The organism is Blastomonas sp. AAP25 (genome assembly GCF_001295965.1).
GTDB lineage: Bacteria > Pseudomonadota > Alphaproteobacteria > Sphingomonadales > Sphingomonadaceae > Blastomonas > Blastomonas fulva.
This window is the reverse complement of record NZ_LJHP01000010.1, coordinates 1-53,558: the sequence shown is the minus strand read 5'-3', so window position 1 is coordinate 53,558 and position 53,558 is coordinate 1. Positions and strand designations below refer to the sequence as shown.

The window sequence follows — 53,558 nt, the reverse complement described above, 5'->3', positions numbered from 1 at the left end:
CCCGCTTGCGGGAGGGGTGGCTGAGCCGCAGGCGAAGACGGGGTGGGCCTGATATCTACGCCGGACTGGCCCACCCCGGCCTGCGGCCACCCCTCCCGCAAGCGGGAGGGGAGAGATCGGTGCACTACTGCGCTATCACCCCACCACGCCCGACGATGCGAGCAGCGCCAGCGTCAGCAGGTCGCCAGCGGTCGATGACATTGCGGCGATCTGCACCGGCTTTTCCATGCCGATCAGCATCGGTCCGATCATTGCGTCACCGCCCAGCTCGCGCAGCAACTTGGCCGAGAGGTTGGCCGATTGCAGCCCGGGCATGATCAGCACGTTCGCCGGTGCCGACAGGCGGCAGAACGGATAGTTCGCCATCAGCTTGGGGTTGAGCGCGACATCGGGTGACATCTCGCCTTCATATTCGAACGTCACCCCGCGCTGATCGAGAATGCTCACCGCGTCGCGGATATTGTCCAGCCAGCGGCCCGAAGGATTGCCGAAGTTGGAATAGGACAGGAACGCGACGCGAGGCTCGTGCCCCAGCCTCTTGGCGACCTGTGCGGTGTTCTCCGCGATGCAGGCGAGTTCCTCGGCGTCGGGGCGCTCGTTCACCGTGGTGTCGGCCAGGAACACGGTGTGGCTCTTGCCGACCATGACATGGATGCCGAAAGGGGTTTCGCCGGGCTTCGGATCGAGCACCCGTCGGATCTCGCGCATCGACTGGCCGAAGGTACGGGTGATGCCGGTCAACATCGCGTCCGCCTCGCCCAGATGCAGCAGCGCCGATCCGAAGATGTTGCGGTCCTGGTTGACCATGCGCTTGACGTCGCGCTTGAGATAACCGCGCCGCTGCAGCCGTTCGTACAGCACATCGACCATGCGCGGCACCAGAGGCGAATTGACCGAATTGTGCACCTCGAAGGCCATCGGATCGTCGACCGCGAGTTCCTTCAGCTTGTCGCGCACCCGCTGTTCGCGGCCGACCAGCACCGGCGTACCATAGCCGCCATCGCGGAACTGGATCGCGGCGCGCAGCACGACTTCCTCTTCGGCCTCGGCAAACACCACACGCTTGGGATTGGCGCGGGCATCGCTGTACACCTGGGTCAGCACCGCCGTGGTCGGGTTGAGCCGGCTCTTGAGCGAATGGCGGTATTCGGCCATGTCCTCGATCGGCTTCTGCGCCACGCCGGTGTCCATCGCCGCCTGCGCCACAGCCGCCGACACCCGCTCCATCAGGCGCGGGTCGAACGGGGCGGGGATGATGTAGTCGACGCCGAACTTCTGCGTCGCACCGCCATAGGCCGCAGCAACTTCCTCGGGCACCTGTTCGCGCGCCAGCTCGGCGATCGCCTTGGCCGCGGCGATCTTCATCTCCTCGTTGATTGCGGTCGCGCGCACGTCGAGCGCCCCGCGGAAGATGAAGGGGAAGCCCAGCACGTTGTTGACCTGGTTGGGATAATCCGACCGGCCGGTGGCGATGATCGCATCGGGGCGCGCCGCCTTGGCATCGGGCGGGGTGATCTCGGGATCGGGATTGGCCATCGCGAAGATGATCGGCTGCGGCGCCATCTTCATCACCATCTCGGGCTTCAGCGCGCCTGCCGCCGAAAGCCCGAGGAAGATGTCGGCACCGTCGAGCGCTTCTTCGAGCGTGCGGCGATCGGTCTTGGCAGCGTGCGCGGACTTCCACTGGTCGAGATCGTCGCGGCCCTGATAGATCACGCCCGAACGGTCGCACATCAGCACGTTGTCGTGGCGCACGCCCATCGCCTTGATCAGCTCGGTGCAGGCGATCGCAGCGGCGCCCGCGCCGTTGACCACCATCTTCACATCGGCAAAATCGCGGCCCGTCAGATAGCAGGCGTTGAGCAGGCCGGCAGCCGAGATGATCGCGGTGCCATGCTGGTCATCGTGCATGACCGGGATGTTCATCCGCTCCTTCAGCGCCTGTTCGATGATGAAGCAGGCAGGTGCGCCGATGTCTTCCAGGTTGATGCCGCCGAAGCTGGGCTCGAGCAGCTCGACGCATTCGATGAAGCGCTGGACGTCCTCGGTGTTGACCTCGATATCGATCGAATCGACATCGGCGAAGCGCTTGAACAGCACCGCCTTGCCTTCCATCACCGGCTTGGATGCCAGCGCGCCGAGATTGCCGAGGCCCAGGATCGCGGTGCCGTTGGAGATCACTGCGACGAGGTTGCCCTTGGCGGTATAGTCATAGGCCTTGGACGGATCCTCGGCGATGGCGCGGACGGGAACGGCCACGCCGGGCGAATAGGCAAGGCTGAGATCCCGCTGGGTCGCCATCGGCTTGGAGGCGATGATCTCGATCTTGCCCGGGCGGCCCGAAGAGTGAAAGAACAGCGCCTCGCGCTCGGTGAACTGGACGTTGGTCTTTTCGGTCATCGACAGGCCCTTGGCTGGCGGACGCATTGCTGCGGCCGCTGGTGGTTTTCCGCTATCTTCGCGCCGGTTTCCGGCCTGATTGGTTGAAGACGCCCCTGCAGCCATGCATAGCCTTGCCGGACGGGCTTGGGCAAGCTTTTGCGCCCTTTTATGTTGCGCAGCATCCTCTTCCCGCCGCCAGCGCAGCCACCGGGGTGCCGCTACGGTGCCGGTCGCCCGCACCCCGCCCGCAGCGATGCGCGCGCGAAGCCCTTGCCGATGGCGAGCACGCCCGATAGCCTTGGCGGCCTGCCGCGCACAAGGAGCCTGTATGCCGCTGATTTTGACCGAGATCACACAGGGCGTGGCGGTGGTGACGCTCAACCGGCCCGAAGCGATGAACGCGCTGTCGGCCGCTCTGCGCGCAGAGCTCGCTGCAGCCATGCGCGCGGTGGCCGATGACGATGCAGTGCGCGCGGTGATCCTCACCGGCGCGGGCACCCGCGCCTTCACCGCCGGGCTCGACCTGAAGGAGCTGGGCGCGAGCACCGCCGGCCTCGGCGCGGCCAATGCCACCGATCCCGCCGAGAACCCGGTCAAGGCCGTCGAACAGTGCGCCAAGCCCGTGATCGGGGCAATCAACGGCGTCGCGATCACCGGCGGGTTCGAGCTGGCTCTGGCCTGCGATGTGCTGATCGCGTCGACCAACGCCCGCTTTGCCGATACCCATGCCCGGGTCGGCATCATGCCCGGTTGGGGGCTCTCGCAGAAATTGTCTCGGATGATCGGCATATCGCGCGCCAAGGAGCTGTCGCTGACCGGCAATTTTCTGGATGCCGCCACCGCCGAACGCTGGGGGCTGGTCAACCGGGTGGTCGAGCCCGATGCGCTGCTCCCCGCCGCGATCGCCCTGGCGCGGGACATGGCGGGAATCGACCGGGGCATGAGCGCTGCCTACAAGGCGCTGATCGACGATGGCTATGCCCTGCCGCTTGCCGAGGCGCTGGCGCTGGAAGCCGATCGGTCCACCGCCGCCAACGGTCAGGTGCGCCCCGAATCGGTCGAACAGGCGCGGTTGGCGGTGATGGCGCGCGGACGCGATCAGGCCTGAGCGGGTCGCGCCGTCGCCAGGTTAACCGAGCGATTAAATAGCGATTGACGTTTACGTTAACGCGGCGCTAGACCCGCTGACGTGCTGCGCGGCATGAATCGCGCGCCAACAGACAACCGGAGAGATGCCATGTCGCTCGATGCCCTAGCCCGAACCGCCTATAACGCCGATCACGAGGCGTTCCGCCAGACCGTCCGCCGCTTCATGCAGGAAGAAGTCGCGCCCAATGCGGTGAAATGGGACGAGGAAAAGATTGTCCCGCGTGAAATCTGGCCCAAGGCAGGCGAGCTCGGCATGCTGTGCCCCACCGTTCCGGAAGAATATGGCGGCCTGGGCCTCGACTTCGGCTACAACGCCATCGTCAACGAGGAAGCCGCATATTTCGGCGGATCGCCTTTGGGCTTCTCGCTGCAGTCGGACATCGTGGTCAACTATCTCGTCCAGTACGGCTCGGAAGAGCAGAAGCAGAAGTGGCTGCCGCGTCTGGTTTCGGGCGAGACGATCACCGCGATCGCGATGACCGAGCCGGGCACGGGTTCCGACCTTCAGGGCATCCGCACCACCGCGAAGAAGGATGGCAACCACTACGTCATCAACGGATCGAAGACCTATATCACCAACGGCCAGAACGCCGACCTGATCCTGGTCTGCGCCAAGACCGATACCGAAGTGCAGCCGGCCTGGAAGGGCGTGTCGATCATCCTCGTCGAGGCCGATCGCGAAGGTTTTGCCCGCGGCCGCAACCTGGACAAGATCGGCCAGGACGCCGCCGATACCTCGGAGCTGTTCTTCAACGACGTCCGCGTGCCGATGACCAACTGCCTCGGCGAGGAAGGCAAGGGCTTCATCTATCTGATGAGCGAGCTGCCGCAGGAACGCCTGTCGATTGCCGTTTCGGCCCAGGCTTCGGCGCAGAAGGCCTATGACGATACCGTCGCGTTCGTGAAGGACCGCAAGGCGTTCGGCAAGACCGTGTTCGATTTCCAGAACACCCGCTTCGTGCTCGCCGACCTCAAGACCAAGCTGCAGGTCGGCTGGGCGCATCTCGACTGGGCGCTGAACCGCCACGCGACCAAGGAGCTGACTGCGGTCGAAGGCGCTGCCGCCAAATTGTGGCACACCGAGCTGCAGTGGGAAATCATGGACAAGTGCCTGCAGCTGCACGGCGGTGCGGGTTACATGAACGAATATCCGATCGCCCGGGCCTGGCGCGGGGCGCGCGTGACGCGCATCTTCGGCGGCACCAGCGAGATCATGAAGGAGCTCATCGGTCGCTCGCTGTAAGGCACGACCGGAACTTCCCTTATGCCCAAATCAGAAGCCTGGCAGCGCGATCCGGAAAGCTATCCGTTCAGCACGGTAACCGAGACGCGCTTCCAGGATCTGGACCCGCTCGGCCATATCAACAATGTCGCGATGGCGGCGCTGTTCGAGAATGGCCGGGTGCGGTTCAACCGCAATCTGGGGCTCGAACGCCGCCAGCCCGGCGAACGCTGGCTGATCGCCTCGGTCGCGATCGACTATGTCGCAGAAGCGCATTTCCCCGATCCAGTGGAGGTGATGAGCGGCATCTTGCGGATCGGAACCTCAAGCTGGGACATCTGCTCGGCCGCGTTCCAGAACGGCGCGTGCGTCGCGACCTGCGTCACGACATTGGTGCTGACCGATGCCAACGGATCGAAGCCGATCCCGGCTGCGCTGCGCAGCTGCTATGAGGCGCTGCTGGTCAAGCGCGGCTAGCGTGCGCCGCCCGCCGCTCAGGCGAGGCTGACGGTATAGCCGAGATACACGCAATAGGCCGCAACCAGGGTCAGGCCCTCGATCCGCCCCAGCCTTCTGCCGGTCAGTGCCAGCACCATGACCAGCACCGAGGTTGCCAGCAGCACCCACAGGTCGAACCCCATGATGCTCGCCGGGACAGCGGTCGGTGCGACCACCCCGGTGATCCCCCCGATGAACAGGATGTTGTAGATGTTCGATCCCAGGACATTGCCCAGCGCGATATCCCCCTGCCGGCGATAGGCCGCGATCACCGATGTGACCAGTTCGGGAAACGACGTGCCTATCGCGACGATGGTCAAACCGATCACCGCATCGCTGATTCCCAATTGCTGCGCGATCTGGATCGCGGCATCGACCAGCACCACGCCTCCTGCCACGATCAGCGCCAGCCCGACGGCGAACAGCGCGAGCGCCGTGGCCAGACTCGCGGTCGGCTTGTCGTGCGGAACCAGCGCAGGATCGACCTCTTCCATCGCGATCGCACGGTCATAGGCAGCGCCATGCGGGGCGCCCGCGCGCTCCTGACGATAGGCAAAATAGATATAGCCCGCCATCGCGCACAGGAAGGCAAAGCCCGCAGCGCGCGACAGCCCGACGCTCGCGCCTGCTGCGAGCAAGGCCATGGCGGCGAGCGTGGCAACCCCGCCATCGCGCCACAGCGCCTTGCTCTGCACCGCGATCGGGGCAATCAGCGCCGCCGCGCCCAGAATCAGGAGCGCGTTGGCAATGTTCGATCCGACGATATTGCCCAGCGCGATGCCCGGCGATCCGGCCAGGCTGGCCTGCACGCTGGCGGCGAGCTCGGGCATCGAGGTTCCCATGCCGACGACCGTCAGGCCGATGAGCATCGGAGACAGCCGCAACCGCTCTGCAATCCGCACCGCGCCGCGAACCAGGATGTCACCCCCGCCGATCAGGAGGACAAGTCCGAGCAGCAAAAACAGCCCCTGCATCATCATCGCGTGGCATCCCCTCCCGTCGTCAGGCCGCGTTCTTCCTAAAAGGCCGGACGAACCCTGTCACGCGGGTTCGCGTTCTGGGCAGGCAGGCGCCGCACTGCCTGCGGCCAGGACCGCTCCTGCAGATATCGGGAAGTGTCGGAGCGGACTAGAAGACGAACTTCAGCGCCGCGAAGCCGCCGACGAACAGCACGCCCACCGCAGTGGTGGCGAGCGCGAAGTTGCGGTCGATCCAGTCCTGCATCGGCTGGCCGAACTTCCACAGCAGCGCGCCGACCAGGAAGAACCGCGCCGAACGCGCGATGATCGAGGCGGCGACCAGAACGTAAAGCTGCATCGCGGTCGCGCCGGCTGCGATGGTGATCACCTTGAACGGCAGCGGCGTGAAACCTGCGAGCAGCACGATCAGCCAGCCCTGTTCGTTGAAGCTGGTCTTGAACGCCTCGAACTGGCCGTCCAGCCCATAGAAATCGAGGATCGCCCGGCCGATGGTCTCGAACAGGAAGAAGCCGATGGCATAGCCGAGCAGCGCGCCCAGCACCGATGCGATGGTGCAGATCAGCGCGTACTGGAACGCCTTTTGCGGCCGCGCCAGGCACATCGGGGCGAGCATGACATCGGGCGGAATGGGGAAAAAGCTCGATTCGATGAAACTGATCGCGGCCAGCCAATAGGGTGCCTTGTCGTGCGCCGCCTTGGCGAGGGTCCAGTGGTAAAGCCGTTTGAGCATGAAGAGAGCCGTTCCCGCAAAACACGCGCCACACAGCGCCGCGCCGCTTAGGACCAGCACGGGTTCGAACGCAAGCTCTTTGCGGGACTCCGATCACCACGGACCAGACGAAGCCGGGCCGGAAAGCACGCGCTCCCCGACCCGGATTTCGTTCAGTGATGGTCGCTCAGGCGATCACCAGTAAGGCTTGACCGCCCAATAGTCGTAGACGCTCGACTGATAGTCGCGGTTCATCGCGCGGTCGCGGTCCGAATCCGAGAAGCTCGGCGCGTTCTTGAGCTGGTCCGAGGTTACGTTGACCAGATAGCCGCCGAGGTCGGTGTCATAGCTGAACTTCGACCAGGGAAGGCTGTGAAGCTCGCTGCCGATGCCGAGAAAACCGCCGACCGACACGATCACGTCGGTGACCTTGCCTTCGCGCTTGCTGATCAGCATGTTCGTCACCGAACCGATCTTTTCGCGATCGCTGCCATAGACGGCGGTGCCATCGACCTGATCGCTCGAGATGGTTTCGTTGCCGCTTGCGAGTGTGGAAGCCTGCATGTTCATGGGAATTGCTCCTTCTGCCTGTCTGCCTCATGCCCTGCCCGACATCCCTGGATTGACCGGGTCGGTATCGGGGCTGCTGACCGGGCCAAGAGGCGGTTTGGGGGCGGCCCGGCCAGCCCCCCACCAAGGGATGAACCGGCAAAGGGTTGCTCGGCTGGTCGCAAAGCGCAGCATGCCTGCCGACGGGCTTCTGTTTTGCCGGGGGCTGCGCTAGACCGGGATCAACGATCTTGAAAAAGCACGAGGTTTCCCGGTTGCAGACCGGGCGCAACTGACGGAGCGACAGGAATGGCAATGGGGCAGCCGGGAGAGCATGATGCGGACGGGAGCCTGCGCGACTGGATGCAATCGGGGCTGTTCGCCAATGTCGACCAGGCTGCGATCGATGCACTGAGCCAGAAGGCGCACCGGCTGGACGTTCCGGCGGGCGCAACGCTGGTGCGGCAGGGCGATGCCGCCGATACGCTCTACTTCCTGGAAACCGGGCGGCTGCGGGTGCTGATCGAAACCCCCATGGGCAGCAAGGCGGTCGCGCAGATCGAGGCGGGCGAGCCCGTGGGCGAGCTCGCCTTTTTCGGTGGCGGTACCCGCACCGCAACGCTGCAGGCCAGCCGTGACAGCGTGGTGATGGCGCTCGACCGCGAATGCTATGACATGGTGGTCGCCGCCTATCCGCAGCTTGTGCCGGCAATCCTGACCGCGGTGACCCAGCGGCTGGCCGCGGTCACCGCAAAGACCCCGCCGATGGAGGCGCGACTGCCGCGGGTGATCGCGGTGGTGCCCAGCGGGGGCAGCCGGACCGATCCTGCGCTGCTGCGGCGGCTTGCCGATGCCATCCGCCGCACCATTCCCGATGACCGCCAGGTGATGCTGGTGCGCGAGAGCGACGTGCCGCCGGGCCCGGCCAGCGCCTATCAGGCCTGGCTGCGCGAGCACGAGGCGCGGCGCGGATACCTGCTGATCGATGCCAGCGGCGATGCCGAATGGGGGGCGCTGGTGTGCCGCAACGCCGATGGCCTGCTGATGGTCGCCGATGCTGGCTGCAGCCCCGCGCTGGCGCCGCTCGAGATGGCAGGCTGCGCCGCGATCGAGGGGCCCAACCGCACATTGCTGTTGGTCCGCGAACGCGCCGATCAGCCGGTGAGCGGCACCGCCGCGTGGCTTGCCGGACGCGACCCGCATCTGCACCACCATGTCGCGCGCGACAGCGAGGCGGATTTCGAGCGTGTCGCGCGGTTCCTCACCGGACGCGCGGTCGGGCTGGTGCTGGCGGGTGGCGGCGCGCTGGGCTGCGCGCATCTTGGCATCGTGCGCGGGCTGCAGGAGGCGGGCGTGCCGATCGACCTGATCGGCGGCACCAGCGCGGGCGCGGCGATGGGGGCCGCGATCGCGCAAGGGCTCACCGTTCCGCGCACGCTCGACCAGATGGAGGCGATGTTCATCGATGCCAAGGCGATGCGGCGCTTCACCGTGCCGATCCATTCGCTGCTCGACCCGGCGGTGTTCGATGCCGAGCTGGAAGAGCGCTATGGCAATGCCGATATCGCCGACCAGCCGATCAACTTCTTCGCGATCTCGACCAACCTGTCCACCAACGACCTGCACGTCCACCGCCGCGGCCCGTTATGGCATGCAGTGCGCGCGTCCGGATCGCTGCCCACCATCCTGCCGCCTTTCATCGATACCGATGGCAACATCCTGGTCGATGGCGGGGTGCTGGACAATGTGCCGGTGGTGACGATGCGCGCGCTCAAATCGGGCCCCAACATCGTCGTCACGCTGGGCGAGGCGGGGCAGACCTGGCGGATCAAGGCCGCCTATCATTCGCTGCGCCGCCGCGGGCAGCTGATCCGCGACCTGTTGCTGCGCCGGAAGTCGGACAGCGATTTTCCGTCCATCGTCGAGATCATGCAGCGATCGATGGTGGTCGCCAGCCGTATCGCCTCGCGATCGATGCTGCGCGAGGACGACATTCTGCTCAGCCCGCCGATCGTGCAGGGCATGCAGATTCTCGACTGGCATCTGGGGCGCAAACAGGCCGAACAGGCCGCACGCTATGTCGCCGAGGAAGTAATGGCTAACCCTGCGCTCGCAGCGTTGCAGTCGTCCGGGCGCTGACCCGCCGGTCGGCGGGGACTCGCGCGGCCTTCGGGATTATCCGGCTGCTCGGGGGCCCTGCCGGGCGATCGCGGTGTCGAACAGCTTTTGCGCGATCAGAACCGCCGTGGGGGCATTGGGCGCGGTGGCGTCGGCCCCGACCTCCGCCGCCAGCGCGGGATTGGCGGTGAAGATCGGGCCGCCGACCATGATGCCGATATGCGGATTGCACGACTGCTGCCGGATCCGGGCGATCGTCGTCGTGAGGCTGTCGATCATCTGTTCCGAGCCCGCTGTCAGCCCGGCGACCGCGAACCAGCTGCCTTGAGTCGCGTCCGCGATTTCCGCAGCGCTCGCCGAGGTTTCGGTCCTGACCTTCCAGCCCGACGCCAGCAGAAACCGCTCGACCATGGTGACGCCGAAGAAATGCTGGTCCCCGGGGGTCATCGCCATCAGCACCGCGCGCCGGCTGTCGAGCTGGGGTGCGATATGCGAGTTGTTGAAGGCCGCGAGCAGCTTCTGCAGCCGCGCCACGCCCAGGGTCACGTCGATGAAATCGCACAGGTCATGATCCCACATCTCGCCCAGATGGCGCGCGGTGGGCTCGAGCAGTTCGACGAACAGCGCATCCATCGACAGGCCGCGCTCGCGCAGCAGCGTGACATAGCTCACCGCCGCCTCGAGATCGCTGCCCAGGATGATGTCGGCGAGCCCCGTGATGTCGTCGCGGTCGGGCGCCAACGCCTTGACCACCACCTCGACCGGAGGTGCATCGGGCACGACATCGCTGTGCAGCCGCAAAAGCTGGGGGATCACCCGGTCCGAGATCAGTTGGGCCAGTTGACCCTGACGCCGCGCCAGATCGTCGCGCCGGTAGATCTCCGGCGCGATAAAGTGTGTTTCCAACTGGCGCAGGCTGCCGCGATCGATCAGGGGGAGGGCTGCTGATGCGGCTCGTACCATAAGGTCTCCTGTTGATCCGACACGTCGCAGCCTGGGGGATAAAGACACCATAAAGCGCGCGGGCTGTCGAGACCTATCGTCTGCCTCGGCGCATTTGCACGATCGCGCGCACCGCGCCCCACGCGCCCGCTGGGCCGCGGGCGCGCAGCCGATAGATGGCGTCTATCAAGAACGCGCCATCATTTCGTATTTCATCGATCAGATTTTGTGGCATCAAGGCTTCCAGATTGAGCGGGCCGAAGCGGTTTCCCCGAACCCATTTGCCCATCCCTGCTCAATGCCTGCTGTGGCTTGAATGACACCCACCAAGCCCACAGACAGGGTGGCGCATCGACTTTCCAAGGGTCGCAGCTTTGGAAGGCTGGTGCGTCACCCGACCAGGGTCGGCAATGCTCCCGCGCCTGCATCATCGCGCATCATCCCGATAATCGGTTCAGCCCGCCATCGGCGCGGCCAGCCCTGCAAACGCGGTGAGGCCCAGGACCCCGCCGGCAAGCAGCAGCTCTGCCACCAGGCTCGCCCGAAGCTGCGCCAGCCCTGCCCTGCTCATCGCCGGTTCGCGACCTGACGCGCCTGCGGATTGCGCGGCAGCCCGGGCGTGGCGGGCCGCGCAGCCGAGCATGAACGCAACCAGCACCAGCTTTGCGACCAGCAGCCAGCCATAGGACGTCTGCAGCACGGCCAAGCTGTTTTCGATCCCGAAGATGAAATGCGCATTGATCGTTCCCGTCAGCGCCACCACCGCGACCAGCGCCAGCCCCAAGGGCGCAAAGCGGTGCAGGACATCCAATAGCGGCTCCGGTGGGATGGGCGCAGGATCGCGGTGCGCTGTCCACACCAGCCGCGAAAACCATCCGATCGCACCGATCCACAATGCTGCCGCCAGCAGGTGAGTCGCATCGTTCAGCCGGTGCGCCAGCCCCGGCCAGCCTTCGCTCGCGGCGGCATGACCGTTCCAGGTAAGCGTCAGCAGCGCCAGTGCGTACAGGCAGGCAGCGATGATCTGCGATCGCCGCGCTGGCCTCACCAGCGCCAATACGGCCGCAGCCGCCGCTGCAAGAGCCGTTCTTGCCAGAAACGCGGTGCCCATGTCGGTCGTCATCACCATGGCCGTGATGGTGGCCCCATCGAGATCACCGAGCGCCTGCCCCATCATCCGGGCAATGCCCACCAGCATCACCGCAACCGTGATGCAAGGCGCAGCCAGGGCAGCGAGCATGGTGACCCGCCCGGTCGCGGGCCGCAGGAAAGGCGTGAGCCCCTGCAGCCCGACCATGCGAAACGCCAGCGATCCGAACAGGCCGAGGAGCACCGCATACTGCGCGAACCGCAGCGCCGGGAACAGCCAGTCGGCGGTCATCGGATCAGCTGACGGTGAAGCTGACCGCGCCCTTCATCCGGTGCCCGTCCGCACCCGCCGCCTGCCAGCGCACGTCGTAGCTTCCGGCGCGCAGCGGCTGGCGCAGGCTAAGGGTCAGCGTCTTGTTGCTTTCGGACCAGCTGGAAGTGAAGTTGCGGATGACCATTTCGCCATGGTTTTTCACGCCCGGCATCGCGGTCATCACGATGCTGGTGGCGACCGTCGGCGGCAGCAGCGCTTCGCTGAAGGTCAGCCTGACCTGCCTGGGCTTGGCAACGGTTGCGCCTTGCGCGGGCGACGAGGCCACGACCTTGGTGTGTGCCATCGCCGGCATCGACGTGGCGAGGGGCGCGGCTAGGGCCACGACGCCAGCTGCGGCAAGCGCGAAAAGCGAATTCAGACGCATCATGTTGTCCTTCCTGTTCAGAACCAAAGCCGGATACCCGCGACAAAATTGGTGACGCTGGGGTCCTCGCCACGCGCGCGGGCAAAATCGGCGCTGCGGCCGGCGCGCCACGTCTGCTCCACGCCGATATAAGGCGCGATCTCGCGGATAATCTCGTAGCGCAGCCGCACGCCGACCTCGAAGCTGTCGATGCCTGCACCGATGCCGAGCTGCGGCACATCCTGCGCGGAAAGGTTGAGCTCGGCGCGCGGCTGGATAAGGATGCTCTGCGTGACTCGCTGGTCGAGCTCGGCCTCCAGCCGCGCGGTAAGGTCGCCGCGATGCGAGAGGAACAAGGCGGCATCGACCTCGAACATGTACGGCACCAGGCCCTGGATCCCGACCACCGCATGCGTCGTATCGGGTCCGGCGAGGTCCTGGCGGACGCCCGCCTGCAGATCGAAGAACGGCGCGACTGCGCGCGAATACAGCGCCTGGATCTCGAGATCCTCGATCGCCTCGCCAAAGCTGCCTTCGCCCTCGCTCTTGAACCAGAACTTGTGCGTGGTGCCGCCATAAAAGCCCTGCAGATCCCACAGATAGCCATCGGCCCCATCGCGCACCTGCATTTCGGCACGATCGGCCTGGAACCAGAACAGGTTGTAGTCGCCATGCGTCTGCTGGAGGTCGAGCCGCGAGGCGCGCATCGCCTCTGCGCCCCAGATGGCGTCGGCCGCGCGCGGCGGACCGCTTCCGGCTTGCGGCGGTGGCGGGGTTTCCATGTCGGGCCCGGGCGATGGCGGCGCTTCACCGCCAGAGGTGTGATCCATCGCGCTGTGGTCCATCGTGCCATGATCCACGGCTCCATGATCCACCGTGCCATGATCCATGGCTCCATGATCCATCGTGCCGTGGTCCATGCTTGCGGGGTCACCGGGCGCAGCTTCGGCCGCCGGCATAGCGTGCCCGGCATGCGGGTCCGGCTCTGCTGTATGCGCGGCGTGATCCTGCGCGCGGACAGGCGTCGTCAGCGCAAGCACCGCGAGGGATGCTATCGCAAAGCGGATCAAGACGCCGCCTCCGGGCCCATCACGGTGACGGTCTGCATCATCCCGCCGTGCATGTGATACAGAAGGTGGCAGTGGAATGCCCAGTCGCCCGGCTCGTTGGCGGTAAGGTCGAACTGCGCGCTCGCACCCGGCTGGACGATCATCGTGTTCTTGCGCGGCTGCAACGCGGCGGGCTGGCCGTTGACCATCTCAAAGAACATGCCATGCAGATGGATGGGGTGCGCCATCATGGTGTTGTTGACCAGCTTCACCCGCACCCGTTCGTTCCAGGCAAAGCGGATCGGAACGTCGCTGACCGCGGAATACATCCGCCCGTCGAACGACCACATATAGCGCTCCATGTTGCCGGTGAGGTGAAGCTCCAGCAGCCGGCTCGGCTCGGGCGCATCGGCGGCGGGCTCGGCGGCGGCGAGCATGCGGTAGGTGAGCACGCGGTGCGGAACATCGCGCAAACCAAGCCCCGGATCGCCCATCTTGTCGACCGGGGCCATCGAGACCATGTCGATGCCGGGTCCGATCGCGACATCGGGTGGCAGCAGCGCAGTATCGCGCATCTTCATGCCCTGCATGCTCATGCTGCCAGCATTGTGGTCCATCGCCCCGCCATCGGTAGCGCCATGATCCATGGTGCCATGATCGATTGCGCCGTCAGCCATCGCGCCGTGATCCATCGCGCCATCATTATGGTTCATGCCCATGTCGGCCATGGTCAGCAGAGGCGGATCGCGCAGCGCGGGGACCGCGGCGCGCAGCCCGGGCGCGCTTGCCAGCATCGCCAGCGCCATGCCCGAGCGGTCCATCGATTCGGCCACGATGCTGTAGGCAGGCGCCGCGCCCGGCTCGATGATCACGTCATAGGTTTCGGCGGTGCCGATCTGCAGTTCGTCGACCTCGACCGGGCGGACCCGTTGGCCATCGGTCGCGATCACGGTCATCGGCAGACCGGGGATGCGGATGTTGAAGAAGGTCATCGCCGCGCCATTGATGATGCGCAGGCGGATGCGCTCGCCGGGCTTGAACAGATATTCCATGCCCTCTTGCGGGCCACGCCCGTTGGCAAGGAAGGTATAGGTCTTGCCGCCGATGTCGGCGATGTCGGTGGGCATCATCCGCATCTGGCCCCACATCCGCCGCTCTTCGCCGGACATCGCGTAATCGTCGGTCATGGTGTTCTGCTGGCGGTTGAAATAGCCCTCGCCAGTCCGCAGCCGCTTCATGATGAAATGCGGGTCGTGGGTGGTGAAATCGCTGACCAGCAGGATATAGTCGCGGTCGACGGCGATCGTCTCGCCGCCTGCGGGCTCGATGATCAGCGGGCCGTAATGGCCCGACTGCTCCTGCAGACCCGAATGGCTGTGATACCAATAGGTGCCCGACTGGCGGATCGGGAAGGTGTAGGTGAAGGTCTCGCCCGGCCTGATCCCCGGAAAGCTGATCCCCGGCACGCCATCATACTGGAACGGCACCAGCAGGCCATGCCAGTGGACCGAGCTGTCCACGCCGAGCGTGTTGGTGACGTTGAGCCGGACCGTGTCGCCTTCCTTCAGGCGTATGAGTGGACCCGGCACGCTGCCGTTGACCGCGATCCCCGGCCCGCGCCGCCCCTGGACAATGCGATGCCCGCTGCCGATTGACAGGTTCACCTCCGGGCCGCGAACCTCGTCGAACCCCGCAGGAATGCGCGGACCGCCGCTGCCATGGCTGCCGCCATGCATGCTGTGACCCTGCGCCCAGGCGGGCACGGCGAGCACGCCGATGCCGCCGCCAATGCCGGTGAGGATGGAACGTCTGGAAAAATCTTTGCGCACTGCTCTTGCCTATCCTTTCGGTGGCAAATACTATACCCCCCTATGGTATTCAAGCCAAAATCGGAGTCTAGACGATGGCAAAGGACAGAACGGCAATCCTCAACCGCCTGAAACGGATCGAGGGCCAGGTGCGCGGGATTTCACAGATGGTGGCGGAGGACCGCTATTGCATCGACATCCTCAACCAGATGCAGGCGGTCAAGGCCGCGCTGTCGAAAGCGGAGAGCGAAATCCTCAAGGATCACGCCGCCTGCTGCGTCTCGGAGGCGATCGCTTCGGGCGATGCCGCCGAACAGCGGATCAAGTTCAACGAGTTGATCGACCTGTTCGAGAAGGTCAAGAAATGACCAGCACCAAGACCGCCGTGCTCTATCGCATGGTGATGGACAAGCACATCTGCCCCTATGGCATCAAGAGCCGGTATCTGCTCCAGAGCCAGGGCTTTGCGGTGGAGGACCACTGGCTCAGGACCCGCGAGGAGACCGACACATTCAAGGCGCTGCACGGCGTCAAGACTACGCCACAGACCTTCATCGACGGCGTGCGGATCGGCGGCAACGACGATCTGCGGCGGCATCTGGGCAAGCCGGTCAAGGACCCCGATGCCATATCCTATGTGCCCGTCATGGCGCTGTTCGCGATGGCCGCGCTGATGGCGGGTGCGATCAGCTGGCTGACGATGGGCACGATATTGTCGCCGATGATTCTCGAGACCTTCATCGCAGTGGCCATGTGCCTGCTTGCGGTGCCCAAGCTGCAGGACCTCGATTCCTTTGCCACCATGTTCCTGGGCTATGACCTGCTCGCGCGCAGATGGCTGCCTTATGCCTATCTCTATCCGTTTGCCGAGGCGCTGGCGGGTGTGCTGATGCTGGCGCGCGCGCTGGACTGGGTGTCGATCCCGACCGCCCTGTTCATCGGAACCGTGGGTGCGGTATCGGTTTTCTACGCGGTCTATGTGCAGAAGCGCGATATCAAGTGCGCCTGTGTGGGAGGCTCCTCGCGGGTGCCTTTGGGGTTCGTCTCGCTGACCGAGAATGTGATGATGGTGGCGATGGCGCTGTGGATGCTGCTGGGCGACCGGATGTGAGAGCGCATGCGGACTGCGCCACGAAAAGGCGATTGGCAGGACGCGGCAGAGCAGATAGTCTGCGTCACAGCCCAAGGCAAAACCCCAGCGGCGCGCATGTCACGCCCAAGGAGAGCGAACCGTGTTCAAGATTGCAAAGATTGCTGCCGTCAGCCTGATCGTGTCATCCAGCGCGGCATTCGCTGCGGCACCCGGCCCGGTCGGGCAGCTGCTGGCTGCCGGATGCTGCGCGATTGGCGCGTGCTGCGGCCTGGGCTTGGGTTGCTGCGCCTGATCGCGGGTGCCTCGCTTAAACCAAAAGAAGCGCATCAGCCCCGAACGACGGATCGTCTCCCCCCTCCTGCGGGCAAGTTCCTTCGCCTGATGGCATTGCAGCAAGCGGAGTCTTGTCGCTGCTGCTGAACCGCCCCTCCAGGATCGCGCATTGCCGGACCGGGGACACACGCCCGATCGTTCCCGCTTTGCCATGGAGAAAAAGTCGATGGGCCGCACACTGCGTCTGGTACATTACTGGCTCACCGCGTTCACGCTGGTCACCGTGGCGATGGTCGCGGTCACCGGCGTGCTGCTGTCACTCAAGAAGGATTTCGATGTCCTGCAGCCGCCGTCCGCCGAAGCGAGCGCGCCCGGCCTGCCCGCAACTCCGCTCGATCGGCTGCTTGCAGCGGTCGCCACCCAGCCCGGCAGGGGTAAGGTCGGCTGGCGGGATGTCGATCGCATCGATGTCCGCCCGCGCGATGGCCTCGCCAAGCTGATCCTCAACGACCGCACCGAATATCAGGTCGATCTGCACACGCTCGAGGTGCTCCAGACCGGCTATCGCACCTCAGACTTCCTCGAGACGCTGCACGATTTCAGCTTTCTGGGCGACTGGGGCAAGTATCTGCTGTCGCTGCCCACCGGCATCGCGCTGCTCGTTCTGTGGGCCACGGGGGCGTACATGTTCATCAAGCCGCTGCTGGTGAAGCGCCGCAAGCGCCGCGCCCGGGCGCTTGCGGCTTCGACCTGACCGGACACCAGCCGCGCGGGCAGAACGCCACCCGCGCGCCCTGTCTCACTCGGCTTGCGCAGCAGGCGGCGGGACCTCCTGCTGGCGGCGGACGATTTGCGCCAGCCCGGCGGCCCCGAGCGCGGCATTGAGCGTCGGCAGGGTACCCCCGATCAGCCGATCGAGCGCCGCCAGCTGCGCATCGAGCTGGCCTGACAGGGTCGCGAACACCGCCAGGCTCTGGTCGGTCGGCCGCGCCTCGGCGCTTTCTGCCACCCCGATCAGCCCGGCGAGCTTGTCGTTGAGCATGATCGGATAGTTGAGCGGATCCTGCCGCGAGCGGTTGCGCACCTGATAGAGCTGCGCCTCGATCGCCCCCAATTGGGTGTCGAAGTCTGAGAGCTGGCCGCGCAGTGCTGCATCAGCTGCGGGATCGGTCGCGGCTGCAGCGGTCTGCTCCTTGATGCCGCGGATCAGCAGCACCGCCGCATTGGCCTCGCTTACCCGCTGGCTCACCCTGCTGGAAAAGTCGAACCGGGCCTGGAGATCGGCCTGCGTCACCCCGACAAGCCGCGGGTCCGAGCGGATCTCGAACGGCTGGGTGAAGACCTCTCCATCCACCGTCAGCCGCGCCTGATACTGGCCGGGCACCGCCGTGATGCCGCGGTTGCGGCTGGTCCACAGGATCATGCCGGGGAAGTCGGTGAAGCCGGGATGGCGCATCTTCCACACGAAGCGGTTGAGGCCGGGCTTCATCGTCGTGGTCTGGGCCGGGCGGGGCTTGAACGGATCGTCATCCTCGTCTTCGTCCTTGTCGTCCTTCTTCTTGGGGTCGACAGGGTTGCCGGCAAAGCTCTGGATCAGTGCGCCATCGGCTCCCAGGATATCGAGCGCCAGCTGCTTGGGCCGCGCGGGCAGGAAATAGTCGATCGCGACGCCCTCGTCGACATCGCGCACGGCAGGCGCGGGCGCGAACAGGCGCTCGCTGCGCGGCGCACCGTTCTCGAGCTGGCGCAGCACGCCGATATTGTCGAGCACCCAGAACGAGCGGCCGTGGGTGGCGATCACCAGATCGTTGTCGGTCACTGCCAGATCCGAGACTTGCACCGCAGGCAGGTTGCGCTGCAGCTTGCTCCAGCGCTTGCCCGAATCGAACGACACCCACACGCCGCGTTCGGTGCCGAGATACAGCAGGCCGGGGCGCTTGGGGTCTTCGCGGATGCTGCGCGCCATCTCGTCGGCGGGAATGCCCGCCGTGATCGACGTCCAGCTGCGGCCGTAATCGGTGGTCTTCATCACATAGGGCGCGAAATCGCCGAGCAGGTGGCGGTGGCCGGTGAGGTATGCCGTGCCATCGGCGTGCGGCGAATCCTCGATCGTGGTGATCTTGAGGTTTGCGGGCAGCCGCCGGGGCGTGACGTTAACCCAGTCGGTGCCGCCGTCGCGGGTGAGGTGCACAAGACCATCGTCCGAGCCCGCCCAGATCAGCCCGCGCTCGCGCCGCGAAGGGGCCAGCGCGAACACCGTCGCATAGGTTTCGACCCCGGTCTGGTCGAGCGTGATCGGTCCGCCCGATGCGCCCAGTGTCTTGGGATCGGCGCGAGTCAGGTCGGGGCTGATTCGCTCCCAGCTCTGCCCTTCGTTGCGGGTGCGCCAGACATGCTGCGAGGTCACATACAGGCTCTGCGGATCGTGCGGATCGAAGACGATCGGGAACGTCCACTGGAAGCGCTCGGCGACATCGCTGGCCGAATAGCCCATCGGGTTGTCGGGAAGCACGTTGATCGCGCGGCTCTGTCCGGTCCTGCGGTCATAGCGATCGAGCGTGCCGCCATAGCTCCCCGCATAGAAGATCTCGGGGTTGGCGGGATCGTTGGTGACATAGCCGCTTTCGCCGCCGCCTGCGGCAAAGCCGTACTGCCCGCCGCCCAGCGCATTGACGTGCTTCCAGTCGCGCGAGGGCACGCAGATCGTCGAATTGTCTTGCTGGCCGCCGCAGACGAAATACGGGAAATGCTTGCTGATCGAGACGCGATACATCTGCGCGGTCGGATAGGCCTGTTTGGTCCAGCTCTCTCCGCCATTGACGCTGACATTGGCGCCGCCGTCATTGGCCTCGATCATCCGCTGGTTGTTGGCAGGATCGATCCAAAGGTCGTGATTGTCCGAATGCGGGGTCTTGATCTTGGTCAGCGTCTTGCCCGCATCGTCCGAGCGGAAGAACTCGACGTTGAGCGCATAGACCCGGTCCTTGACAACCGGATCGGCAACGAGGCGGGAGTAATAGAACGAGCGCTGGCGCAGATCGCCGCTGTCGTTGGCGCGCCGCCAGCTGGCACCGGCATCGTCCGAGACGTAAAGCCCGCCTTCGCTGGCATGCTCGATCATCGCATAGACGCGGCTCGCATCGACCGGCGAGACGCTGACCCCGATCTTGCCGATCAAACCGGTCTGCGGCATCCCGGGCATCCGCGTCAGCTCGGTCCAGCTTTCGCCGCCGTCGCTGCTGCGGAACAGCCCGCTGCCCTCCCCGCCCGAGCTCATCCCCCACGGCTTGCGCCAGGCTTCCCACAGCGCCGCATAGATCGTGCGCGGGTTTTTCGGATCGATCGAGATATCGACCGCGCCGGTCTTTGCATCGCGGAACAGCACCTTGCGCCACGCCTTGCCGCCATCAGTCGTCTTGAAGACGCCGCGTTCGGCATTGGGTTCGCCATAATGGCCGAAGCCTGCGACATAGGCGGTGTCGCAATCCTTGGGATCGATCCGCACCCGGGCAAAATTCTGCACGTCGGCCAGCCCGATCTTGGTCCAGGTCTTGGCGGCGTCGGTCGATTTCCACACACCGTTGCCGGGCAGGATGTTGCCGCGCAGCTGGGTCTCGCCGGTGGTGAGGTAGACGATATCGGGGTTGGCCTCGCACACCGCGACGCCGCCCACCGCTGCGGTGTCGAGCTTGCCGTCGGTCATCGGCTTCCAGCTGACGCCGCTGTCGGTGGTCTTCCAGAGCCCGCCGCCCACGGCGGTAAAATAATATTCGTTCGGACGCGCCGCACTGCCGGTGGCGGAGATCGAGCGGCCGCCACGATCGGGGCCGATGTTGCGCCAGGTGAGCGAGGTGAAATAGGCCTGCTCGTCGTCGGGCAGCGGGGTTTCCTCGGCCTCCTCGGCGACCTTCAGCTCGTTGGCGTCCTGCGCCAGCACGGCGCTGCCGGTAAACAGCCAGCAGGCAAGCCCGATAAACCCTGGCACACGCTTCATTTGCTTCCCCATTTTTTTCGACAAAGCGGTCTGCTGCGCGCGCAACGGACAGGCCCGGTGGTGTTTTCGTGGCGTGACCATCGCGGTCATTCCGGGAAAAATCAAGGCAAGTCACAGCCTTGGCACGCCGAATGCGCGATCAGTATTCGGGCAGCGCCTGCGCTGCAAATCCCCAGCCCTGAAGGTCGGACCTGCCCGCCCGCTCGAGCAGCAGGCTGCTGTCGTCGATCGTGTACCGGCTCGCGCTCTTCGCTTCTGCCAGCGCTTCCCAGCCGATCGGCACCGCCACCGGCGCATGCGGGCGGGCGCGGGCCGAATAGGGCATCACCGCTGTGCTGCCCCGCTGGTTGCGCAGCCAGTCGATAAAGATCCTGCCCTTGCGCTTGGCCTTGCTCATGGTTGCAACAAAGCGGTCGGGCTTGGCCATACTGAGCGCTTCGGCAAAGTGCCGCGCAAACGCCTTGTGCGCATCCCAGCTGTGCCCGGGATCGAGCGGCACCACCACATGCACGCCCTTGCCGCCGGTGAGCATCGCAAAGCTGACCAGACCCATGTCGGCGAGATGCCCGCGGATATCGAGCGCGGCCTTTCTGACATCGGCAAAATCGAGACCCTCGTCGGGATCGAGATCGAACACCATCCGGTCGGGATGCTCGACCGCCGCAATCTGGCTGCCCCAGCCGTGGAACTCGATCGTCCCCATCTGCACACAGGCCAGCAGCCCGGCGGCATCCTCGACATACAGATAGTCTTCGTGCCCGCCGTCCTTCTCGCGAATGCTGATATGGTGGACATGCTCGCCGAACGAGCCCGAATCATGCTTCTGGAAGAAGCACGCCTTGGCGCGCCCCTGCGGACAGCGCACCAGGCTGATCGGGCGGCGCGCAGCATGCATCACCATGACCGGAGCGACCGCGGCATAATAATCCGCAAGGTCGCCCTTGGTCTTCTTCGCTTCGGGAAAGATGACGCGATCGCGGCTGGTGATCGTGACCACATCATGGTCGGCTGGCGCGGGCCGTGCGACCTCCGGGGTCACATCGCGCGCTGCCTTGTCGCTGCGCAGGCCCAGAAAGCTCGCATGCCGGACCGCTCCGCCCGCGGTGAATTCCGCAAAAGCGATCTCGGCGACAAGCTCGGGTTTCAGCCAGTGCGCATGGCGGGCGGCGGCACCCTCGACGGGCAACGGCGCGGTCTTGCGGGCGAGTTTCGCGAAAGTCCGCGCAAGATCGTCCATGCCATCGGCGCTGAACCCCGTGCCGACATTGCCCTTGTAGACCAATGCATCGCCCTCGTGCTGGGCGAGCAGCAGCGAGGCGAACGGCCGCCCCTTCGCCCTGGAGGGGTTCCAGCCGACGATGACGAACTCCTGGCGGCGGGTGCACTTCACCTTGACCCAGTTGGTCGACCTTTTGCCGGCATAGCCCGATTCGGCGCGCTTGGAGATGATCCCCTCCTGCCCCGCGCTGCACATCGCGGCGTACAGCCTCTCCCCGGCACCGATGACATGATCGGCCACCGCGATCGGCGGGGCGGCATCATGCAGCAGCGCTTCGAGCCGTTCCTTGCGCTCGAGATTGCCCAGCGTGGTCAACGACTTGCCGTCCTGCTCGATCAGGTCGAAGGCGAAGAACTGCAATTCGGTCTTTGCGTCCTGCGCGCCCTTGCCGCGTTTGAGAACGGCCTGCAGCGCAGAGAAATCGGGGTTGCCGTTGGCGTCGAACGCGACGATCTCGCCATCGATCAGGCAGGGCGGAAGATCGAGCGCGGCGATGTGGGCGACCAGCGGCGCAAACTTGTCGGTCCAGTCCAGTCCGTTGCGCGTGTAGATGCGGACGTCGCTGCCCGCTGCGGCGACGGCGGCGCGATAGCCGTCATACTTGATCTCGTGGATCCAGTCGTGCCCGGCAGGGACGGCATCGACCAATGTCGCCAGCTGCAGGGCACGGAACTTGGGCGGCGTGCCCTTGGACCGGCGTTTGGATGCGGGTTTGGCCGTGCTGGCAGGCTTTGCGCCCAAGTCTGGTTTCAGGCCTTCTTCCCCCGCAGCGATCTGCGCCATCGTCCGGTCGCTGAGAACGCTGGTGAGCGCGCGGCCAACCAGATCATCCGTGCCGCCGGCCCATCTGTCGGCGATCTTGCGCAGCAGCCAGTTCTCGCGCTTCTCGCCGGGGCGCGGCTTCATCCGCACCAGCAGCCATTCGCCCTTCATCCGCTGGCCGTCGAGCTTGAAGTGGAGATGCCCCTCCTCGATGTCGTGCGCGCTTTTTCCGGCGATCGGTGCCCAGCTGCCGGTGTCCCACAGCATCACCGTGCCGCCGCCATAGGCACCCTGGGGGATCACGCCTTCGAAATCGGCGTACGACATCGGATGGTCCTCGGTGCGCACCGCCAGCCTTTTGTCTTCAGGATTGGCGCTGGGCCCCTTGGTGACCGCCCAGCTCTTGAGCACGCCGTCGATCTCGAGCCGCAGATCGAAGTGCAGCCGCGTGGCATCGTGCTTCTGCACGATGAAGCGGTTGCCTGCGGCCTTCGACACCTTGCCGGTGGGCTCAGGCGTCCGCTTGAAATCGCGCTTGGCGTTATAGTCGGCAAGCAGATCGGCAGCCTTAGCCATGTCAGGCCCGCTTGCGCGCCGGCGCCTTCTTCGCCGGGGTCTTGGTGGTGGCTACGTCCTTTTTGGGGGCAGGCTTCTTCTTGCCGTCGACCGAGGCCTTGAGCGCTGCCATCAGATCGATGACATTCGATCCCTTGGCGCCGACATCGGGCTCCTCGACATCCTCGAGCACCCGCTTGCCCTTGGCCTTGGCCTTTTTGGCGATCACCCGCTTGAGCGCATCGACATAGTGGTTTTCATAATCGCTGGCGTCGAACTCCCCGGACTTGTTGCCGATCAATGTTTCGGCCAGATCGAGCAGGTCGCTGTCGGGCTTGGCCGAACCGACCTCGCGGAAATAGTCCGCTGCCTTGTTCACTTCATCGGCATAGCGCAGCACTTCGAGGATCAGCCCGCGGCCGCAGGGGCGCAGCGCCACCAATTGTTCCTGCCCGCGCAACGACAGCTGACCCAGCCCAACCTTCTTGGTCCGCTTCAGCGCCTCGCGCAGCACGATATAGGCTTCTTCGGCAAGCTCGTCGGCGGGCACCACATAATAGGGCTTGGTGTAATACAGCACGTCGATGGCATTGCTGTCGACGAACTGGACAAGCTCGAGCGTCCGCTTGCTCTCGAGCTTCACCGCCGCGATCTCCTCGTCGTCGAGCAGCACGTAATTGCCCTTGGACAGCTCGAAACCCTTGACGATATCGTCGTGATCGATCGCCCCGATGCCGGGAACGACCTTCTCGTATTTGACCGGCTTGCCACTGGGCTCGTGGATCTGGCGGAAGCTGACAGCGGCCCCGGATTTGGTGGCCGAATAGATCTCGACGGGGATGGACACCAGCGCGAGGCGGATATGTCCTTTCCAATAGGCACGTGCAGCCATGGTGACCTCGCAATGACGTAAAACGCACATATGCGCGAGTGTGCTACAGGTTCCGTCCGGGCAGATGACAGGCCCGGGGCCGAAGCGATCAGACCGCCGCGCCCACCACTCTGCCGATGCCTGCAGTCAGTGCCATGGCGATCGCGCCCCAGATGGTCACCCGCGCACTCGCGCGCCACAGCGATGCGCCGCCAGCCCCGGCCCCGATCGCGCCGAGCGCCGCGAGAAACAGCAGCGAGGCGACCGCGACCGCCAGCGTCACGCTGGCTTGCGGCGCGATCATCGCGGCGGCCAGCGGCAGCGCAGCACCCACCGAGAAGGTCGCAGCCGATGTCAGCGCGGCCTGCACCGGGCGAGCGGTGGTGAAGGCGGAGATGCCCAGCTCGTCACGGGCATGCGCGCCGAGCGCATCGTGCGCCATCAGCTGGCGGGCGACGATCCCTGCGGTTTCGGCATCGAGCCCGCGGCCCATATAGATGCCCGCAAGCTCCTCGATCTCGGCATCGACGTCGCTTGCCAGCTCGCCGCGTTCGCGTTCGATATCGGCGGTCTCGGTATCCTGCTGCGAGCTGACCGACACGTATTCGCCCGCCGCCATCGACATCGCGCCCGCCACCAGCCCGGCAGCGCCCGCGATCAGCACATCGGAGGAGGCGGCAGACGCCGCCGCCACCCCGATGATCAGGCTGGCGGTCGAGACGATGCCGTCATTGGCGCCCATCACTGCGGCGCGCAGCCAGCCGATGCGCGAGACCAGATGGCGTTCGGAATGATCGTGCAGTCTGCTCATGGTCGGTGCCCTTCCGGCGCGGCGCTGGTCTCGGCGCCTGCCTGGCAGGCGCTATAGATCATCGCAGAGCGAGATGCTGCCGTTATTCCGGCGCCCCCCCGACCGCCTGGTACAGGCCGACCAGGCTCGAAAGCTCGTCGGCCCGTGTCTGGATCAGCGAAAGCTCCACGCTGAGCAGCGCCCGCTGCGCATCGACCTGCTCGATATAGGTCGTATAGCCTGCACGATAGCGGTTCGAAGCATGCCGCAGCGCGTCGGCCACCGCTGCGCGCTGCGCCTGCAATGCGGTTTCCTGGTCGCCCAGATTGGCAAGCACCGCCATGCGGTCCTCTACCTCGCGAAAGGCATTGAGCACGGTCGAAAGATACGCCCAGGCCGCCTGATCGCGCTGCGCGGTCGCGCCCTCGAGCTGCGCGGTCAGCCGGCCACCCTGGAAGATGGGAGCCAGGATGCTGCCGCCCAGCGACCAGATTCCGATCGGGTCTGCCAGCAGGTCCGACACCGCCAGCCCCGCGCTGGCACCGAGATTGATCGAGGGCATGAACTGCGCCCGGGCGGCGCGCATCTGGGCATCGCCTGCTGCAATGCGAAATTCGGCAGCAGCCACATCGGGTCGGCGGCGGAGCAGTTCGGATGGGAGCGTCGACGGGGGCGCGGGAATGCGCAGCTGGTAAAGCGTGCCGCCGCGCGAAATGGCACCGGGCAGCTCGCCGGTAAGCACCGAGAGCATGTTTTCCTGCCGCGCGATCTGGGCCTTCAGCTGCGGCACAAGCTGAACGGTCGCCTGATATTCTGCCTCGGCCTGGCGCAGTTCGAGCTGCGAGGTATAGCCGACTTCGGCGCGGTCGCGGGCGAACTTGAGCGCCTGCTGGCGAGCCTCGACGGTCTCGTCGAGCACCACCAGCCGGGCATCGAGCGCCAGCAGGGTGATATAGCCGTTGGCGGTCGCCGCTGCGACCGACAGCCGCGCCGCCTCTTCACTGGCCTCGCTCGCCGCGACATTGGCCTCGGCGGCATCGACACGCGCGGCGTTCTTGCCGAACAGGTCGATCTCGTAGCTCGCGCGAAACGCCGGTTGCGCGACGATCTGGTCCAGCCCCTGGCCGAAGGGCGAGACCTCCCGCCGCACCGCGCCATCCACCCCGACCCCGAGCGTGGGCAGCAGGAACGCGCGCGAGCCGCGTTCGGTGGCGCGCGCTTCCTCGACCCGCGCCGCAGCGATCCTGACATCGGGATTGGCGAGGCGTGCCTTTTCGACCAGCGCCGACAGCTGCGGATCGCCAAAACCCTGCCACCATTGCGCTTCGACTGGCGCGGTCACGCCAAGCTGCGTGCGCCACTGGGCAGGCGCGCTCACCGATGCCGCCATCGGAGCATCTTGCAGCGCAGGAGCACAGGCGCCAAGCAGCAACAGGCCGGAGAGGGCCGCGAGAAGCACTGGACGCATCGCCGTCACTCCCCGGTGTGCACGGTTGCGATGACCGACATGCCCGGGCCCAGCCGCCTGGCGGGCTTCTGGCCGGGATCGAGCACGATCCGCACCGCGATCCGCTGCGGCACCTTGACGAAATTTCCCGCCCCGGTGTCGGGCTTGACGATGCTGAACTCGCTGCTTGCGGCGGGCGAGACGCTCTGCACGCGCCCGGTCAGCCGGGTGCCGCCCAGCGCATCGACCTCGAGCGTCGCGCGCTGGCCGACCGCCATCTTCTCGGTCTGGGCTTCCTTGAAATTGGCGACCACCCAAAGTTCGTCGGGGACGATGTACATCAATTGCGTCCCGGCGCTGACCAGCTGGCCTTCGCGCGCGGTGATCTCGCTCAGCCTGCCCGAGCGGGGTGCGCGGATTTCGGTGCGCGACAGTTCGAACGCCGCCAGATCGCGCGATGCCTGCGCGCCTGCCACCTGTGCCTCGAGCGCGCCGCGCCCGACGCTGACCGAGCGGATGTTCTCTGCCGCGATCGCTCGCTGCGCTTCGGCCTGGCGGACGCCGGCCTGCGCCTGGCGCAACGCGGCGAGCGCCTGGTCGCGCTCGCGCAGCGAGACCGAGCCTTCATCGACGAGCTCGCCGATGCGCTTCATGTCCGCCTGCGCCTTCAGATAGCCCGCCTGCGCGCTGGCGACCGAGGCATCCTGCAGCCTGAGCTGCGCCTGGGCGGACCGGAGGCTCTGCTCGCTGTTGGCCAAAGTCGCCTGTTGCGCGGCAATGTTGGCCGCGCCCTGCTGGACCTTCTCGCGATAGGGTGTGGCATCGATGCGCGCCAGCAGCTGGCCCTTTTCGACCCTCTGGAAATCGGCGACCCCGACTTCGACCAGATAGCCTGCGACCTGCGGGCTGACGATGGTCGTGCGCCCGCGCACATAGGAGTTGTTGGTGGTCTCGTCCCCCCCGGCAAAGGGCGGCAGGCCCCAGGCAAAGAGCGCCGCCAGCACACCCAGGACGATCAGAACCAGCGCCACGCCCACGCGCTGACGCGACACCTGCGGCGACCAGCCCTTTTCGGGCTGCGCCAGGGGGGCTTCGGTTTCAGTTGCCTTGGGCGCCGTGTCCTGCGGCGGAAGAGTGGAGGCTGTCATGGGTTCGTCCTTGCGCGCATGGCCTCGATAAAGGCCAGTTCCTTGGCGAGCGGATTGCGCCCGCGAATCTTGTTGATCACCCAGGGCACGAGCAGCGCGACGAAGGTGATCGCCGAGAGCGTGCCGATGAGAAAGAAGACGTCGTTGAAGGCAAGCACCGCCGCCTCGCGCCCGATCTGCTGCGATATGCTGGCAGCTGTGGTCTGCTGCACCAGCGCCGGGTCCTGCTGCAGCGGCGCGGTGCGCTGCGCGACATTGGAGACCGCCTGCGAAAGCTGCGCGTTGCCCAGCGCCAGCGTCGTCCCGGCATCGATCAGATGCGTCTTCAGCCGGATCGTGTGAAACGCAGAGAGCAACGCGATACCGGCCAGACCGCCGACCGATTGCGACAGCGAGAAGATCGCGATGAAGCTGATGATGTAGTTCTGCCCTGCGGCAAGCGCCCTGAGCATGCCCTGCATCAGCACCGGCCCCATCGCGAACACCGCTGCAAAGGCGATCGCGGCCTGCGACAGATACAGGTCCTGCGGGCGGGTCATCACACCCGCACGGGTATCGGCAAAGGCGGCGACACAGATCACCAGCACGGCAAACAGCACCGGCCGTGCGAGGTCCTTGGGATCGAGCCGGATGACCGAGAGCACCACGCCGGCGACCGTCGCGCCGGTGAGCACCCAGAAATAGCCGGTCAGCTGCTCGTTGCCATAGCCCAGCGCCACGAACATCCCGCTGGCGCCGAAACCCTGTTCGGCGACCAGAATGCGCACCGTCGCACCGATCGCCGCAATTCCCAGGATCGCCCGGCTGGACAGCCAGCTCAGATCGAGCATGGGGCTCTTGCGGTTGGCCTCGATCAGCAGGCAGCCGCCCAGGCCGATGATCGCCAGCGCGGCGGCATAGCCCAGCCAGGGAGCGTCCCACCACTGGATCCGCCCCTGGATCAGGAACGCGCACAGCGATGCCACGCCCAGCACGAACAGCGCGATGCTGGGGATGTCGAGCTTCTCGAAGGTCAGCTTGCGCACCCCGGGCGGGAGGCGCAGCAGATAAACCAGCCCCAGCCCGAGCAGCGACAGCGCAAACTGGAACTGGAAGACGCGGTCGATATCGCCATCCACCAGCAGCGCGGGCGACAGCGCGCGGGTGAGCGGAAAGGCGATCTGGGTGAGGCCAAGCGACAGCACCAGCCCCACCGTGCGCAGCGCGGGCGGAAGGCCCTGCATCAGATAGTAGATGGTCAGCGCAGACAGGCCGCTGGCGGCGATCCCGGCGACGGCGCGTGCGCCAAGCTCGGCATGATAGCCCGGCCCGATCAGCTGCACCAGATTGGCGGTCACCAGCCCCGCCATCGCCCAGCGCACGAACAGCTGGATGCCGAATTCCTGCCGCACCCGGAACAGCAGCATGCTCATCGAGGCGTAGGTCGCGTAGAACGCCACCGTCATCCAGCCGGCTTCGACCGGGGTGAGCGCAAACTCGGCCTGCAGCGCGGACGTGTTGGCGAGCTGAAATCCGTTCTGCGCCCCGCCCACCAGGCCGATGAAGATACCGATGGCGAGATACGCCGCCCGCCGCCTCGCAGGGTGGTCGGGGTTGGCGGGCGACCCCGGCAGAATAGGCATCTCGTGCGGTTTGAACGCATAGCCATCCGCAGCGTCGACCAGAGGGCGCGGGGTCTCAGCCACAGCGCAGCGCCGCATCGATCAGCGTGGCCTCGAGCGCCCCGGCAAAGGCGTGCTCGTCGCCGACACCTGTCACCAGCGTTGCCAGCCGCTCCCGCCGGGCGACGGCGCTGGCAGCCGAATAGATGAAAGTGGCGACCCGGAACTGGAGATAGGCCTGCTCACCGGGACACTCGGCCACTGCCGCTTGCGCCAGATCGTAAAAGCGCTGGTGCAAGGGCCCCGAAAGCTCGCGCAGCAGCCACTCGGCACGGACCGTGTCGGTGGTGGTGTCGCGCAGGATAAGCCGCGGAACTTCGGGATGCGCCAGCAGATGCGCCACATAGGTCGCCATCGCGTTCTTCAGATCGGCGCGCGGATCGGCGGCGCCTGCCTTGTCCCTGGCCGCCGCTGCACCCAGAGCATCGTGCAGATCGGACGCGGCGCTTGCGACAATCGCCTTCCACAGCCCCAGCTTGCTGCCGAAATGATAGGAGACCAACGCGACATCGACCCCTGCATCGGCGGCGATCTCGCGCAGCGGTGTCGCCTCATAGCCCTGCCTGGCAAAGCGCAGCATGGCGGACGTCTCCAGCGCCTTGCGGCCCTGGCGAGCATCATCCCTGGGTCTGCCGGCGCCTTGTCTGCGTGCCATGAGCGAATCCTGCGTGCGGTGCGAGCGAGGTCGTCGCGCCTATTTCAACACCCGTTGAATACGTCGCCAGCCCTTCGAGGTTCCCGCACAGGCCCGAAAATTATAACATGGGTTAATCTTGAGGCGCGATTTGGTTGCGAGGCCGTGCAATCGGTCGAAAATCGAACGTTATCCGCATCGGCACGGGCAACGTTTTGTGCAGCGCAGCGTAACCATCCTGACATCTCAGGAGGCGCAGCATGTTTTTTGCCCATGGGTCCAAGGGCGAGGACCAGCATAGTTCGACAATCGTCTCGTTTCCCCGTCGCCAGGCCCAGCGCTGCGTCACGATCATCAGCACCTATCCGCCCCGCAAATGCGGGCTTGCAACCTTTGCGGCCGATGTCGTCGAGCAGGTCGGCGCGCATTTCGATAACGTGAAGTTCAACATCTGGGCGATGACCAATGGCGATGCCGCCATCCCCGAGGGCGTGAACGCAATCTGCAGCAGTGATGTCGAAAGCCATCGCACCGCGGCAGCCGCAATCAACGCCACCACCACCGATGCAGTTTGGGTGCAGCACGAGTTCGGGATCTATGGCGGTCCCGACGGCGAGATGATCATCGATCTGGTCGACCGGATCGCAGCCCCGCTCATCGTCACCTTCCACACCGTGCTCGAGGACCCTTCGGACAACCAGCGGCGGATCATCGACCATCTTGTCAGCAGGGCATCAAGGATCATGGTGATGAGCCCCCTGTCGCGCGACCGGCTGACCGAGCGGCATCATGCGCCGCACGAGATCATCGACGTGATCGAGCACGGCGCACCCGACCGTCCGTTCGGTCGGGAACAGCAGTTCAAGGCCGAACGCGGGCTGGGCGATCGCCCGGTGCTCACCACCTTCGGCCTGCTCGGCCGCGGCAAGGGGCTTGAAGCCGTGATCGAGGCGCTGCCTGCCATCCTGCGCAGCAACCCCGACATCTGCTATCGCATCGTCGGAGCGACGCATCCCAATCTGGTCGCCAGTGAGGGCGAGCGCTATCGCGAAGAGCTGATGCAGCGCGCCGAACAGCTGGGCGTGGCGCACGCCATCGAATGGGAAAACAGGTTTCTGAGCACCGATGAGCTGCTCGACCAGCTCGAGGCCTGCGACATCTACCTCACGCCCTATCCCAACCTCCAGCAATCGACGAGCGGTACGCTGAGCTACGCCGTTGCACTCGGCAAGGCGGTTGTGTCGACGCCGTACATCCACGCCCGCGAGCTGCTCGCCGATGGGGTGGGCGTGCTGATCGAGCCGCAATCGGTATCGGGAATCGCCGACGCTGTCTGCTCGCTGCTGGCCGACCCCGGCACGCTGGCGGCGCAGAAGCTGCGCGCCTATGATCGCGGCAGGCAGACCATCTGGCCGCGCTTTGCAGAAGCGGTCGAGCAGATGATCGAGCAGACCGTCGCGCGCCCGCTTTCCAAGACCGCGCTGGTGCAGCCAAGCTTTGACGGTGTCCGCCGGATGAGCGATTCAACCGGAATGTTCCAGCACGCGCTCGGGATGATCCCCGATCGCAGGCACGGCTATTGCCTTGATGACAACGTCCGGGCGCTGATGCTCCTCAATGTCACCACCGCAATCGGTACCAGCGAGCAGACCGATCGCTCGACGGTCTGTGCGTCGTTCATCCAGCATGCCTGGAACCCCGACAAGGGTCTCTTCCGCAATTTCATGGGATTTGATCGAAGCTGGCTCGAGGATTTCGGATCGGAAGATTCGAACGGCCGGACCGTCTGGTCGCTGGCGCACACCGCGGTGAACAACCCCAACAGGGAGATCCGCGAATGGGCAACCCGTCTGTATGACGAGGTTCTGGATCATTGCGCCAGCCTGGACAGCCCCCGGACGCTGGCGTTTATCACCCTGGGCGCTTCTGCCATGCTCCAGGTCCGGCCCGCGCATGGCCCGTCGTTGCGCGCAGCCGAACGCGGCGCCGGGATCCTCGCGCATCTTGCGGGGCAGTCCCGCCGTCCCGACTGGACCTGGTTCGAAGCGATGCTCGCTTATGACAACCCGCGCATGCCCCAGGCGCTGATCGCGGCAGGAATGGCGCTTGGCCGCAACGACTGGCTTGAGATCGGGCTCGATACGCTGCGCTGGATCTGCGAGCGGCAGATCGCCGCTGCCGGTCATTTCCGTCCCATCGGATCGGAAGGGTTCGGCCAGGATTATGGCCATATGCCGTTCGACCAGCAGCCGCTCGAGGCGCAGGCCGCGCTGGATGCGTGCGCTGCGGCATTTGCGGCAGACGGCGGGCCGCATTGGCGCCGCTACGGGCTGGCCGCGTGGAACTGGTTCTTCGGTGCCAACGACAGGGGCGAGGTTCTGGCAGATCCGGTCAGCGGACTGTGCAGGGATGGCCTGAACCCGCGGGGCGCCAATCTGAACTGCGGCGCTGAAAGCATATTGGCGTTTCAACTCGGTTATCATTCCATGCTAGCGCTCGTGCCAGATGAAGGCCAGCATTCGGGAGACGCGGTTGAAAAGCTCAAGAAACAGGTATCGCGGGCCCTTGCATATCCATGACCTGAGACTGAGCGCCGACCCGTCGCGGGTCGTGCTGCGCCCGTTCCATCTGACCTGGCAAGCCCAGCAGGCCGAAGACAACCGTGCATTGAAGCTGGTTGAGAACATCACCTCGCTCGGCGAAGACGAGGTCACTGCGGAATACGGAAAGGTGCTTGCCGATTTCAAGGATCGGCACTGGCAGACCGAAGCGATGTTCGCCGAGCGGTGGCAGGAGGTGCACGCAGCCCTGGGCCTTGGCCAGGCCGACTTCTCGCCTGCGCGGCAGAAGCTGATCGGGGCGTATTTCTGTCACGAATATGCCTATGCCGCAGCCGCGCTGATGAACCCTTCGATCGTCCCGCATCCCGATCAGAGCGGGTGCGAAAGCGGTGCGGTGCGGTTCATCATGTCGCTGCGTGCAGTGGGTGAAGGCCATATCAGTTCGATCGCCTTCCGCGAGGGCATCGCATCGGCGAGCGGCGGCATCGATCTGTGGCCGCAGAGCTCGTGGGCGACCTCGGTCGAGCTGGACAATGCCAGCCTGACCGACGGCGACAGCGCCGTGACCGTGCATCGCCATGCGGACAGCAGCCTTTCCAACACCGTGATCTTTCCCGTGACCGAGCAGCAACGCAACGGGCTGGAAGACCTGAGGCTCGTGCGCTTTCGGCACGACGACGGCAGCTATGAGTGGATCGGAACCTATACCGCCTATTCGGGCGCGACCATCCGGTCGGAGCTGCTTCGCACCACCGACTTCAAGCAGTTCGTGCTCGAGCCCATCGAAGGCAAGGCCGGCAGAAACAAGGGCATGGCGCTGTTCCCCGAGAAGATCGGGGGGCAATATGCGATGATCGGACGGCAGGACGGCAAGAACCTGTTCCTGCTCCAGAGCCCGCGGGTGGATTGCTGGGAAGACGAAGGCCGCCTGATCATGGAGCCTGAATTCCCCTGGGAATTCATCCAGATCGGCAACTGCGGGAGCCCGATCCGCACGCCGCATGGCTGGCTGCTGTTGACCCATGGCGTGGGCGCGATGCGCAAATACGCGCTTGGCTGCGCGCTGCTCGATCTCGACGACCCCTCGAAGGTTATCGCGCGCACCACCCAGCCGCTGCTTACCGCCGAGAATGCGGACCGGTCGGGCTATGTGCCCAACGTGATCTATACCTGCGGCGCGATGCTGCTGGAGGACCAGCTGGTCATTCCCTATGGCATTTCGGACAGCTCGGTAGGGTTCGCCAACATATCGCTGGACGACCTGCTCAAGACCATGCGGTGATGCGCAGGGCGTGTCAGGAGCCTTGCGAGAACCAGCCACTGCCCTTCAGTCGCTGTTGCATCGCCCGGCTGACCGGCACCTGCAGCCCCGAGGACAGATCGAGCATCATGCGGCCTGCGCGCTGACCGCCTGAGGTCACCGCGGCGCGTGCGACCCACCAGCTGCGGTGGACCCGCGCCCCCGGCGCATCGTCCAGCAAGGCGCAGGCATCGGTCATCCGCATCAGCACCAGATTGCTTCCCGCATCGGTATGGACGCGCAGATAATGGTCTTCGGCCTCGATCGCCAGCAGCCTGGCGCTGCGCAGATTGACCGGCAGCTTTTCGGCCAGCAAGGGCGGGATCGCCGGAGCACCTTCGGGCTGGGGACTTTCGGGCTGGGCGCTCTGGCTCGGGACCGGCTGTGCGGCATCCGGGAGAGCCATGGCGGGTTGAAGGGCGGGCGCCCTGGGCTGGATATCGGCATTGGCGAGATAGTTGATCGCGGTCAGCACCAGCGTGATCAGCAGCACCGCCAGCCAGAACTGGAGCACCAGCATCGGCGTGATCATCTCCACGCCGAAGAACAGCGCGCTCACCACGATCACGATGAAGCTGTGCGGGAGCGACACCAGCAGCGCCACCAGCGCGATCTCCAGCCAGCGTCGCGATTCCAGGCCGCCCCAGCTGCGCACCAGCGCCGACACCCCAATCCCCAGGAACGATCCCGGCATGATGACCGCGGCCCAATAGGCAAGGCGAAGGCCCAGCGGGGCCTCGCCTGTGCCAAGCGCGCCGAGATAGGCCAGAACCGCCGCAGCCGCCGCCGCGATTCCAAGCCCGCGAAACGCTTGCGCCTGCAGGGAAAATGCATTTGGCGAAGCGCGAACTGCAGAGGCTTCGTTCTCACGCATCAAGGCTCGCAACTCACGTATCCAGGGAAGACGGACGGGTGATAGCCGGGGCAGGAGGAACCGGTCAATGGCGGCACCGCCGTCATCACCCTCAGGAGACCCGACCCATGAAGACCTTTTTCGCGATCGCAGCGCTTGCGGCAGCCGGCATGGCCAGCGCGCAGGCGCCGCAGCCACAGGCCCCGCAGATGGCCGCCGCCAACCCCAGCGCCAGCGCCAGCCTCACCATCCGGTTCGAACAGATCACCGCTCCGACCGGCCGGATCCTGATGAGTGTCTATGACAGCGAGACAGCGCACGACAAGGGCGGCAAGCCCGCACGGGTGGGCATGGTCGAGGTCGACGGTGCCACCGCCACGCTGACGCTCACCGGTCTTGCGCCGGGCCGCTATGCGATCAAGGTGTTCCACGATGTCGATGGCGATGGCCAGATGAAGATGAACCCCTTCGGCATGCCGCTCGAACCCTTTGCCTTTTCCAATGGAGCAAGGCCCGAAGGCGGGCCAGCGCTGTGGAGAGCGGCGAGCTTTGACGTGCCGGCAGGGGCCAGCGAAACCCGGATCAGCTTCCGGTGACCGCCGCCAGCCTCAACCGCCGCGATCTTCTGCTGCGCGGAGGCCTTGCCACCGCCGGCGCCATGCTGCCCGGCTGGGCCGGCACCGCGATGGCGGCGACGCAAGCCCCGGCGCTGCCCGACTGGACGCTGGGCGTGGGCGACATCCTGTCGGACATCGCGCCGCAGCCGCTGGTGCGCGTCTCGGGCCGCGCACCGGCGCTCAAGGGCACGCTCTACCGCAATGGCCCCGCGCGCTTCCGGCGCGGCGCGAGCGCGGTCGGACACTGGTTCGATGGCGACGGGCTGGTGCGCGCCTGGCGGGTGAACGGCGACAAGGCGAGCCTTGCAGCGCGGTTCGTCGACACCCCCAAGCGCCGCCTCGAAGAGCAGCTCGGCCGCATCGTCCAGCCCGGCTTCGGCACGCCAGCAGGGCCGGGCGCGAGTGTCGGCAGTCCGGACGATACCAACCCGGCCAACACCCATGTGATCGCCGCAGGTGGCCGCCTGCTGGCGCTGTGGGAGGCAGGGTCCGCCACCGCGATCGACCCGGAAACACTGGCGACGCAGGGCATGGTGACCTTTCGCGACGATCTCGCCCGGATGCCGTTCCTCGCGCATCCGCGGATCGAGCCTTCGGGGCAGATCTGGAACATCGGGTCGGGCGGCGACAGCGCCTATGTCTGGAGGCTCTCGGCCGATGGCAGTTTCGAGGCGGGTCAGGCCATCGCGCTGCCGATGGCAAGCTATATGCACGACTTCACCGCCACCGCCCGGCACCTCGTCATCCTGTGCCAGCCCTGGGTATCGGACCAGGCCCGCCTGCCGTTCTCGCAGAGCATGAGCTGGCGCCCCGAGCGCGGATCGCGGGTGCTGGTTCTGGACAAGGACGACCTCTCGCGCCGCCGCGAATACGAGCTGCCGCCATTGTTCTTCTTCCATCTGGGCGATGCCTGGGAGGAGGCCGACGGCACCATCCGCTTCGATGGCTGTTTCCACGCCGACCCGACCTTCGCGTTGCTGGGCGCGCCGGGGCTGGTCGAGGGGCGGCACGAATATTCAGAGAGGCCCGAGCTCACCCTTGTGACGCTGCACCCCGATGGTCGCGCCGACATGAAGGCTGCAGGGATTTCCGCCGAGTTCCTGCGCAGCGCGCCAGAGACTGCTGGCCTTCTGCGCCACCAGACCATCCATGTCGGAGGCTATCGCACCGACCGCCCCTTCGCGCGCAGCATCGGCATCTGGGACTGGCGGTCCGGCCGCGACGACAGCTTCGATTTCGGTGCCCGCCAGCTGGTGGAGGAGTTCGTCCCCGCAGGCCGCCACCTGATCGGCACCACGCTCAACCTCGACGCGCGCGCGACCGAGCTGCACGTGTTCGACGCCCGCAAGGTTGCCGACGGCCCGGTGGTCACCTGGCGCAGCACCGTCCCGCTGCCGCTGAGCTTCCACGGCAGCTGGGTTTCGGGCTGACGCAAGCGGGGAGCACCTCAGAGCGTCAGCACGGCAATCCCGGCGGGAGGAATCAGCTTTTCGCCCAGCACCAGCCGGCCGCCGATGCCATCGGGGATCGCGACCGGGGTTGGGGCATAATTGAACGCAAAGACATGGCTGGCCGTGCGGCGCAGGCGCAGACCCTCGGGCAGCGCCACGGTGTCGACGCCCGCCTCGCGCGCTGCAGACTGCAGAACGGGCGCGAGAATGTCCGGCTCAGGCCAGGCGGCAAGATAGCGTCGGTTGCCCGATCGCCAGCAGGCGACGGTTCCGTCATCGGCGACGAGCTCTGCTGCCGCATCGGTTTCCAGATGCTCGATCCAGCGGCGCACCGCCCAACCCTGGCCCGGATGCACCAGCCCCGGTCTCAGGCTCTCCACCCGCACGACTTTGGCCGGGAAGATCGCGCCGGGCGGCAGGCCATCGGGTATCGCGAAGTCGGCCGTGCGGCTTCCCGATCGCGGGCCGATCACGACAGGGCCTTCAAAGGCGGCGAGGTGCGCCAAAAGTTCGTCGGGCACCACCGGCAGGCAGGGCACCACGCACATCGCATAGCCTTCGAGCGGCGCATTGGCCGGGAGGATGTCGACATTCAGACCCAGCTGCCGCAGCGCGCAATAGGCATCGAACGCCGCCCACAACGCGGACAGCCCCGCACCCTGCGGCTGGATCGTTGTGATCCAGTCCGAATCATAGGAGAAGATCAGCGCGACGCTCTTGGCCGCAGCGGACATCGGGCCGATCGCGGCGATGTCGCGCGCGGCCTGGGCCGCTTCGGCATAGGCGGGCGCGGGGGCATCGTCAGGGCGCAAAAGACCAGCGTGCAGCTGTTCCTGGGCAAAGGGTGCCTGGCGCCAGCGGAAATAGCTGACCAGCTCGGCGCCATGGGCCAGCGCCTCGAGCGTCCACAGCCGCACCATGCCATCCAGCGGCGCCGGGTTGTGCCGCGCCCAGTTGACCGGTCCGGGCTGCTGCTCCAGCACCCACCAGCGGCCACCGCGCGCGCATCCCCGGTACAGATCGTGATGGAAGGCGGCGATATCGGGGTGGCCCTGGCGCGCATAACGCAGTCTGTCGTCCTCGCTGAACCGGAAGCTTTCGAGAAAGCCCAGCGGATAGCTGTCCCAGCCCACGGCATCGAGCGACTGCGCGACATCGTGATGATCGAACTCGGTGAAGAAGCCCATGAAGTTGTGGGTGATGTCGCGCCCGGGGGACAATTCGCGCAGGATGTCCACCTGGATCTGGTTGAAGCGCACCACCTCATCCGAGGCGAAGCGGCGAAGGGCGAGCCAATGTGCAGGGTTCGCTTCGGTGACGGTCAGGTTGGGCAGGTCGATTTCGTCGAAGCTGCGATATTCCTGGCTCCAGAACACATTGCCCCAGGCGCGGTTGAGCGCTGCGACATCGCCATAACGTTCGGCCAGCCAGACACGGAACGCCGCCAAGGCAGCGGGTGAAAAGCTCTGCACCGTGTCGTGGCAGCCATATTCATTGTCGGTCTGCCACGCGACCACCGCCGGATGGTGACCATAGCGTTCGGCCACGGCGCGGGTGATGCGCGCGGACTGATTGCGATATCCGGCATGGCTGAAGCAGTAATGACGCCGCGACCCGAAGCGCCGCGGACGACCGTCGCGGTCGATCGCGATCATGTCGGGCATGGAATCGACCAGCCATTTGGGAGGCGTGGCCGTGGGCGTTCCCAGGATAACGCCAAGCCCTGCGGCATGCAGCGTTTCGATCGCCCGATCGAGCCAGGCCCAATCGAACCGGCCGGGCTCGGGTTCGATCCGGCTCCAGGCAAACTCGCCGATGCGCACCCGGGTCAGCCCGATCTCGCGCATCCGCCGGGCATCGTTAGCCCATTGCGATTTGGGCCAGTGTTCCGGGTAATAACAGACGCCAAGCTGCATCAGCTGCGGCTTCGGGGATGGGCTATCGGAGATCATGGCTGCGCGGTTGCTCTCTTGTGGGGCCAGGGGATTGCGAAAGGACGATATGTCGATTTGGCGCGCGCGCCACGTCAAAAAGGCGTCATGGCTGGCCGGGTGCTCGGCGGTCAGCCGCGCAGCAGGCGGGCTCCCGCGGACGGAATGCCCCGGAAATGGGCCTGTGCCGGCAGGCCCGCGCGCTGCCAATGGTTGGCAATCGCGCGATCCACTGCAGGCAGCCGGTCTGCCGCGATCACCGCCACGACACAGCCGCCAAAGCCGCCTCCGGTCATTCTGGCGCCGCCGTCCTCGCCGATCGCGGCGTTCAGGCTGTCGACCAGCGCATCCACCGCCGGCACGCTGACCTCGAAATCGTCCCGCAACGATGCATGCGATTGCCGCATGGCTTGCCCAAGCTCCGCCAGATCGCCGCGCGCCATCGCCTCGGCTGCGCTGAGCGTGCGCGCATTTTCGGTGACGACATGCCGCGCGCGGCGATAGACGGTGGCATTGCAGCCGGCCTCGCCTGCCTCGAGCATCGCCAGGTCCAGGTCGCGCAACGACCCGACGCCGAAATACTCCGCCGCCTGCCGGCACTGGGCGCGACGCTCGTTATAGGCGCTGTCGACAAGCCCGCGCGCCACGCCCGAAGGAACGATGACGATTACGGCATCGGCGGGAAAGGCAACCGGCTTTGCGCTCAGGCTGCGGCAGTCGAGCAGCAGCGCGCTGTCCTGCTCGCCAAAGGCCGACGCAATCTGGTCGAGCAGGCCGCAAGCGCAGCCGACATAATGATGCTCGGACCATTGCGCGACCCGCGCCAGCACGTGCTTGTCGGGCGCCTCCGCACCCGCCACAGCCGTCAGCGCAAGGCCCAGCGCAACCCCCAGCGAGGCGGACGAGGACAGGCCGTTGCCCTGCGGCACATCGCCCGAAAAGGCGAGCTTTGCCCCGCGCACGGGCAGGCCGAATGCGGGCAATCCGGCAGCGATGCCGCGGACGTGATTTCGCCACTCGCCCTGGGCCGCAGTTTCGATCGGCGCATCGATACGGACGTCATCTTCCGCCATGTCCAGGTCCGCGGCTCGCGCGATAATGTGCGGCTCCTCCAGCGGGCTTGCGGCAACCACGGTGCCGAACTGCAGCGCGCAAGGCAGGGCAAAGCCGTCGTTGTAATCGGTATGATCGCCGATCAGATTGACCCGGCCGGGGGCGAAAGCGAGGATCGCGGGCTCATGGCCATAGGCGCGGCGAAACGCGGCGATCGTGCGTTCGACGAGCGGGAATATGTCGATCATGCCGGGCTCGCCTTGCGGTAATGGACCGGGCTGACGGCGCGCAGCCGCTCGGCAGCCTGTTCGGCGGTCAGATCGCGCTGCGCCTCGGCGAGCATTTCATAGCCGACCATGAACTTGCGAACGCTGGCAGACCGCAGCAGCGGCGGATAGAAATGCGCGTGCAGCTGCCAGTGCGCCTGATCGCCCGCGCCATAGGGCGCGCCGTGCCAGCCCATCGAATAGGGGAACGAGCAGCCGAACAGGTTGTCGTAGCGCGCGGTCAGTTCGCTGAGCAGCGCGCCCAGGCTGTCGCGGTCGGATGCCTCTAGCTGCTCCATCCGCTGGACGGCAAAGCGCGGCAGCACCAGCGCTTCGAACGGCCAGACCGCCCAGAACGGGACGATCGCCATCCAGCGCGCGTTTTCGACCACCACGCGCGGGCCGCCGGCCTCGCGCGCGGCGATATCGCCGAGCAGCGTCCGCCCGGTCCTCTCGAAATAGGCCCGCTGGCGCGCATCCTCTCTCGCCGGTTCATCAGGCAGATGCGCGCTCGCCCAGATCTGTCCGTGCGGGTGCGGGTTGGAGCAGCCCATGGCCGCGCCCTTGTTCTCGAAGATCTGGACCCAGGCATAACGCTGCCCAAGCTCGGCGGATTGATCCGCCCAGATATCGATCACCGCGCGCAATTCCGCAGCGGACAGCTCGGGCAGCGTCAGCGCGTGGTTGGGGGAGAAGCACATCACGCGGCACTCTCCCGAGACCGGCTCGGCCACCAGCAACGCGTCCGGGTCGGGATCTGCTGCGGCCAAGGCCTTGGCGGCGGGCATCAGCGCGGCGAAATCATTCTCGAACACCCAGGGTCCGGAGTAATCGGGATTGGTTTCTCCATTGGCGCGGGTGTTGCCGGGGCAAAGAAAGCAGGCCGGATCATGCGCAGGCAGCACCGCAATGTCGGGCGCCTCGATCTGGCCCTGCCACGGGCGCTGGGTGCGGTGCGGCGAGACCAGCACCCATTGGCCGTTCAACGGATTGAACCTGCGGTGCACGGCTGCAGCATCACCCATGGCGTCTTGCTCCCGGTCCGACATAACGCGCGACATTGCCGAAGATCACGCGGTTCGATGTCAGCGCCACGATCACCGACGCCACCAGCACCACGAGCATCACATCGATATAGTGCAGCCCGCCCCAGCCGATATGCTGGTAGAAGGTCTCGCCGGGATAGAGCATGTCGGGCTTGTACAGCACGAAGGTGTGCAGCGCGTAGCTCGCAACCCCGAACACCAGCCCGATGATCGCCGCGCGCGCATCGACATTGGCGAACAGCAGCCCGGCGATGAACGCGGACAGCACCGGCATCGACGACAGACCGTTCAATTCCTGCAACAGGTTGATGATGCTCTTGGCGTTTTCGAACGCAGGGACCAGCAGGATCGAAGTGACGGTCAGGACCGCTGAGGTCCAGGCGGCCAGCTTCCAGTGGCTCTTGACCGACCGGATGAACTTGTCGTGGAAGTCGATCGCATAAAGCGCGACCGAGCTGTTGAGGATCGCACTGGTGTGCGCGATCACTGCCGCCGCCATCAGCGCGGCGAACGCGCCCGACATCCACGGCGGGAGCACATGCGCCACCACCCGGCCATAGCTTGCATCGCCCATCGGCCCGAACAGCTTGTATCCCACCACCCCGGGCACGACGACGATCACCGGAATGATCAAGATCCGCACCACGGCTGCGGCCATTACGCCCTTTTGCGCTTCGCGGATGGTCGGCGCGGTCATCGCCTTTTGCGTGATGTTCTGGTTGGTGGACCAGTAGAAGATCTGGATGAACAGCATCCCGGTGAACAGGGTGTGGAACGGAATGGGCGAGTCCGTATCGCCAACCATCGATATCCGCTCCGGCGGCACCCCGCTGACCAGATCGAAATCGACCGCGTTCAGGGCCAGGATGACCACCAGCATCGCGACGGCGAGCACGCCGATGCCGGAAAAGGTATCCATCACCGCCACGGCCTTGAGGCCGCCGGTGATGGTGTAGATGGCCGCGATGATGGCCATCGGCGCTGCGAACCACAGCAGCGGCCAGTCCACACCGAACATGGATTTGAGGAAAAGGCTGCCCGAATAGAGCGCTGCGGGAAGGTAGATCAGGATGTTCCCGAGCAGGAAGATCGCCGAGATCACGGTGCGGATGCTGCCGCCCTCATAGCGGCGCTCCAGAAGCTCGGTCACGGTGGTGCACCCCTGGCGATAGTAGATCGGCACGAAGATGAACGCGAGGATCATCAGCCCGACAAAGCCCGAAATCTCCCACCAGGCGAGCAGCAGCATCTGGTTGCCGTTCATGCCGACAAGCTGTTCGGTCGACAGGTTGGTGAGCGTGATCGAGCCTGCCACGTACAGCCAGGTGAGGCCGCCGCCGGCGAGGAAGACCTCCTTTCCCGATCCGTCGTGCGAGCCGCCAATGCCACGGACCTTCCACCACGTCGCCAGCCCGATCAGCGCGGTGATCGCAATGAACACCGCCACCTGGCTTCCCTGCACCATGACCTCCGGCAACAGCCCTCTCCCACCCTTTTCTTGCTCATGCCGGTCCAACAGGTTTAGATCAAGCAAGGCCTTGCGCCGTTCATTGACTGTCATTCCATCAAGGCCACCTTTCATGTCCAGCCTCCCCCCGTGCGCGCGTCTCGATGGCGACGGTCTTACGATGGTGCTCGATCTGCGCGCCGGTGCTGCGGAACCGGTCTATTTCGGGCCGACCCTGCCGATGGCCGAGGATCTTGCGAGCCTGTGCGATGTCCTGCGGCGCGAGCGGCATGCCTCGCAGCCGGACCGCCCCGCGCCGCGTTCGCTGCTGCCCTTTGCGGGCGAGGGACATCTTTGCGCGCCGTCCATCGTCATCCATCAGCACGGACGCCCGCTGACGCCGCGGATGCTGCTGGTCGCGATCACGCAGCGCGATGCCGGGCTGTGCCTCGAGCACCGCGATGACGCCCTGGGCTTGAGTGTCCAGATCGAGATTGCGATCGTTCACGGCGGGCTGGTCGAGTTCGGCACGCAGCTGCGCAATCAGAGCACGCACCCGATCGGGCTGATCAGCCTCGCATCGCTGACGCTGCCATTGCCCAGCTGGGCCAGCCATATGGTGCGCTATGCAGGCCGCTGGTCCGGCGAGATGCAGCAGCAGCGGCTGGCCCTGCACCAGGGGGCGATCACCAGCGCGTCCTATGGCGGGCGACCCGGTTTCGGCGGCGGCAACTGGGTGCGGATCGAAGGCGACAACGCAGGCGAAGTTCACGGCGACGCGCTCAGCGCGCATCTCGCGTGGAGCGGAGATCATGTGTTGTCCGTCGAGCGCAATGCCGACGGCGATGCGACGCTGACCATGGCGGCGCGGCTGGAGCCTGGGGAAATCATGCTGGCGCCTGGCGATACGTTCTGCACCCCGCGCGCGCTGGTTGCGGTCAGCGCGCAGGGCATCGCCAGCCTGCGCCATGCCTTTCACGCGCATGTGCTGGGCGCGGTCGCGCCGGAGATAGCGGCATCAACCCCGCGCAAGGTCCATCTGAACAGCTGGGAAGCGCTCGCCTTCGACCAGAGCCTCGAAAAGCTCTGTGCACTGGCGGACCGGGCGGCGGCGCTCGGGGTCGAGCGGTTCGTGCTCGACGATGGCTGGTTTACCGGACGCCGCGATGACACCACCAGCCTGGGTGACTGGGTTGCCGATCCCGGGATCTTTCCCGGTGGCCTTGATCCGCTGATCGATCATGTCCGCGGGTCTGGCATGGACTTCGGCCTGTGGGTCGAGCCCGAGATGGTCAGTCCCGACAGCGCCTTGTACCGCGCGCATCCCGATTGGTGCCTGCACCTGCCTGATCACCCGCGGCTGACCCAGCGCAACCAACTGGTGCTCGATCTGACGCGGCCCGAGGTGTCGGGGCATCTGTTGGCCAGTCTCGACCGGCTGCTGGCCGAACATGATATCGCCTATCTCAAATGGGACCACAATCGCGATCTCTTCCCGCTTGCGGGCAAGGGCTATGCGCAGGTGATCGCGCTTTATGCGCTGCTCGACCGGCTGCGTACCGCGCATCCGCAGGTCGAGATTGAGACCTGCGCGAGCGGAGGCGGACGGGTCGATCTGGAAATTCTCGAGCGGTGCAGCCGCTTCTGGGCCAGCGACAACAACGATCCTATCGAGCGGCTGCAGGTCAACGCCGGCTGGTTCGATTTCCTGCCGATGCGCATCGCGGGCAACCACGTCGGGCCCAGCCCCAACCCGATCACCGGCCGGCAGGTGGCGATGGATTTTCGCGCCAAGGTCGCCATGTTCGGCCATATGGGCGTCGAGGCGGACCCGGGCGCAATGTCGACCGAGGACCGCCAATGCCTCGCCGCGCACATCGCGCTCTACAAGCAATGGCGCGATGTCCTGCATTCCGGGCGCCTGTGGCGGCTCACGCCTGCCGGTGCGGGTGTCCATGCGCTGCTGGCGATGCACAAAGGCCGGGGGATCGCGCTGATCGCCCAGACCCGCCAGGCCGCCACTTATGATGTGCCCCACATCCGCTTTGCCGGACTGGACGATGAAGCGCATTACCGCGTCGCGCTGCTGCCGCCATATTGCGAAAAGGCCAGGGCGCAGCTTTCGCACGCCCGCCCTTATGCTGAGGGCATTGTCCTGTCAGGCCGCGCGCTGCGTCTGGCGGGCATCAGCCTGCCGCTGCAATATCCCGAAACGGCGTGGCTGGTGTCGGTGGAGATCGTATGAAACCGTTGCCGCATGAACAGCCCTTGTCCTCATCGCTTGCAGCATGGCTGACAGTGGCGCTGGCGGGGGCCGTCGCCCCTGCGCTGGCGATGCTGTTGCTGGCAGACGCGCCCGCGCCGACCCCGCTGGCGATGGTTGCAGGACCGATCCTGGCGGTGGGGCTGATGGGAGCCGGGATGATCGCTGCGGCGGCGGCCGGGCGGCTGTGGATCGGCATCGGTCTCGCGCTGGTGGCTGGCGCGGGGCTGATCGGGCTGGCGCGAGCGCTGGGCATGCCGCCCTTGCCGCACCCGATGTCGCTGGCGCTGGCCGTCATCGTCGCGGTGTTCAGTTTCGCCGCGCGCGGCGCGCTGTTTGCCCGCTCGGCAGCCGACAAGGGCTGGTGGATCGCCGTGTTCGTGGTCGGCGGCGAGGCAGCGATGCTGGCAACCGCCTTGGCCATGCCGGGCGCGCTGCCCAAATGGCTGCTGGTGCTGCTGCCCGCGCAATGGGCCAGCGTAGCGATCCAGACCGCACTCACAGGCTCCGGCACCCGTGTAGCCGCCGCGACGCTGATTGCCTTGGCGGGCACCGGCGCGGTCACCTTGCTGGTGGCCAGGCTGTGGCCGCGCCGCTGGCCCTATCTGCTGATGTTCTCGGCCTGGCTCGGCCTGTCCGCGCTGGTCTGGCACTGGCCCGGCCCGCCAGTGCCGCGCGCCGATATCGCAGCCGGGCAGGCGGTTACAGCAACGGCTGATAATGGACCTGCTCTGCCAGCCTGTCAGGGTCCGACAGGGTCAACCGGCTGTTGATCAGGCTGATGGCATTGTCGGCGCGCATCTGCTGCAGGGTGCGGTTGACATGGACCGAGGAGATTCCCACGAGGTCGGCTAGCAGCTCCTGCGTCAAAGGCATGCGATAGGCGTTGCGCGACCCCATGCCCCGGATGTCCAGCCGCTCTCCGAGTTCGAGGAACAGGTGCGCCATCCGCTCATAAGCATTGAGACAGCCGAGCCGGAAAATGCTGTTTTCGAGCTGCTGCTCGAACAACGCGCACTCGCTCTGCGCGACCTCGCTGTCGGCAGTGGTGGTGAACTCCACAAACGAGGCCCGCGTCACCGACATCACCGAATGATAGAAGCTGGGCTGGCTGTTGCGCCACACGCCGATGATCTCGCCCGGCAGATACAGGTTGGTCAGCTGCCTGCGCCCGTCGATCGTGATGCGATAGCCCGCGCACCAGCCTTCCAGCAGCAACCGCGGTCGCAACAGCGTGTCACCCTGCTGGATGAAATCGCACCGCGGGTGAACGGATGTCTGGCAGTGGCGGTTATGCGCGGGCAGGTGGGCAGGCGCGTGAACGGATATGGACATAGACTCGACTTTCGCTAACGATCCCTCCTGTTACAAACTTTCACCTTGTTCATCCGGCTTCGTTATACTGGTTTAGGTCCAGCGCCTGCGTGCGACGAACCGAGGGAGAAAGCCCCGCAGGCCGTCCATTCCTGCTGCCGCCTGAGGCAGCGATCATGCTGCTCTCGCCAGGCCCCCGAAGCGTTCAGCTTCCCACCACCACGCCGCCATTGGGGTGCAGCACCTGTCCGCTCATGTAGCTGGAATCCTCGCAGGCGAGGAACAGGAAGCACGGGGCAACCTCGTTGGGCTGGCTTGGGCGGCCCATCGGAGTGGATTCGCCAAAATGCTCGAGTTTCTCCTCGCTCGCGCCGCCACAAGGGTTGAGCGGAGTCCAGATCGGGCCCGGCGCGACGCCGTTGACGCGGATGCCCTTGTCGGCCAGATTCTGGCTGAGGCTGCGGGTGAACGCGGTGATCGCGCCCTTGGTGGATGAATAGTCGAGCAGATCGTCCGCGCCCTTGTACATCGTCACCGAGGTGCAGTTGATGATTGCCGCCCCCGCCCGGAGATGCGGCATCGCCTCCTGCACCATGTAGAACATGCCATAGACATTGGTCTGGAAGGTCCGCTTGAGCTGCTGGTCGGAGATGTCTGTTACATCCTCGTCGGGGTGCTGCTCGCCTGCGTTGTTGACCAGGATGTCGAGCTTCCCAAAGCTGCTGATCGCCAGATCGACGATCCGGGCAGCCTGCGCGCGATCGCCGATATCGCCCGCGATGGTCACTGCCCTCGCACCTTCCGCCTCGACCATGCGCGCGGTGTCCTGCGCGTCTTCATCCTCTTCCAGATGCGAGATGACGATATCGGCGCCTTCGCGCGCGAACAGCACTGCGACCGCGCGGCCAATGCCGCTATCGCCGCCGGTGACGATCGCCACCTTGCCCTTGAGCCGCCTCGATCCGGGATAACGCGGCTGCCATTCGGGCTTGGGGTCCAGCCTGGCCTCGAGGCCGGGCAGCTGCGCTTCGTCCAGTTTTGCGATGGTGTCGGTCATGGGTCGGTCCTTGTGTTGGGCAACGGGCGCATCGTGCGCGGCGGGCGGCATCGTGGGCCTCCCCCCGATGCCGCCCCCTCGCTCGATTTTACTCTCGATGCCTGCGCCGGGTTGCGCGCTGCGGGATCAGGCGCGCGGATAAGCCGTCGGAGCGATCACGTCGTGATCCCTGCGACGCGCACGCGGTATGGTGTTGGTGCGGGGGGCTGGCAGCGCCAGGCTGAGCAGCACACCGACCAGCGGCGCGCCCATGATCCACAGCGGCAAGAGCGCCATTCCGAAAATCGAGGTCATATGCTGTACTCCTTGCAGGGGCCGGAGCGGATGATCCGCACCGTGCCGCTGCAAGGCTGAGCCGTGCGCCGAGCCCCACCCATAACATGGGTCAATCCTGCAGGAATTTAAAAGCCGGCGGTTGCCTCACCTATGTAAGACCGCAGCCCCCGACCACGCGCTAGACGCCGGATCCTTCCCCATCTGTGCGCCCTGGGTTTCCCCGATCCAGGCCGCACGTCCGTTCCGGAGTCCCCCGATGCACCGCCCGTTCCAGCACAGCAACACCCCTGTTCTCTCGACCCGCCCGGTAATCGTCTGCTTCTCGCATCTGCGCTGGGATCTGGTGTTCCAGCGGCCGCAGCACATCATGACGCGGCTCTCGCAGGGCTTCGACATCGTCTATTGGGAGGAGCCCCGCGTCGATGCCGATTGCCTCGCGCCGACGCTCGAGCGGACCCGGCCGCACGAGGGCGTGACCCGGCTGATCCCGGTCATCCCGCAATCGCTCGACGCGCAGCAGACCACCGAGGCGCTGGCCGTTCTGCTGCGGATGGAGATGACCCGCCACGCCGCCCCACACATATTTTGGTACTACACCCCGATGATGCTGGCGTTCGGCGAACAGGTGCACAGCGATCTGCTGGTCTATGACTGCATGGACGAGCTCGCCAACTTCGCCTTCGCGCCCGATGGCATCGCCGAACGCGAGGCGCTGCTGCTCGAGCGGGCGGATATCGCGCTGTGCGGAGGACGCAGCCTGTACGAGGCACGGCGCGAGCGTCGTCCTGACCTGATGTGCCTGCCTTCGGGCGTGGACATCCAGCATTTCGCAGCCGACCCTGCGGTTACCGCCGATCCCGACGACCAGGCCCTGCTGGCGCGGCCGCGGCTGGGCTTTTACGGTGTCATCGACGAACGCATGGATCTTGGCCTGCTGGCCGAAATGGCGCGGATGCGCCCGGCCTGGTCGTTCGTGATGATCGGCCCGGTGGTCAAGATCTCGCAGGACGACCTGCCCCGCGCAGCCAATATCCACTGGCTGGGCGGACGCGATTATGCCGATCTGCCAGCCTATGCCATCCATTGGGACATCGCGCTGATGCCCTTTGCGCTCAACGCCTCGACCCGCTTCATCAGCCCGACCAAGACGCCCGAATACATGGCGTGCGGGCTACCGGTGGTATCCACCCCGATCCGCGACGTGGTCGACACTTTTGGAAGGTTGGGCAGCGTCCGCATTGCCGGGACCGCGAGCGAATCGGTCGGGGCGTGCGAAACTCTGCTCGGCGCGCCCGGCCACGTCCGCGCCCAGTGGCGCGAGGAGGCGCAGGCCTGCCTTGCCGACAAGAGCTGGGACGGCATCGCCGCGCGCATCGCGGCCAGAATCACCGACGCCCTTGCCGCCCGGCAGGGGGCGCAGCGGTCCACTGCGGATGTTGCCGCGACACGGCTTCCCGGGCGCAGGCATTACGACGTGCTGGTGGTCGGCGCAGGCTTTGCCGGCGCGGTGATGGCCGAGCGGATGGCCAGGGGCTCGGGCAAGACCGTGCTGGTGATCGACAAGCGCGACCATATCGCGGGCAACGCCTATGACCATCATGACGACGCCGGAATATTGGTGCACAGATACGGGCCGCATATCTTCCACACCAACAGCGGCGACATCCTCGATTATCTCACGCGCTTTACCGGATGGATTCCCTATGAACACCGCGTGCTGGCAGCGGTCGACGACCAGCTGGTTCCCATGCCGATCAACCGGACGACGCTCAACATGCTCTATGGCCTGAACCTGCAGGATGACGAGGCTGCGGCCGAGTATCTGCGCTCGGTCGCGGTCGATGTCGGCGATATCCGAAATTCGCGCGATACCGTGGTCTCGCAGGTGGGCGAGGATCTGTATGCCAGGTTCTTCGAGGGCTATACCCGCAAGCAATGGGGCGTGGACCCGAGCCAGCTCGACAAGTCCGTCGCCGCGCGGGTGCCTGCGCGGACCAGCTGCGACGACCGCTATTTCACCGATCGCTACCAGTGCATGCCGGACAAGGGCTATACCGCCATGTTCAGCGCCATGCTCGATCACCCCTCTATCAAGGTGATGACGGGGCAAGAATATGCAGATCTGCCGATGGAGCTGAGCTGGGATCATGTCGTGTGGACCGGGCCGATCGACGAATATTTCCATCACCGGCTGGGCAGGCTTCCCTATCGTTCGCTGCGCTTCGAGCACGAGACGCTCGATTGCGCACAGGCACAGCCGGTCGCGGTGGTCAATTATCCCGATTACGACACGCCCTATACCCGGATCACCGAGTATAGGCACCTCACCGGGCAGCAGGCGGCCAGGACCAGCATCACCCGCGAATATCCCGCCGACGAGGGAGATCCTTATTACCCTATCCCCAATCCCGCAGCGCAGGACATGTACCGACAGTATTCCAGGCTGGCCGGCGATTGCGAGAACGTGACCTTCGTCGGTCGGCTCGCCACCTATCGCTATTACAACATGGACCAGATCGTGGGCCAGGCGCTGGCCACCTGGCGCAGGCTCGATGCGCGCTGGCGGCTCGATGCGCTGGCCGGGCTGGGCGTGGTAGCGGCCGAATGAGATTCGGGACCGTTGCTGGCCATGCCCATATGAAAAGTCTGGCGGTGCCGTCTCCGGTGCAGGACTGGGTAGGCTGCGCCCAACGTGCGCCCTATTTCGAGACCGAGGGAGGACGAAGCTGGACCCCGGTGGGCTATAACGAGGCGATCACCTGGCCCAACCTTGCCATGCTCTACCGCCGCCGCGACCCGGCGGTGGTGGAGCGGCACTTTGCAAGGTTGCGCGATTCGGGCGTGACCTGCCTGCGGCTGATGCTCGACTACAACCAGGTGCGCCACCGCCATTTCGAAAGCCGTTGCGGCCAGTTTGCGCCCGCAATGGTGCAGCTGTGGGATGACCTGATCGCGCTGGGGGAGCTGTACGGCATCCGCTATCTGCTCACCCCGTTCGATACCTTCTTCATGGCGCGGCGGTGGCGCACGCATCCCTATTCGCGCGCCAATGGTGGGCCCTGCGGCACAATCGGGCAGATGTTCACCTGCCCCGAAACGCGCATGGCGATCAAGAACCGCCTGGCCTTCGCGACCCGCCGCTGGGGACACAGCGGCGCGATCTTCGGCTGGGATCTGTGGAACGAGATCGACACCAATTATGCCGGGGGCGACATCGCTAGCTGCCATGCGTTCATCAGCGACATCTCGGCAGCGCTGCGCGCCGAAGAGATGGCCGCGCACGGCCGCTGCCATCTGCAGACCGTGTCGGTGTTCGGCCCCGCGCTCAAGGCCCGGCCACAGCTTGCCGAGATCGTCTTTCGCCACCCGGCGCTCGATTTTGCCAGTGTGCATCTTTACGAGAAGGGCACGATCGACGATCCGCGCGACACCCTGAGCCCGGCCAGGGCCACCGCGCGGCTGATGACCGAGGCGCTGCAGCACTGCCCTGCCGACCGCCCCTTGCTCGACACCGAGCATGGCCCGATCCACGCTTTCAAGGACCGCCACATCACGCTGCCGGACGCGTTCGACACCCGCTATTTCCGGCGTATGCAATGGGCGCATCTGGCAAGCGGCGGTGCGGGCGGCGGCATGCGCTGGCCCAACCGCCACCCGCATGTGCTGACCCAGGGGATGTACGACTCTCAAAAGGTGCTGGGCGATTTCCTGCACCTGGTCGACTGGCCGCGCTTTCGCCGCGAACCGCTCGGTGCCCGGCTGACGGTACATGATTTCAAGGGGCTGGCCACGGGCTGCGGCGATGGCACCCAGGCGGTGGTCAGCCTGATGCCCGATCAGCACGCCTGCGGCACCGCGATAACGCTGGACATCGCGGCGCTGCAGCCTGGAATCTACCGCGTCACGAGGGTCAATCCGATCAGCGGAGAATGCGAATCGAGCCAGCACCAGACCAGCTCCAACGGCGATCTGGCGGTGCTGGTCGGCTCAGCCGCGCAGGATGTGGTGCTCGCGGTCGCCCGGACTGGCTGATCCCGGCAGGCATCGGCGTTGCCCAGCGATCAGCGCATCATACCTTCGCGTGGCTGGTCACGCGCGATCGTCAGCCGAGAAATCAGATCGACCATCCGGGCAAAGCCATGCTGCGATATCGGTTTTTCGAAGCGCTGGACGTTTTGGAAACTGCCATCGATCACCTCTTCGCCATAACCGGTGCAGAACAGGAACGGGACGTCCTCGGCGCGCAGCCGCGCGGCGAGCGGAAACACCGTCGTGCCGCGCAGGTTTATGTCGAGCACAACGAAGTCGACCCTTCCGGACGATTCATACAGCGCCATCGCGCCATCGAGCGTTGCGGCAGTCCCGATAACCTCAGCGCCTGCGCTGTGCAGCCGGCGCAGGAAGTCGTCGGCGATCAGAAAATCGTCTTCGACCAGAAGAACGCGGCATCCGTGCAAGGACTGGCTCATCATGCACCACCTGAACTATCGAACGAACACAGGGGAGCACATGAAGGCGTTGCCCCGTGGGCAACATACTCGCGATATGTGCGTAGGTTCCAGCGTACCGCAATATCGGAGCCAATGCGTTGACACCGCACATAACCCACAAGCTGCGCGGGTTCGAGGAGCTGCAGGACCCCGCCGAGCACTGGCTGGCAGAGCTTGCCGGTCGCAATCTGCGCGAAGTCCCCGCCAGGGCGGATCTTCTCCGCCAGGGCGATTGCACCGGGCCGATGCACATCCTGATCCAGGGCTGGGCGATCCGCTACAAGACGCTGGAGGACGGGCGCAGGCAGATTCTTTCGATGCTGATTCCCGGCGACCTGTTCGACATCAACGGCTTCATGGCCAGTTCTATGGACCACAGCATCGCCGCTTTGACCGGGGTGACGCTGGCCAGGCTCGACAACGACTTTCTCGATATCGCTCGCCGCGAGCATTCCAGCCTGGAAAAGGCGCTGTGGTGCGACATCCACGTCACCGCCGCGATCCAGCGCGAATGGTCGACATCGCTGGGCCAGCGCACCGCGCGCGAACGCATGGCGCATCTCATGTGCGAGCTGTATCTCCGCCAGCATCAGGCGAAGCTCACCCAAGGCAGGTGCTGCGCCTTCCCGCTCACCCAGATCGAGCTTGCCGAGGCGCTGGGAATGACGCCGGTGTACGTCAACCGTACGCTGCAGGACCTGCGCCGCGAGGGCCTGGTCCAGCTCGAGCACCGGACGCTGACGATCTTCGATCTGCCGCAGCTCAAGCGCGTCGCGCTGTTCGACAGCGGCTATCTCAAGATCTGTGGCGATGATGGCGGATCGGCGCCCGAAAAGGAGAATGACTATGCCCTCTAGCTGGTCAGGCCCGCTGCAAACCCTTCATCAGGTCATCGACACATTGCCGCTGCTGGTCTGGCGCGCCAGCCGTGACGGGAGCTGGATATGGGCCGGACCGCAATGGCAGGACTTCACCGGGCAAGGGCAAGACGATTATCTCGGCGAGGGCTGGCTGGAGGCTGTCCATCCCGATGACAGGCAGACCGCTCGGACCGCGTGGCGGACGGCATCGGATCATCACAGCTTCGAGGTCGAGTTTCGGGTGCTCAACAGCCGCGAGCAGCGTTATTACTGGCACAAGACCCGCGCAGCGCCGGTACTGGGCGAGAATGGCATGATCCTGGAGTGGCTGGGCACCTCGACCGATGTCGATGATATCCGGCGGCTGCGCGAGCAGGAGCACAGCCTGCTCGCCGAACTGCAGCACCGTGTGCGCAACATGCTGGGTGTCGTGCGTGCGCTGGCCCGGCGGACCGCGGACCATTGCGCGACGACCGAGGAATTCCTGCTCAAGTTCGAGGGGCGGATCAACGCCTTTGCGCGCACCCAGTCGCTCTCGACGCATTCGCCCACCGGCCTGGTGAACCTGCGCGAAATCGTGTTCGACGAGCTGCTGCTCCACCATCTGCAGGATGAAAGCCAGGTCAGCGTGGATGGACCGGACGTGATGCTGGGGATCAAGGGTTCGAACCTGCTCGGCCTCGCGGTGCACGAGCTGGCGAACCATCTGGTGGCGCACGGGCGGATCGACGACGCGCCTTTCGCGCTTGCGATCAGCTGGGCGATCGAGCCGGACGCGGCGCCGGGGTCCGCCGATCCGTCCGCCGAACCGCTGCTGCGCCTCACCTGGACGGTGCAAGCCCAGGGCCTTGGCGATCCCGATGTCGCACTCGACAGCCTGGCACAGGACGTGCTGCATTCGGCGCTACGTTACGAACTCGACGCCCGGACCCAAATCGAACCACAGCCCTCGGGTCTGGTGTTCGAGGTCAAGGTTCCGCTGGCCCGCGTGCAGGAACGCGACAGCTGAGATTTGCCTGAGGACCACCACCCTGTCATTGGCATTGCCAGAATTGTTATTGGAGATTGAGGTGATAGCGGTGTGTGGTGAGGAT

At 65.7% G+C, this 53,558-nt stretch carries 45 protein-coding genes; 18 read left to right on the top strand and 27 right to left on the bottom strand.

All coding sequences use genetic code 11. The features are described from left to right. Positions 1 to 135 precede the first annotated feature (135 nt). Positions 136 to 2,400 carry an NADP-dependent malic enzyme gene (locus IP68_RS10160; RefSeq protein WP_054134879.1) on the bottom strand — a complete coding sequence of 755 codons (2,265 nt, stop codon included), beginning with the start codon at positions 2,398 to 2,400 and terminating at the stop codon, positions 136 to 138. Positions 2,401 to 2,710: 310 nt separating this feature from the next. On the opposite strand from IP68_RS10160, the gene IP68_RS10155 reads away from it, so the two are divergent. The 3 genes from IP68_RS10155 to IP68_RS10145 all read left to right on the top strand — a co-directional run bounded on the left by IP68_RS10155 (position 2,711) and on the right by IP68_RS10145 (position 5,230). After that, positions 2,711 to 3,490: an enoyl-CoA hydratase gene (locus tag IP68_RS10155; RefSeq protein ID WP_054134872.1), complete on the top strand. Its 780-nt coding sequence runs from the start codon at positions 2,711 to 2,713 to the stop codon at positions 3,488 to 3,490. 129 nt (positions 3,491 to 3,619) lie between these two features. Next, complete coding sequence (locus tag IP68_RS10150) at positions 3,620 to 4,774, top strand: acyl-CoA dehydrogenase family protein (protein ID WP_054134871.1); 1,155 nt, start codon at positions 3,620 to 3,622, stop codon at positions 4,772 to 4,774. Positions 4,775 to 4,795: 21 nt separating this feature from the next. After that, on the top strand, positions 4,796 to 5,230 hold the full coding sequence (locus tag IP68_RS10145; RefSeq protein WP_054134870.1) for a thioesterase family protein: 435 nt from the start codon (positions 4,796 to 4,798) through the stop codon (positions 5,228 to 5,230). A gap of 17 nt (positions 5,231 to 5,247) precedes the next feature. Here the strand turns inward: IP68_RS10145 and IP68_RS10140 are convergent, their stop codons facing one another. From IP68_RS10140 to IP68_RS10130, 3 genes are all read right to left on the bottom strand, one after another. Next, on the bottom strand, positions 5,248 to 6,231 hold the full coding sequence (locus tag IP68_RS10140; RefSeq protein WP_054134869.1) for a calcium/sodium antiporter: 984 nt from the start codon (positions 6,229 to 6,231) through the stop codon (positions 5,248 to 5,250). A 148-nt stretch (positions 6,232 to 6,379) separates the two neighbouring features. Continuing rightward, complete coding sequence (locus IP68_RS10135; protein ID WP_054134868.1) at positions 6,380 to 6,961, bottom strand: YqaA family protein; 582 nt, start codon at positions 6,959 to 6,961, stop codon at positions 6,380 to 6,382. A gap of 174 nt (positions 6,962 to 7,135) precedes the next feature. Next, complete coding sequence (locus IP68_RS10130) at positions 7,136 to 7,510, bottom strand: PRC-barrel domain-containing protein (protein WP_069051060.1); 375 nt, start codon at positions 7,508 to 7,510, stop codon at positions 7,136 to 7,138. Between the two features lie 294 nt (positions 7,511 to 7,804). Here IP68_RS10130 and IP68_RS10125 point away from each other — a divergent pair, with 294 nt between their 5' ends. After that, entirely contained in the window at positions 7,805 to 9,628 is a 1,824-nt protein-coding gene (locus tag IP68_RS10125; protein WP_054134867.1) for a cyclic nucleotide-binding and patatin-like phospholipase domain-containing protein, read from the top strand. Between the two features lie 36 nt (positions 9,629 to 9,664). On the opposite strand, the gene IP68_RS10120 is transcribed toward IP68_RS10125, so the two are convergent. The 6 genes from IP68_RS10120 to IP68_RS10095 form a co-directional block, all read right to left on the bottom strand. Next, a complete protein-coding gene (locus IP68_RS10120; RefSeq protein ID WP_162892459.1) occupies positions 9,665 to 10,570 on the bottom strand; it encodes a B12-binding domain-containing protein in 906 nt (301 codons plus the stop codon). A gap of 73 nt (positions 10,571 to 10,643) precedes the next feature. Then, positions 10,644 to 10,838 (bottom strand): hypothetical protein, encoded by a 195-nt coding sequence (locus IP68_RS10115; RefSeq protein WP_054134865.1) that lies wholly within the window; start codon positions 10,836 to 10,838, stop codon positions 10,644 to 10,646. Between the two features lie 165 nt (positions 10,839 to 11,003). Beyond that, positions 11,004 to 11,930, bottom strand: a complete 927-nt coding sequence (locus IP68_RS10110; protein ID WP_054134864.1) for a CopD family protein — start codon at positions 11,928 to 11,930, stop codon at positions 11,004 to 11,006. Between the two features lie 4 nt (positions 11,931 to 11,934). Next, complete coding sequence (gene copC, locus IP68_RS10105; protein WP_231683900.1) at positions 11,935 to 12,339, bottom strand: copper homeostasis periplasmic binding protein CopC; 405 nt, start codon at positions 12,337 to 12,339, stop codon at positions 11,935 to 11,937. Between the two features lie 14 nt (positions 12,340 to 12,353). Continuing rightward, complete coding sequence (locus tag IP68_RS10100; protein WP_054134863.1) at positions 12,354 to 13,385, bottom strand: copper resistance protein B; 1,032 nt, start codon at positions 13,383 to 13,385, stop codon at positions 12,354 to 12,356. Next, positions 13,382 to 15,193, bottom strand: a complete 1,812-nt coding sequence (locus tag IP68_RS10095) for a copper resistance system multicopper oxidase (protein WP_054134862.1) — start codon at positions 15,191 to 15,193, stop codon at positions 13,382 to 13,384. Before IP68_RS10095 ends, IP68_RS10100 begins: the two co-directional genes overlap by 4 nt. Before the next feature lie 74 nt (positions 15,194 to 15,267). Between IP68_RS10095 and IP68_RS10090 the strand changes: the two genes are divergently transcribed. The 4 genes from IP68_RS10090 to IP68_RS10080 all read left to right on the top strand — a co-directional run bounded on the left by IP68_RS10090 (position 15,268) and on the right by IP68_RS10080 (position 17,292). Next, positions 15,268 to 15,540, top strand: coding sequence for a metal-sensitive transcriptional regulator (locus IP68_RS10090; RefSeq protein WP_054134861.1), 273 nt, complete (start codon positions 15,268 to 15,270; stop codon positions 15,538 to 15,540). Then, positions 15,537 to 16,283 (top strand): MauE/DoxX family redox-associated membrane protein, encoded by a 747-nt coding sequence (locus IP68_RS10085; RefSeq protein ID WP_054134860.1) that lies wholly within the window; start codon positions 15,537 to 15,539, stop codon positions 16,281 to 16,283. Before IP68_RS10090 ends, IP68_RS10085 begins: the two co-directional genes overlap by 4 nt. A 121-nt stretch (positions 16,284 to 16,404) precedes the next feature. Beyond that, complete coding sequence (locus IP68_RS20470) at positions 16,405 to 16,557, top strand: hypothetical protein (RefSeq protein WP_162892460.1); 153 nt, start codon at positions 16,405 to 16,407, stop codon at positions 16,555 to 16,557. A 207-nt stretch (positions 16,558 to 16,764) separates the two neighbouring features. After that, complete coding sequence (locus IP68_RS10080; protein WP_197275774.1) at positions 16,765 to 17,292, top strand: PepSY domain-containing protein; 528 nt, start codon at positions 16,765 to 16,767, stop codon at positions 17,290 to 17,292. Between the two features lie 45 nt (positions 17,293 to 17,337). Here the strand turns inward: IP68_RS10080 and IP68_RS10075 are convergent, their stop codons facing one another. The 8 genes from IP68_RS10075 to IP68_RS10040 all read right to left on the bottom strand — a co-directional run bounded on the left by IP68_RS10075 (position 17,338) and on the right by IP68_RS10040 (position 29,700). After that, positions 17,338 to 20,532, bottom strand: coding sequence for a glycosyl hydrolase (locus tag IP68_RS10075; RefSeq protein WP_054134858.1), 3,195 nt, complete (start codon positions 20,530 to 20,532; stop codon positions 17,338 to 17,340). Positions 20,533 to 20,671: 139 nt separating this feature from the next. Then, positions 20,672 to 23,149: a DNA ligase D gene (ligD, locus tag IP68_RS10070; RefSeq protein ID WP_054134857.1), complete on the bottom strand. Its 2,478-nt coding sequence runs from the start codon at positions 23,147 to 23,149 to the stop codon at positions 20,672 to 20,674. A gap of 1 nt (position 23,150) precedes the next feature. Beyond that, positions 23,151 to 24,020 (bottom strand): Ku protein, encoded by an 870-nt coding sequence (locus tag IP68_RS10065; protein WP_054134856.1) that lies wholly within the window; start codon positions 24,018 to 24,020, stop codon positions 23,151 to 23,153. A gap of 88 nt (positions 24,021 to 24,108) precedes the next feature. Next, on the bottom strand, positions 24,109 to 24,810 hold the full coding sequence (locus tag IP68_RS10060; protein ID WP_054134855.1) for a VIT family protein: 702 nt from the start codon (positions 24,808 to 24,810) through the stop codon (positions 24,109 to 24,111). 82 nt (positions 24,811 to 24,892) lie between these two features. Continuing rightward, positions 24,893 to 26,257: an efflux transporter outer membrane subunit gene (locus IP68_RS10055; protein WP_054134876.1), complete on the bottom strand. Its 1,365-nt coding sequence runs from the start codon at positions 26,255 to 26,257 to the stop codon at positions 24,893 to 24,895. Positions 26,258 to 26,262: 5 nt separating this feature from the next. Further along, positions 26,263 to 27,384: an HlyD family secretion protein gene (locus IP68_RS10050; protein ID WP_054134854.1), complete on the bottom strand. Its 1,122-nt coding sequence runs from the start codon at positions 27,382 to 27,384 to the stop codon at positions 26,263 to 26,265. After that, complete coding sequence (locus tag IP68_RS10045; RefSeq protein WP_231683898.1) at positions 27,381 to 29,069, bottom strand: MFS transporter; 1,689 nt, start codon at positions 29,067 to 29,069, stop codon at positions 27,381 to 27,383. Before IP68_RS10045 ends, IP68_RS10050 begins: the two co-directional genes overlap by 4 nt. Next, the gene (locus tag IP68_RS10040; protein ID WP_082382272.1) at positions 29,062 to 29,700 is read right to left on the bottom strand and encodes a TetR/AcrR family transcriptional regulator; all 639 of its coding nucleotides are present in this window, start codon (positions 29,698 to 29,700) and stop codon (positions 29,062 to 29,064) included. Before IP68_RS10040 ends, IP68_RS10045 begins: the two co-directional genes overlap by 8 nt. Positions 29,701 to 29,939: 239 nt before the next feature. Between IP68_RS10040 and IP68_RS10035 the strand changes: the two genes are divergently transcribed. Together IP68_RS10035 and IP68_RS10030 are read left to right on the top strand one after the other, a co-directional pair. Then, positions 29,940 to 32,258: a glycosyltransferase family 4 protein gene (locus IP68_RS10035; protein ID WP_054134851.1), complete on the top strand. Its 2,319-nt coding sequence runs from the start codon at positions 29,940 to 29,942 to the stop codon at positions 32,256 to 32,258. Further along, positions 32,212 to 33,522, top strand: a complete 1,311-nt coding sequence (locus IP68_RS10030; RefSeq protein WP_369814849.1) for a glycoside hydrolase family 130 protein — start codon at positions 32,212 to 32,214, stop codon at positions 33,520 to 33,522. The genes IP68_RS10035 and IP68_RS10030 overlap by 47 nt, the downstream gene beginning before the upstream one ends. A gap of 13 nt (positions 33,523 to 33,535) precedes the next feature. On the opposite strand, the gene IP68_RS10025 is transcribed toward IP68_RS10030, so the two are convergent. Then, positions 33,536 to 34,414: a LytTR family DNA-binding domain-containing protein gene (locus tag IP68_RS10025; protein ID WP_054134849.1), complete on the bottom strand. Its 879-nt coding sequence runs from the start codon at positions 34,412 to 34,414 to the stop codon at positions 33,536 to 33,538. A gap of 107 nt (positions 34,415 to 34,521) precedes the next feature. Here IP68_RS10025 and IP68_RS10020 point away from each other — a divergent pair, with 107 nt between their 5' ends. Together IP68_RS10020 and IP68_RS10015 are read left to right on the top strand one after the other, a co-directional pair. Then, complete coding sequence (locus IP68_RS10020) at positions 34,522 to 34,989, top strand: DUF2141 domain-containing protein (RefSeq protein WP_054134848.1); 468 nt, start codon at positions 34,522 to 34,524, stop codon at positions 34,987 to 34,989. Further along, entirely contained in the window at positions 34,986 to 36,440 is a 1,455-nt protein-coding gene (locus IP68_RS10015; RefSeq protein WP_197275773.1) for a carotenoid oxygenase family protein, read from the top strand. Before IP68_RS10020 ends, IP68_RS10015 begins: the two co-directional genes overlap by 4 nt. Before the next feature lie 17 nt (positions 36,441 to 36,457). Here IP68_RS10015 and IP68_RS10010 read toward each other — a convergent pair whose 3' ends face one another. The 4 genes from IP68_RS10010 to IP68_RS09995 form a co-directional block, all read right to left on the bottom strand. Further along, positions 36,458 to 38,377: a beta-galactosidase gene (locus IP68_RS10010; protein WP_054134874.1), complete on the bottom strand. Its 1,920-nt coding sequence runs from the start codon at positions 38,375 to 38,377 to the stop codon at positions 36,458 to 36,460. A gap of 146 nt (positions 38,378 to 38,523) precedes the next feature. Continuing rightward, positions 38,524 to 39,693: a galactokinase gene (gene galK / locus IP68_RS10005; RefSeq protein WP_082382269.1), complete on the bottom strand. Its 1,170-nt coding sequence runs from the start codon at positions 39,691 to 39,693 to the stop codon at positions 38,524 to 38,526. Next, a complete protein-coding gene (locus IP68_RS10000; protein WP_054134847.1) occupies positions 39,690 to 40,736 on the bottom strand; it encodes a UDP-glucose--hexose-1-phosphate uridylyltransferase in 1,047 nt (348 codons plus the stop codon). Before IP68_RS10000 ends, galK begins: the two co-directional genes overlap by 4 nt. Further along, positions 40,729 to 42,234, bottom strand: coding sequence for a sodium/solute symporter (locus tag IP68_RS09995; RefSeq protein WP_231683895.1), 1,506 nt, complete (start codon positions 42,232 to 42,234; stop codon positions 40,729 to 40,731). Before IP68_RS09995 ends, IP68_RS10000 begins: the two co-directional genes overlap by 8 nt. A gap of 103 nt (positions 42,235 to 42,337) precedes the next feature. On the opposite strand from IP68_RS09995, the gene IP68_RS09990 reads away from it, so the two are divergent. Both IP68_RS09990 and IP68_RS09985 read left to right on the top strand, forming a co-directional pair. Then, positions 42,338 to 44,449, top strand: coding sequence for an alpha-galactosidase (locus IP68_RS09990; RefSeq protein WP_197275772.1), 2,112 nt, complete (start codon positions 42,338 to 42,340; stop codon positions 44,447 to 44,449). Continuing rightward, positions 44,446 to 45,240 (top strand): hypothetical protein, encoded by a 795-nt coding sequence (locus IP68_RS09985; protein ID WP_231683893.1) that lies wholly within the window; start codon positions 44,446 to 44,448, stop codon positions 45,238 to 45,240. Before IP68_RS09990 ends, IP68_RS09985 begins: the two co-directional genes overlap by 4 nt. Here the strand turns inward: IP68_RS09985 and IP68_RS09980 are convergent. The 3 genes from IP68_RS09980 to IP68_RS20190 form a co-directional block, all read right to left on the bottom strand. Next, positions 45,170 to 45,802 carry a Crp/Fnr family transcriptional regulator gene (locus tag IP68_RS09980; RefSeq protein ID WP_082382267.1) on the bottom strand — a complete coding sequence of 211 codons (633 nt, stop codon included), beginning with the start codon at positions 45,800 to 45,802 and terminating at the stop codon, positions 45,170 to 45,172. The genes IP68_RS09985 and IP68_RS09980 overlap by 71 nt on opposite strands. Before the next feature lie 184 nt (positions 45,803 to 45,986). Further along, positions 45,987 to 46,838 carry a glucose 1-dehydrogenase gene (locus tag IP68_RS09975; protein ID WP_054134843.1) on the bottom strand — a complete coding sequence of 284 codons (852 nt, stop codon included), beginning with the start codon at positions 46,836 to 46,838 and terminating at the stop codon, positions 45,987 to 45,989. Positions 46,839 to 46,964: 126 nt separating this feature from the next. Next, complete coding sequence (locus tag IP68_RS20190; RefSeq protein WP_156318030.1) at positions 46,965 to 47,132, bottom strand: hypothetical protein; 168 nt, start codon at positions 47,130 to 47,132, stop codon at positions 46,965 to 46,967. A gap of 238 nt (positions 47,133 to 47,370) precedes the next feature. Between IP68_RS20190 and glf the strand changes: the two genes are divergently transcribed. After that, positions 47,371 to 49,722 (top strand): UDP-galactopyranose mutase, encoded by a 2,352-nt coding sequence (gene glf / locus IP68_RS09970; protein ID WP_054134842.1) that lies wholly within the window; start codon positions 47,371 to 47,373, stop codon positions 49,720 to 49,722. 29 nt (positions 49,723 to 49,751) lie between these two features. Continuing rightward, positions 49,752 to 51,146, top strand: coding sequence for a hypothetical protein (locus tag IP68_RS09965; RefSeq protein ID WP_156318028.1), 1,395 nt, complete (start codon positions 49,752 to 49,754; stop codon positions 51,144 to 51,146). Between the two features lie 29 nt (positions 51,147 to 51,175). Here the strand turns inward: IP68_RS09965 and IP68_RS09960 are convergent, their stop codons facing one another. Next, entirely contained in the window at positions 51,176 to 51,583 is a 408-nt protein-coding gene (locus IP68_RS09960) for a response regulator (RefSeq protein ID WP_197275771.1), read from the bottom strand. Positions 51,584 to 51,702: 119 nt separating this feature from the next. On the opposite strand from IP68_RS09960, the gene IP68_RS09955 reads away from it, so the two are divergent. Both IP68_RS09955 and IP68_RS09950 read left to right on the top strand, forming a co-directional pair. Continuing rightward, positions 51,703 to 52,461, top strand: a complete 759-nt coding sequence (locus IP68_RS09955) for a Crp/Fnr family transcriptional regulator (RefSeq protein WP_054134839.1) — start codon at positions 51,703 to 51,705, stop codon at positions 52,459 to 52,461. Beyond that, positions 52,445 to 53,473 carry an HWE histidine kinase domain-containing protein gene (locus tag IP68_RS09950; RefSeq protein WP_197275770.1) on the top strand — a complete coding sequence of 343 codons (1,029 nt, stop codon included), beginning with the start codon at positions 52,445 to 52,447 and terminating at the stop codon, positions 53,471 to 53,473. Before IP68_RS09955 ends, IP68_RS09950 begins: the two co-directional genes overlap by 17 nt. Positions 53,474 to 53,558 lie beyond the last annotated feature (85 nt).

Coding starts and splice junctions, on each gene's coding strand:
- ligD (WP_054134857.1), bottom strand. CDS start 23,149: ATGGCTAAGGCTGCCGATCTGCTTGCCGACTATAACGCCAAGCGCGAT.
- IP68_RS10065 (WP_054134856.1), bottom strand. CDS start 24,020: ATGGCTGCACGTGCCTATTGGAAAGGACATATCCGCCTCGCGCTGGTG.
- IP68_RS10090 (WP_054134861.1), top strand. CDS start 15,268: ATGGCAAAGGACAGAACGGCAATCCTCAACCGCCTGAAACGGATCGAG.
- IP68_RS09965 (WP_156318028.1), top strand. CDS start 49,752: ATGAAAAGTCTGGCGGTGCCGTCTCCGGTGCAGGACTGGGTAGGCTGC.
- IP68_RS10040 (WP_082382272.1), bottom strand. CDS start 29,700: ATGGCACGCAGACAAGGCGCCGGCAGACCCAGGGATGATGCTCGCCAG.
- IP68_RS10145 (WP_054134870.1), top strand. CDS start 4,796: ATGCCCAAATCAGAAGCCTGGCAGCGCGATCCGGAAAGCTATCCGTTC.
- IP68_RS10020 (WP_054134848.1), top strand. CDS start 34,522: ATGAAGACCTTTTTCGCGATCGCAGCGCTTGCGGCAGCCGGCATGGCC.
- IP68_RS10115 (WP_054134865.1), bottom strand. CDS start 10,838: ATGGGCAAATGGGTTCGGGGAAACCGCTTCGGCCCGCTCAATCTGGAA.
- IP68_RS09950 (WP_197275770.1), top strand. CDS start 52,445: ATGACTATGCCCTCTAGCTGGTCAGGCCCGCTGCAAACCCTTCATCAG.
- IP68_RS10140 (WP_054134869.1), bottom strand. CDS start 6,231: ATGATGATGCAGGGGCTGTTTTTGCTGCTCGGACTTGTCCTCCTGATC.
- copC (WP_231683900.1), bottom strand. CDS start 12,339: ATGATGCGTCTGAATTCGCTTTTCGCGCTTGCCGCAGCTGGCGTCGTG.
- IP68_RS10050 (WP_054134854.1), bottom strand. CDS start 27,384: ATGACAGCCTCCACTCTTCCGCCGCAGGACACGGCGCCCAAGGCAACT.
- IP68_RS10055 (WP_054134876.1), bottom strand. CDS start 26,257: ATGCGTCCAGTGCTTCTCGCGGCCCTCTCCGGCCTGTTGCTGCTTGGC.
- IP68_RS10085 (WP_054134860.1), top strand. CDS start 15,537: ATGACCAGCACCAAGACCGCCGTGCTCTATCGCATGGTGATGGACAAG.
- IP68_RS10010 (WP_054134874.1), bottom strand. CDS start 38,377: ATGCAGCTTGGCGTCTGTTATTACCCGGAACACTGGCCCAAATCGCAA.
- IP68_RS10160 (WP_054134879.1), bottom strand. CDS start 2,400: ATGACCGAAAAGACCAACGTCCAGTTCACCGAGCGCGAGGCGCTGTTC.
- IP68_RS10130 (WP_069051060.1), bottom strand. CDS start 7,510: ATGAACATGCAGGCTTCCACACTCGCAAGCGGCAACGAAACCATCTCG.
- IP68_RS09985 (WP_231683893.1), top strand. CDS start 44,446: ATGAAACCGTTGCCGCATGAACAGCCCTTGTCCTCATCGCTTGCAGCA.
- IP68_RS10080 (WP_197275774.1), top strand. CDS start 16,765: ATGGGCCGCACACTGCGTCTGGTACATTACTGGCTCACCGCGTTCACG.
- IP68_RS10155 (WP_054134872.1), top strand. CDS start 2,711: ATGCCGCTGATTTTGACCGAGATCACACAGGGCGTGGCGGTGGTGACG.
- IP68_RS10025 (WP_054134849.1), bottom strand. CDS start 34,414: ATGCGTGAGAACGAAGCCTCTGCAGTTCGCGCTTCGCCAAATGCATTT.
- IP68_RS09975 (WP_054134843.1), bottom strand. CDS start 46,838: ATGACCGACACCATCGCAAAACTGGACGAAGCGCAGCTGCCCGGCCTC.
- glf (WP_054134842.1), top strand. CDS start 47,371: ATGCACCGCCCGTTCCAGCACAGCAACACCCCTGTTCTCTCGACCCGC.
- IP68_RS10075 (WP_054134858.1), bottom strand. CDS start 20,532: ATGAAGCGTGTGCCAGGGTTTATCGGGCTTGCCTGCTGGCTGTTTACC.
- IP68_RS09960 (WP_197275771.1), bottom strand. CDS start 51,583: ATGAGCCAGTCCTTGCACGGATGCCGCGTTCTTCTGGTCGAAGACGAT.
- IP68_RS20190 (WP_156318030.1), bottom strand. CDS start 47,132: ATGACCTCGATTTTCGGAATGGCGCTCTTGCCGCTGTGGATCATGGGC.
- IP68_RS10035 (WP_054134851.1), top strand. CDS start 29,940: ATGTTTTTTGCCCATGGGTCCAAGGGCGAGGACCAGCATAGTTCGACA.
- IP68_RS10060 (WP_054134855.1), bottom strand. CDS start 24,810: ATGAGCAGACTGCACGATCATTCCGAACGCCATCTGGTCTCGCGCATC.
- IP68_RS10150 (WP_054134871.1), top strand. CDS start 3,620: ATGTCGCTCGATGCCCTAGCCCGAACCGCCTATAACGCCGATCACGAG.
- IP68_RS10135 (WP_054134868.1), bottom strand. CDS start 6,961: ATGCTCAAACGGCTTTACCACTGGACCCTCGCCAAGGCGGCGCACGAC.
- IP68_RS09980 (WP_082382267.1), bottom strand. CDS start 45,802: ATGTCCATATCCGTTCACGCGCCTGCCCACCTGCCCGCGCATAACCGC.
- IP68_RS10110 (WP_054134864.1), bottom strand. CDS start 11,930: ATGACCGCCGACTGGCTGTTCCCGGCGCTGCGGTTCGCGCAGTATGCG.
- IP68_RS10125 (WP_054134867.1), top strand. CDS start 7,805: ATGGGGCAGCCGGGAGAGCATGATGCGGACGGGAGCCTGCGCGACTGG.
- galK (WP_082382269.1), bottom strand. CDS start 39,693: ATGATCGACATATTCCCGCTCGTCGAACGCACGATCGCCGCGTTTCGC.
- IP68_RS10120 (WP_162892459.1), bottom strand. CDS start 10,570: ATGGTACGAGCCGCATCAGCAGCCCTCCCCCTGATCGATCGCGGCAGC.
- IP68_RS10000 (WP_054134847.1), bottom strand. CDS start 40,736: ATGGGTGATGCTGCAGCCGTGCACCGCAGGTTCAATCCGTTGAACGGC.
- IP68_RS09990 (WP_197275772.1), top strand. CDS start 42,338: ATGTCCAGCCTCCCCCCGTGCGCGCGTCTCGATGGCGACGGTCTTACG.